Source organism: Paludibacterium purpuratum, assembly GCF_004363805.1.
GTDB lineage: Bacteria > Pseudomonadota > Gammaproteobacteria > Burkholderiales > Chromobacteriaceae > Paludibacterium > Paludibacterium purpuratum.
The window spans coordinates 1-57,671 of record NZ_SNZP01000006.1 but is presented as its reverse complement, the minus strand read 5'-3'; the positions used below and the strand labels follow the sequence as shown (position 1 = coordinate 57,671).

At 61.8% G+C, this 57,671-nt stretch carries 49 protein-coding genes (1 of these 49 running past the window's edge); 32 read left to right on the top strand and 17 right to left on the bottom strand.

Annotated elements, in window-relative coordinates; translation table 11 throughout:
• Together flgK and flgL are read left to right on the top strand one after the other, a co-directional pair.
• Positions 1-268, top strand: the final stretch of a protein-coding gene (gene flgK, locus DFP86_RS08440; protein ID WP_133680122.1) for a flagellar hook-associated protein FlgK. Its footprint begins 1,538 nt before the window's first position; 268 of the gene's 1,806 nt are visible here — the last part of the coding sequence; its start codon lies off the left edge, out of view; its stop codon occupies positions 266-268.
• A 20-nt stretch (positions 269-288) separates the two neighbouring features.
• Complete coding sequence (flgL, locus tag DFP86_RS08435) at positions 289-1,200, top strand: flagellar hook-associated protein FlgL (RefSeq protein WP_133680120.1); 912 nt, start codon at positions 289-291, stop codon at positions 1,198-1,200.
• A gap of 34 nt (positions 1,201-1,234) precedes the next feature.
• Here flgL and DFP86_RS08430 read toward each other — a convergent pair whose 3' ends face one another.
• Positions 1,235-2,020: an enoyl-CoA hydratase-related protein gene (locus tag DFP86_RS08430; protein WP_133680118.1), complete on the bottom strand. Its 786-nt coding sequence runs from the start codon at positions 2,018-2,020 to the stop codon at positions 1,235-1,237.
• 20 nt (positions 2,021-2,040) lie between these two features.
• On the bottom strand, positions 2,041-2,829 hold the full coding sequence (locus tag DFP86_RS08425; protein WP_133680116.1) for an alpha/beta fold hydrolase: 789 nt from the start codon (positions 2,827-2,829) through the stop codon (positions 2,041-2,043).
• A gap of 192 nt (positions 2,830-3,021) precedes the next feature.
• Here DFP86_RS08425 and DFP86_RS08420 point away from each other — a divergent pair, with 192 nt between their 5' ends.
• Positions 3,022-4,830, top strand: a complete 1,809-nt coding sequence (locus tag DFP86_RS08420; RefSeq protein ID WP_243729343.1) for a GGDEF domain-containing protein — start codon at positions 3,022-3,024, stop codon at positions 4,828-4,830.
• An 11-nt stretch (positions 4,831-4,841) separates the two neighbouring features.
• Here DFP86_RS08420 and DFP86_RS08415 read toward each other — a convergent pair whose 3' ends face one another.
• Complete coding sequence (locus tag DFP86_RS08415) at positions 4,842-6,221, bottom strand: MFS transporter (RefSeq protein ID WP_133680114.1); 1,380 nt, start codon at positions 6,219-6,221, stop codon at positions 4,842-4,844.
• A 162-nt stretch (positions 6,222-6,383) separates the two neighbouring features.
• Here DFP86_RS08415 and DFP86_RS08410 point away from each other — a divergent pair, with 162 nt between their 5' ends.
• From DFP86_RS08410 to DFP86_RS08370, 9 genes are all read left to right on the top strand, one after another.
• Positions 6,384-7,673, top strand: a complete 1,290-nt coding sequence (locus DFP86_RS08410; RefSeq protein WP_133680112.1) for an NAD(P)/FAD-dependent oxidoreductase — start codon at positions 6,384-6,386, stop codon at positions 7,671-7,673.
• Between the two features lie 99 nt (positions 7,674-7,772).
• On the top strand, positions 7,773-8,303 hold the full coding sequence (locus DFP86_RS08405; protein ID WP_166642197.1) for a FixH family protein: 531 nt from the start codon (positions 7,773-7,775) through the stop codon (positions 8,301-8,303).
• A 110-nt stretch (positions 8,304-8,413) separates the two neighbouring features.
• On the top strand, positions 8,414-9,037 hold the full coding sequence (locus DFP86_RS08400; RefSeq protein WP_133680108.1) for a paraquat-inducible protein A: 624 nt from the start codon (positions 8,414-8,416) through the stop codon (positions 9,035-9,037).
• Positions 9,010-9,651 carry a paraquat-inducible protein A gene (locus tag DFP86_RS08395; protein WP_243729342.1) on the top strand — a complete coding sequence of 214 codons (642 nt, stop codon included), beginning with the start codon at positions 9,010-9,012 and terminating at the stop codon, positions 9,649-9,651. Before DFP86_RS08400 ends, DFP86_RS08395 begins: the two co-directional genes overlap by 28 nt.
• Complete coding sequence (locus DFP86_RS08390) at positions 9,644-11,272, top strand: PqiB family protein (protein ID WP_133680106.1); 1,629 nt, start codon at positions 9,644-9,646, stop codon at positions 11,270-11,272. Before DFP86_RS08395 ends, DFP86_RS08390 begins: the two co-directional genes overlap by 8 nt.
• Positions 11,269-11,835 carry a PqiC family protein gene (locus DFP86_RS08385; protein WP_133680104.1) on the top strand — a complete coding sequence of 189 codons (567 nt, stop codon included), beginning with the start codon at positions 11,269-11,271 and terminating at the stop codon, positions 11,833-11,835. The genes DFP86_RS08390 and DFP86_RS08385 overlap by 4 nt, the downstream gene beginning before the upstream one ends.
• A 101-nt stretch (positions 11,836-11,936) precedes the next feature.
• Entirely contained in the window at positions 11,937-12,665 is a 729-nt protein-coding gene (locus DFP86_RS08380; protein ID WP_133680102.1) for a pseudouridine synthase, read from the top strand.
• 62 nt (positions 12,666-12,727) lie between these two features.
• Positions 12,728-13,735: a hypothetical protein gene (locus DFP86_RS08375; protein ID WP_133680100.1), complete on the top strand. Its 1,008-nt coding sequence runs from the start codon at positions 12,728-12,730 to the stop codon at positions 13,733-13,735.
• Between the two features lie 111 nt (positions 13,736-13,846).
• Positions 13,847-14,836: a pyridoxal phosphate-dependent aminotransferase gene (locus DFP86_RS08370; protein ID WP_133680098.1), complete on the top strand. Its 990-nt coding sequence runs from the start codon at positions 13,847-13,849 to the stop codon at positions 14,834-14,836.
• An 82-nt stretch (positions 14,837-14,918) separates the two neighbouring features.
• On the opposite strand, the gene DFP86_RS08365 is transcribed toward DFP86_RS08370, so the two are convergent.
• The 4 genes from DFP86_RS08365 to gcvA all read right to left on the bottom strand — a co-directional run bounded on the left by DFP86_RS08365 (position 14,919) and on the right by gcvA (position 19,514).
• Positions 14,919-16,220, bottom strand: a complete 1,302-nt coding sequence (locus DFP86_RS08365) for a DEAD/DEAH box helicase (RefSeq protein WP_133680096.1) — start codon at positions 16,218-16,220, stop codon at positions 14,919-14,921.
• Between the two features lie 378 nt (positions 16,221-16,598).
• Positions 16,599-17,399 carry a response regulator gene (locus DFP86_RS08360; protein WP_133680094.1) on the bottom strand — a complete coding sequence of 267 codons (801 nt, stop codon included), beginning with the start codon at positions 17,397-17,399 and terminating at the stop codon, positions 16,599-16,601.
• A 145-nt stretch (positions 17,400-17,544) separates the two neighbouring features.
• Complete coding sequence (locus DFP86_RS08355) at positions 17,545-18,546, bottom strand: class 1 fructose-bisphosphatase (RefSeq protein ID WP_133680092.1); 1,002 nt, start codon at positions 18,544-18,546, stop codon at positions 17,545-17,547.
• A gap of 89 nt (positions 18,547-18,635) precedes the next feature.
• On the bottom strand, positions 18,636-19,514 hold the full coding sequence (gene gcvA, locus DFP86_RS08350; protein WP_133680090.1) for a transcriptional regulator GcvA: 879 nt from the start codon (positions 19,512-19,514) through the stop codon (positions 18,636-18,638).
• 182 nt (positions 19,515-19,696) lie between these two features.
• Between gcvA and acnB the strand changes: the two genes are divergently transcribed.
• The 3 genes from acnB (at position 19,697) to DFP86_RS08335 (ending at position 25,772) form a co-directional block, all read left to right on the top strand.
• Positions 19,697-22,288 carry a bifunctional aconitate hydratase 2/2-methylisocitrate dehydratase gene (acnB, locus tag DFP86_RS08345; RefSeq protein WP_133680088.1) on the top strand — a complete coding sequence of 864 codons (2,592 nt, stop codon included), beginning with the start codon at positions 19,697-19,699 and terminating at the stop codon, positions 22,286-22,288.
• Positions 22,289-22,814: 526 nt separating this feature from the next.
• Positions 22,815-25,451 carry a DNA translocase FtsK gene (locus tag DFP86_RS08340; RefSeq protein WP_279526894.1) on the top strand — a complete coding sequence of 879 codons (2,637 nt, stop codon included), beginning with the start codon at positions 22,815-22,817 and terminating at the stop codon, positions 25,449-25,451.
• Between the two features lie 12 nt (positions 25,452-25,463).
• Positions 25,464-25,772 carry a tetratricopeptide repeat protein gene (locus DFP86_RS08335; protein ID WP_133680086.1) on the top strand — a complete coding sequence of 103 codons (309 nt, stop codon included), beginning with the start codon at positions 25,464-25,466 and terminating at the stop codon, positions 25,770-25,772.
• Here the strand turns inward: DFP86_RS08335 and DFP86_RS08330 are convergent.
• The 6 genes from DFP86_RS08330 to prpB all read right to left on the bottom strand — a co-directional run bounded on the left by DFP86_RS08330 (position 25,769) and on the right by prpB (position 32,141).
• Entirely contained in the window at positions 25,769-26,221 is a 453-nt protein-coding gene (locus DFP86_RS08330) for a GNAT family N-acetyltransferase (RefSeq protein ID WP_133680084.1), read from the bottom strand. The genes DFP86_RS08335 and DFP86_RS08330 overlap by 4 nt on opposite strands.
• A gap of 51 nt (positions 26,222-26,272) precedes the next feature.
• A complete protein-coding gene (gene dbpA / locus DFP86_RS08325) occupies positions 26,273-27,652 on the bottom strand; it encodes an ATP-dependent RNA helicase DbpA (RefSeq protein ID WP_133680082.1) in 1,380 nt (459 codons plus the stop codon).
• Between the two features lie 80 nt (positions 27,653-27,732).
• The gene (locus DFP86_RS08320; RefSeq protein WP_133680080.1) at positions 27,733-28,476 is read right to left on the bottom strand and encodes a M12 family metallopeptidase; all 744 of its coding nucleotides are present in this window, start codon (positions 28,474-28,476) and stop codon (positions 27,733-27,735) included.
• 148 nt (positions 28,477-28,624) lie between these two features.
• Positions 28,625-30,076, bottom strand: coding sequence for a bifunctional 2-methylcitrate dehydratase/aconitate hydratase (locus tag DFP86_RS08315; RefSeq protein WP_133680078.1), 1,452 nt, complete (start codon positions 30,074-30,076; stop codon positions 28,625-28,627).
• A 12-nt stretch (positions 30,077-30,088) separates the two neighbouring features.
• Positions 30,089-31,237 carry a bifunctional 2-methylcitrate synthase/citrate synthase gene (gene prpC, locus DFP86_RS08310; protein ID WP_133680077.1) on the bottom strand — a complete coding sequence of 383 codons (1,149 nt, stop codon included), beginning with the start codon at positions 31,235-31,237 and terminating at the stop codon, positions 30,089-30,091.
• 22 nt (positions 31,238-31,259) lie between these two features.
• Positions 31,260-32,141 carry a methylisocitrate lyase gene (prpB, locus tag DFP86_RS08305; RefSeq protein WP_133680074.1) on the bottom strand — a complete coding sequence of 294 codons (882 nt, stop codon included), beginning with the start codon at positions 32,139-32,141 and terminating at the stop codon, positions 31,260-31,262.
• A 268-nt stretch (positions 32,142-32,409) separates the two neighbouring features.
• On the opposite strand from prpB, the gene rpoE reads away from it, so the two are divergent.
• The 12 genes from rpoE (at position 32,410) to nagZ (ending at position 43,076) form a co-directional block, all read left to right on the top strand.
• Complete coding sequence (gene rpoE / locus DFP86_RS08300; RefSeq protein ID WP_133680072.1) at positions 32,410-33,009, top strand: RNA polymerase sigma factor RpoE; 600 nt, start codon at positions 32,410-32,412, stop codon at positions 33,007-33,009.
• 2 nt (positions 33,010-33,011) lie between these two features.
• Complete coding sequence (locus DFP86_RS08295) at positions 33,012-33,491, top strand: sigma-E factor negative regulatory protein (RefSeq protein ID WP_133680070.1); 480 nt, start codon at positions 33,012-33,014, stop codon at positions 33,489-33,491.
• Positions 33,491-34,468 (top strand): MucB/RseB C-terminal domain-containing protein, encoded by a 978-nt coding sequence (locus tag DFP86_RS08290; protein ID WP_133680068.1) that lies wholly within the window; start codon positions 33,491-33,493, stop codon positions 34,466-34,468. Before DFP86_RS08295 ends, DFP86_RS08290 begins: the two co-directional genes overlap by 1 nt.
• 73 nt (positions 34,469-34,541) lie before the next feature.
• Positions 34,542-35,948 carry a DegQ family serine endoprotease gene (locus DFP86_RS08285; protein WP_133680066.1) on the top strand — a complete coding sequence of 469 codons (1,407 nt, stop codon included), beginning with the start codon at positions 34,542-34,544 and terminating at the stop codon, positions 35,946-35,948.
• Positions 35,945-36,184 (top strand): glutaredoxin family protein, encoded by a 240-nt coding sequence (locus DFP86_RS08280; RefSeq protein WP_133680064.1) that lies wholly within the window; start codon positions 35,945-35,947, stop codon positions 36,182-36,184. Before DFP86_RS08285 ends, DFP86_RS08280 begins: the two co-directional genes overlap by 4 nt.
• Positions 36,185-36,301: 117 nt before the next feature.
• Positions 36,302-38,095 carry a translation elongation factor 4 gene (lepA, locus tag DFP86_RS08275; protein ID WP_133680062.1) on the top strand — a complete coding sequence of 598 codons (1,794 nt, stop codon included), beginning with the start codon at positions 36,302-36,304 and terminating at the stop codon, positions 38,093-38,095.
• Entirely contained in the window at positions 38,096-39,121 is a 1,026-nt protein-coding gene (gene lepB / locus DFP86_RS08270; protein WP_133680060.1) for a signal peptidase I, read from the top strand.
• A gap of 112 nt (positions 39,122-39,233) precedes the next feature.
• A complete protein-coding gene (gene rnc, locus DFP86_RS08265; protein WP_133680058.1) occupies positions 39,234-39,947 on the top strand; it encodes a ribonuclease III in 714 nt (237 codons plus the stop codon).
• On the top strand, positions 39,944-40,834 hold the full coding sequence (gene era, locus DFP86_RS08260) for a GTPase Era (RefSeq protein WP_133680056.1): 891 nt from the start codon (positions 39,944-39,946) through the stop codon (positions 40,832-40,834). The genes rnc and era overlap by 4 nt, the downstream gene beginning before the upstream one ends.
• Before the next feature lie 9 nt (positions 40,835-40,843).
• Positions 40,844-41,587: a DNA repair protein RecO gene (gene recO, locus DFP86_RS08255; protein WP_133680054.1), complete on the top strand. Its 744-nt coding sequence runs from the start codon at positions 40,844-40,846 to the stop codon at positions 41,585-41,587.
• A complete protein-coding gene (gene acpS / locus DFP86_RS08250; RefSeq protein ID WP_133680052.1) occupies positions 41,584-41,994 on the top strand; it encodes a holo-ACP synthase in 411 nt (136 codons plus the stop codon). The genes recO and acpS overlap by 4 nt, the downstream gene beginning before the upstream one ends.
• Positions 41,991-43,076: a beta-N-acetylhexosaminidase gene (gene nagZ, locus DFP86_RS08245; RefSeq protein WP_133680050.1), complete on the top strand. Its 1,086-nt coding sequence runs from the start codon at positions 41,991-41,993 to the stop codon at positions 43,074-43,076. Before acpS ends, nagZ begins: the two co-directional genes overlap by 4 nt.
• Positions 43,077-43,150: 74 nt before the next feature.
• On the opposite strand, the gene DFP86_RS08240 is transcribed toward nagZ, so the two are convergent.
• From DFP86_RS08240 to pta, 4 genes are all read right to left on the bottom strand, one after another.
• Positions 43,151-44,308 carry an HD-GYP domain-containing protein gene (locus DFP86_RS08240; protein WP_133680048.1) on the bottom strand — a complete coding sequence of 386 codons (1,158 nt, stop codon included), beginning with the start codon at positions 44,306-44,308 and terminating at the stop codon, positions 43,151-43,153.
• A 118-nt stretch (positions 44,309-44,426) separates the two neighbouring features.
• Positions 44,427-48,338, bottom strand: a complete 3,912-nt coding sequence (hrpA, locus tag DFP86_RS08235; RefSeq protein WP_133680046.1) for an ATP-dependent RNA helicase HrpA — start codon at positions 48,336-48,338, stop codon at positions 44,427-44,429.
• A gap of 69 nt (positions 48,339-48,407) precedes the next feature.
• A complete protein-coding gene (locus DFP86_RS08230) occupies positions 48,408-49,889 on the bottom strand; it encodes a methyl-accepting chemotaxis protein (protein ID WP_133680044.1) in 1,482 nt (493 codons plus the stop codon).
• 182 nt (positions 49,890-50,071) lie between these two features.
• A complete protein-coding gene (gene pta / locus DFP86_RS08225; protein ID WP_133680042.1) occupies positions 50,072-52,156 on the bottom strand; it encodes a phosphate acetyltransferase in 2,085 nt (694 codons plus the stop codon).
• Between the two features lie 731 nt (positions 52,157-52,887).
• On the opposite strand from pta, the gene DFP86_RS08220 reads away from it, so the two are divergent.
• From DFP86_RS08220 to DFP86_RS08205, 5 genes are read left to right on the top strand one after another with little or no spacing between them, the layout of a single operon-like run.
• Positions 52,888-53,997, top strand: coding sequence for an aromatic ring-hydroxylating oxygenase subunit alpha (locus DFP86_RS08220; protein ID WP_133680040.1), 1,110 nt, complete (start codon positions 52,888-52,890; stop codon positions 53,995-53,997).
• A gap of 59 nt (positions 53,998-54,056) precedes the next feature.
• Positions 54,057-54,635: a hypothetical protein gene (locus tag DFP86_RS08215; protein ID WP_133680038.1), complete on the top strand. Its 579-nt coding sequence runs from the start codon at positions 54,057-54,059 to the stop codon at positions 54,633-54,635.
• 58 nt (positions 54,636-54,693) lie between these two features.
• On the top strand, positions 54,694-55,041 hold the full coding sequence (locus DFP86_RS08210) for a SpoIIAA family protein (protein WP_133680036.1): 348 nt from the start codon (positions 54,694-54,696) through the stop codon (positions 55,039-55,041).
• Complete coding sequence (locus tag DFP86_RS19445) at positions 55,042-55,218, top strand: hypothetical protein (RefSeq protein ID WP_208108267.1); 177 nt, start codon at positions 55,042-55,044, stop codon at positions 55,216-55,218.
• Positions 55,169-57,463, top strand: coding sequence for a Tex family protein (locus DFP86_RS08205; protein WP_133680034.1), 2,295 nt, complete (start codon positions 55,169-55,171; stop codon positions 57,461-57,463). The genes DFP86_RS19445 and DFP86_RS08205 overlap by 50 nt, the downstream gene beginning before the upstream one ends.
• Positions 57,464-57,671 lie beyond the last annotated feature (208 nt).

Sequence of the window (57,671 nt, the reverse complement as noted above, 5' to 3'; positions counted from 1 at the left end):
CGGCACCACCACCGGGCTGCAGTCGTTCCAGGACGCCTACGCCTCGGCGACCAGTATCGTCGGCAACAATACCAATACCGCCAAGTCGGCGGGGGCTGCGGCGGACACCAGTCTGCAGCAGACCACGGTGGCCAAATCGAATTTTTCCGGCGTCAATCTCGACCAGGAAGCGGCGGATCTGATCCGCTACCAACAAGCCTATCAGGCGTCGAGCAAGGTGATCAGCGTTGCGCAAACGCTGTTCCAGCAAATCCTGCAGATGAGCTGACGGATAGAAGGATATGAATCATGCAGATCAGTAGCTATTCCAAGTACGCCACCGGCACTTTCGATATCGATAACCTGCAGCAGTCCATCCAGAGTCTGCAGGAGCAGCTCGATACGCAGCAGCGGGTCAACAAGCCGTCCGACGACCCGGTTGCCGCCACGCAGATTCTGCAGATCAGCCAGTCGAGCGGACGCAATACCCAATTCGTCAGCAATAGCCAGAACGTCAAGTCGCAGCTTGGGTTGGTCGACACCGCACTGGGCAACACCGCCAATCTGCTTGCCAGCATGAAGTCGCTGGTGGTGCAGGCCGGCAACGGCACGCTGTCGGCGCCGCAGTTGCAGATGATGCAGCAGCAGGTGAACCAGGATCTGAACGAGTTGCTCAATTACGGCAACGCCACCGATGGCCGTGGCGACTATCTGATGGGCGGCAACAAGATCAACAATGTGCCGTTTTCCTTCAACGGGACGCAATACGTCTACAACGGCGACTCGGGGCAACGTCAGGTGCAGATCACCGATACCCGCTCGCTGCCGGTATCGCTAGACGGCTCGCAGGCGTTCGGCAATGCGGCCGACCCCGCCGCCTTGCTCAACGCGGTGCAGACGTTCAGTACGCTGTTGGGGCAGAACCCGAAACCCGCCACTTACCAGACCCAGCTCAACGCGGTCATGTCGAGCCTGGACAACGCTCAGCAGCAGATTCTGACGACTCAGGCTTCGGTCGGGGCCGCCGAGCAAGAGAACAACAACACCTTGAGCTCCAATCAGGGCTTGAGCGTGCAGTACCAGGATGCCATCGGTAATCTGCAGAGTCTCGACCTGCCCAAGGCGATCAGCGACTTCACCATGGCGCAGACCTCGTTGCAGTACAGCCAACTGACCTATACCAAGGTGACGCAGCTGTCGCTGTTCAACTACATCCAATAAGGTGCGACGCCTCTGGCGTTGCACCCCGCATTGGTTACCGAACCCAGTCTGGCGCCCGGTGCTCGATGAACGCGAGCACGCCTTCCCGTCCTTCCGCGCTGGTGCGAATCCGCAGCGAATTTTCCACCATGTGCGCCATCAGCGTTTCGTCGATCCGCCGGTGTTCGAGCTCGCCAATCAGGCGCTTGGTCTCGCGCATCGCCTGCGGGCCGTTGAGCAGTAGTTGGCGCGTCAGTTGTTCGATGCTGCTATCGAGTAGCGTGGCGCCGACATCTTGATGCAGTAGGCCCAGGCGCTTCGCCTTGCCGGCATTGAAACGCTCGCTGCCGATCATGTAGCGGCGTGCGGCGCGCTCGCCGATCGCACGGACGATGTAGGGCATGGCCACGCCGATGGTGACGCCCTGGCGGACCTCGGAGAAGCCGAACAGCGCATCGGTGACGCCGATGGCGAAATCGCAGCAGGCGATCAGGCCGATGCCGAAGCCGAAGGCGGCGCCCTGGACTCGGGCGATGGTCGGTTTGTCGTAGCGGTCGAGGGTGTCGAGTAGCTGAGCGTACTCTTGCACGATTGCGCGCATATCGCTTTCGTCCGCTTCGGCCAAACGGCGCATGGCGGCAATGTCGTGCCCGGCGGAAAAACTGATACCGCTGCCCGTCAGAATCACCACGCGAATTTCGTCATCTTCCGCCAGCGTCTGCAGATGAGCGGTCAGCAGATTTGCGCAGTCGTGATCGATGGCGTTATGGCACTCCGGCCGGTTTAGCGTGAGAGTGGCGACGCCACGCGGGTCGACGCTCAGCAAAATGGATTGGCTCATGGTCTCGTTGTTTTCTCTTGTTAGGGTGGGCAAAAGCCGGTAATGGCGCGGCAAAATGCCTCGGGCGCCTCCAGATGCAGAACATGGCCCGCGCCGGAGAGTAGCGCGAGCGTCGAGCCGGTGATGCGCTCATGCAGCAGTTCCGCTTGGTAGCGCGGTGTCAGACGATCCTCGGTGCCGACGATGATATGGGTCGGTACTTGCAAAGTATCCAGCCAAGTGCGGGCATCGTGCTGTTTGACGCCCGCCAGCAAGCGAACGACGCTCGGCCAGTCGGCGAGCGCCGCGATGCGCTTGAGCTCCGGCAGTATGGCGGCCTGCGACGCCAGGAAATGGCTGGAGAACAGCCAGGGGATGCTGATTTGGTAGCCGAGATCGAAGCCGCCGGCATCATGCGCCGCGATCCAGCTGTCGCACATGGCGGCGTTGACGGAATCCGACCAGGCCAGTGTGGATGCCAACAGTAGTTTCTCGATGCGCGAGGGGTAGCGACGGGCAAAGTGCTGCGCCACCATGCCTCCATAAGACAAGCCAACTAGATAGCAAGTTTCAATACTTAGCTCGTCCATGACGGCCAATGCGATTTCAGCTTGATCGGCCAGCGAGTAAATCGTTTCGGGCGGTTTGCCGCTTTCTCCCTGACCGAGAAAATCCAGGCGCAGCAGGCGGTAATGGGCTTCCAGCACCGGCAACATGAAGGTCCATGCCACGGTGGACATGGTGATGCCGTTGAATAAAACCAGCGTCTTGTCGCCGCGGCCACTCCACTCGTAATAAATCGAACTGTTATTCACCTGGATGCGCGGCATCGTACCTCCCTGGCCAATGGATTGGTTGCCATTCCGTCTTGGTGAAGGATAACTATAGCCACTGCAAATGTCATTTTTCTTGCTGTGTGCCGCATCTGTACAACAAAGGGGCGGTAGCGATCAAGACATGTAACTGTAGTGTCATCTTGTGGGCATAAAGTCTGATCCCAGTCTCTTTATGGCCAGGTCTTGATGGATATGTCATTAACCGGGGAAGGGAACACGACGCTAGAATTGAGCGTCAACTGCGACGAGCTCGACGGCATCATTCGAGAGCGGCGCTTGTTTCCTGTTTATCAACCGATTGTCGATTTGCACAGCGGTGTGACACTGGGGTACGAGGGGCTGATTCGCGGCCCGGCGCAAAGTCCCCTGCATCTGCCGACCCCTCTGTTTCAGCAAGCGGCGCAGTGCGGCCGCGCGGTACAGCTCGACCATTGCTGTCGCCGCGTCACCATGGAACGTTTTGCCGAGTTGGCGCTGCCGGCGCGGCTGTTTCTCAACGTCAATCCCGAGTCGCTGCTGTCGCCGGAACATCGCCCCGGCCATACCCTGAATTACCTGAAGCAGATAGGCCTCGAGCCTGAGCGCATCGTCATCGAACTGACCGAAACCTTGCCGTTCGCCAGCTATAGGGCATTGCGCGAGGCGGTCGATTACTACCGTCGCAATGGCTTTCATATTGCGCTGGACGACCTGGGCGAGGGTTACTCCAACTTGCGGCTCTGGTCGGAGCTGCGTCCGGATTTCGTCAAGCTGGACAAGCATTTTGTGCAGAACATCCAGCGCGATCCGTTCAAGGAGCAGTTCGTGCGATCGATGGTCGACATGGCACGCCAAGCCGGCACATTGTTGATCGCCGAGGGGATCGAATCGGCCGCCGAGTTGCGTTTACTCCGCAACCTGGGCGTCAAATACGGCCAGGGTTATCTGATCGCCCGGCCGGCGCGCGAGCCGAGTACGCAGATGCAGCACTCGATCGGCGGTATCGTCTGGAGCGGCGAGCGTCAGCGCGCCAGCAGCCGCCAGATCGTGGCGCGCGATCTGCTGGTCGAGGTGGCGCCGCTCAACAGCGTCGACATCAACGAAACCGCCTACCGCATTTTCGCCGAAGATCAGGACTGTTTCGCCATTCCGGTCCTGGAGCAGGGCCGGCCGATCGGGCTATTGCGGCGCCATCATTTCCTGGAAAGCTTCGCCCGACCGTTCAATCGCGAGCTCTACGGCAAGAAAAGCTGCGCGGTGATGATGGAGAAGCATCCGCTGATCGCTGCCGCCGATACCGATATCACCACCTTGTCCTCGCTGGTGCTGGCTGCCGGCAAGGACTATCTGGCCGATGGCTTCATCTTGACCGAGGAGGGCAGCTATCTCGGCATGGGCACCTGCTACGATCTGATGCGTAAGATCACCGAATTGCAGATCAGCGCCGCGCGCTATGCCAATCCGCTCACCGGGCTGCCGGGCAATGTGCCGATCAACGAGGCGATCGACCGTCTGATCGAGTCCGGCCAGCCGTTTGTGGTGGCCTATGCCGACCTGGATTACTTCAAGCCCTTCAACGATTTGTACGGTTATGCCGCAGGCGACGAGTTGATCGAGCTGGTGGCCAATATTCTGAGCGAGGAAGTCGATGAATCGGTCGACTTCGTCGGGCATGTAGGCGGCGACGACTTCGTCGCGCTGATGCAGTGCGCGGACTGGGAGCCGCGCTTGAAAAAAGTCTTGTCTGCCTTCGATCAGGCCGTACCGTACTATTTTTCCCCCGAGCATCTTGGCGAGCAGGGCTTCCGCTTGGCGGATCGCCGCGGCGAGATGACTTTCTTTCCGCTGACTTCGCTGTCGGTCGGGGTGCTCAAGGTCCAACCAGGACAATATCGCAGCCATGTGGAAATCGCCGCCGCCGCCGCCGAGGCCAAGAAAATGGCCAAGAAGCAAAGCGGCAGCAGTTTGTTCGTCGAACGGCGCTCGCCGGGAATGGCGATCGACCGAATCGACTGATCGAGGCGGGGCTAGGCCTGCTCCGGCTGCGCGGTCAGGGTTTGCCCGGCTTGTGCCGGCAGTTGCCGGGTCGGCAGCACCGAGAGGATGGAGAACAGGCCGATGAGGGCGAACGCCGGCCAGAAGTCGTCGCTGTGTAGGCCGGTATGGCCCTGCAGTCGACGGCTGGCCTCCACCGCCAGGCCGGCGATGGTGACGCCCAGGCCGAGCGACAGCTGTTGCACGACGCTGGCCAGGCTTGTGACCTTGCTGATGTCCTGATCGGTGATGTCGGCGTAGATGATGGTGTTCAAGCAGGTGAACTGCAGCGAGGGGAACAGGCCGCCGAACAAAACCACCGCCATCATCAGCCACAGCGGCGTCGTCGGGCCGAATAGGCCGTAGCCGGCCAGCACCAAACCGCACAGACAGGCGTTGACCAGCATGACCCGGCGGTAACCGAAGCGCTGTAGCAGTGGCGCGGCGATGGTCTTCATGGTGATGGCCCCGATGGCGGAGGCGCAGGTGACCAGGCCGGCGACGAAGGCGCTATGCCCCATGCCGACCTGCAGCGACAGCGGGAGCAGGAACGGCGTGGCACCCAGCCCGAGCCGAAAGAACGAACCGCCGAGCACGCTGGCGCGCAAGGTGGGGAGACGCAGCAGATTCAGATCGAGCAAGGGCTGATCCGTGTTGGCCGCGTGGCGCCAGTAGGCGTAGAGCAACACCGCGCCGAGTAGGCACAGCAGCCAGATCCATGCCGCGGGTAACAGGCCGCTGCCGACCAGGGCGAGGCCCAGCATCGCCATCGCGCTGCCGATCCCCGATAGCAGAAAGCCCGGCCAGTCGAGCGGCGGGCAGTGGTCGTCGCGCCAGTGTTGCAGGTAGCGGCTCGATAGCCACAGACCGACGGCGCTGATCGGTACGTTGATCAAAAAAATCCAGCGCCAATCGAAGTAGGTGGTGATGAAACCGCCGATCGGCGGTCCGATCACCGGGCCGAGCAGCGCCGGAATGGTCAGATAGCCGATGGCGCGGATCAGCTCGGACTTCGGAATGGTGCGGAAAATCACGATGCGCCCCACCGGCACCATCATGGCGCCACCGATACCCTGCACGAAGCGCGCCAGGACGAACCCCGCCAACGATTGCGAAAGTGCACAGCCGAGCGAACCGGCCATGAACACCACGATGGCCGCGCTGAAGACACGTCGCGCGCCGAACCGGTCGGCCATCCAGCCGCTGGCCGGAATGAAAATCCCCAGCCCGGCGACATAGGCGGTCAGCGCTAGTTTCAGGATGACCGGGCTATAGCCGAGTTCATGGGCAATGGCGGGCAGGGAGGTGGTAATAACGGTGGCGTCCATGTTTTCCATCAACATGGCGCAAGCGACGATCAGTGGGACAAGCATGGGTGACAGAATTTTCTGACGGCAGACCGTCAGTTTGAGCCTGTGACGGCACTTTGGCAAATCGGTCGCTGGCGGCGCGATGAATTTCTCATGCTATTGTCAAAAATATTAAGCATGCGCTAATCTTTTTAGACACATCACCGCGCCATCCGAAAGGCCTTTATGCTCCAGTGCGCCCGCCAGCCTCATGTTGCGTCCTACTATGCCGCCACGGCGACCCCCAGACAGCCGCGACCGGCGCTGGATGGCGATGCCCATTTCGACGTCTGCGTGGTCGGCGGTGGGTTGGCCGGGTTGTCGACCGCGTTGAATCTGGCCGAGTGCGGTTTCAAGGTGGGATTGTTGGAGGCTTCGAGCATCGGCTTCGCGGCTTCGGGCCGTAACGGCGGGCAGGTGATCAGCGGTTTTGCCTGCGACATGGATACCTTGCGGCGCGAGGCGGGCGACGAATATGCCCGCGCTTTCTGGGATATGTCGGTCGAGGCGGTAGAGATCGTCGACGAGCGGGTACGCCGCCATGCCATCGAATGCGACTGGACGCGCGGTTATTGCACGGTGGCCGTCAAACCGCGCCATCTGCGCGACCTGGCCGCCTGGCAGCAGGAAGCCCAGTCGCGTTACGGCTACGGCCACTATCAATTATGGGATCGCGCACGTTTGAGCGACGAGGTGGCCAGCGAACGTTACCAGGGTGGGCTGTACGATCCGCTCGCCGGCCACCTGCATCCGCTGAATTACACGCTGGGCCTGGCCCGAGCCGCGGAAGAGGCCGGTGTAACGATTTTCGAGAATACGCCGGTATTGTCGATCGAGCGCGAACCGTCGCCACGGGCGGTCACGGCCAGCGGTACGGTCGCCTGTCAGTCGCTGGTATTGGCTTGCAATGTGTTCGTCGGCCAATTGGCGCCGGAACTTGCCGCGCGCATCATGCCGGTCGGCACTTATGTGATCGCCACGGAATCGCTGGGCCAAACGCGCGCACGCGGGTTGATCGCCAACAACTTGGCGCTATGCGACAGCAATTTCGTGCTGGACTACTATCGCCTGTCGGCCGACCACCGCATGCTGTTCGGCGGTAAAGTCAGCTATACCGGTCGCGAGCCGCGTCGACTGGCGCAAGCGATGCGGCTCGACATGTTGCGCGTGTTCCCGCAATTGGCCGACGCGCGCGTCGAGTATGCCTGGGGCGGCTTTGTCGACATCACCATGAACCGGGCGCCGGACTTCGGCCGCTTGGACAAGTCGATCTACTATCTGCAGGGTTTTTCCGGTCACGGCGTCAACATCACCGGCATCGCCGGCAAGATGTTGGCCGAGGCGATCGCCCAGGAAAGCTCACGCTTCGAGTTGTTTTCACGGCTGCGCCATCACCCTTTCCCGGGTGGGCAGTCGTTGCGCACACCGCTTCTAGCGTTGGGCATGCTGTATTACCGACTGATGGATTATCTCTGATAGGCGGTATCCAGGCCATTCTATACTTGGTGATATAGTCTTTCATGCCGTGGTGATATGACGGATAATCGGACGCAGATTGTTGCAGGCGGAGAAAACATGAAAACCAATTCCTCATCTCGACAAATGGCGCCCTGGTACCGGCAACGCTGGCCATGGCTACTGATTTCGATTCCCTTGGCCTCGGTATGCGTTGGCAGCTATTTCGCCTACATCGCTGCCCATGGCGCCGATCCGATGGTGCAGGAGCAGTACTATGCTGCCGGTCAGTCGATCAATACCGTGATCACTGCCGGCCGCCAGGCCGAGCAGATGGGGCTCGCCGGTCAGTTGACCATCCAGGGCGGCCAAGTGACGCTGACCCTGTCGCAGCGCGGCGCCGAGCCGCTGCCGCCGGCGTTGTCGCTACAGTTGTCGCACCCGACCATCGTCAGCCTGGATCAGCGTGTCAACCTGGTGGCCGGTACACCCGGGCATTACAGCGGCGTACTGACGCCCAGCAGCGCGACCCGCTGGGATGTGACCCTGAGCGCGCCGGACAAACGTTGGAGCCTGTCCGGCGAGTGGAATCGAGACGAGGGCAGCCAGGCGACGTTAACCCCGACGGATGTGCGCGAAGCGCAAAACTGACCGGCAGGGGTAGGGTGGGGTCGCCGAAGGCAACCCGCCTGGCGCGGTTGGTGCGTTGCTTCGCGAACGCACCCTACGGCTGCTCCTACAAGCTATTGAGCGGGGGGGGCATGAACGACAGGGCATCGACGACGGTGGTGGTTTGTCACGATTGCGATCTGGTGCAGCGCTGCGATCGGTTGGCCATCGGGCAGCGCGCCCAGTGTGTGCGCTGTGGCGCCATGCTGCATCGCGGGGCTGGCATGGGGCTGCAGGCGCGTTGCGCGCTGGTGCTGGCCGGCTTGCTGGTGTTTTGCCTGGCCAACGGATTCCCCTTGGTCTCCATGAGCGCGCAAGGCTCTCGTACCGCAACCACCTTGTTCGGCGCCGCGCTGGCGTTATGGCGTCAAGACATGCAGCCGGTGGCGGTGCTGGTGGTCGGCACGGCCATGTTGATTCCGTTGTTGGAACTCCTGGTGCTCGGCTATCTGATGTTTCCCTTGCTGTGGGATCGGGTTCCGCTCGGTTTCGACCGCATCTTGCGCCTGCTGCACTATCTGCAGCCCTGGGGCATGGCTGAAGTGTTCCTGATGGGGGTGCTGGTGGCGCTGGTGAAGCTGGCCCACTTGGCCGACATCGTGATCGGCGCCGGTCTGTGGGCGTTTGGCGCGTTGATTCTGCTGCTGGCGCTCAACGCCAGCCAATTCGATTCCCGGGAGCTTTGGGCGTGCTACCGCACACTGAAAACCGATTAGCGGGTGCGACGCTGCATCTACTGTCTTGCCCGGTCTGCGGCCAGACGGTGCGATATACCTCGGCCGAGGCGCTGGCTTGCCCATGCTGCGGCACACATCTCTTTGCGCGCAAGCACGCTAGTTTGAGTCGAGCCTGGGCTTGGCTCATTGCCGCCGTGCTGTGCTACATCCCGGCCAATGTCTTACCGATCATGGAAACCCGCACGCTGTTCGGCCGTCAGGACGACACCATCCTCAGCGGGGTGGTGTATTTGTGGGGCGCCGGATCGTGGCCGTTGGCGGTGGTGGTGTTCGTCGCCAGCATCCTGGTGCCGCTGCTGAAGATCCTGAGTTTGAGCTTCTTACTTCTGTCGGTTCATTTTCATTGGCGCTGGGCGCCGCTGCAGCGCACCCGGCTGTATCGTCTACTGGAAACCATCGGGCCGTGGTCGATGCTCGATATTTACGTGGTGGCGCTGCTGGTCGCCCTGGTGCAGTTGCGCGGTTTGGCGACCATTCAGGCAGGCCCCGGGGCGCTGGCTTTTGCGGCTGTGGTGGTGCTGACCATGCTGGCTGCCCACGCTTTCGATCCCAGGTTGATCTGGGATTCCGTCAAGGAAACCGTTCATGACTGAGCCCGATCCCTCGTCGCACGATACGCTGCCTGCGGCCAAGGTGTTGCCGCAACGACGTCTGAATCCCTCGCTGGTGTGGCTGGTGCCATTGCTGACGGCGCTGATCGGCGGCTGGCTGGTTGTGACGACGGTCTTGTCGCGCGGGCCGACGATCACCATCGCTTTTTCCTCCGGCCAGGGGCTTGAGGCCGGCAAGACCCGCATCAAGTACAAGGACGTGGATATCGGCGAAGTGACGGCGGTGACCTTGAGTCCGGATCGTCGCCATATCCTGGTTCGCGCCAGGTTGGTTCGCGACGCCATCCCCTACTTGGTGGCCGATAGCCGTTTCTGGGTGGTGAGGCCACGCATCAGCGGCGGTACGGTGTCGGGGTTGGATACCTTGTTATCCGGTTCCTACATCGCCATGGATGTCGGTCGTGCGAGCCAGACCAGCGATACCTTTACCGCGCTCGACGAGGCGCCCATTGTCAGTGGCGACCGCCCGGGGCGTCAGTTCACCTTGCTCGCCGAGGACCTGGGGTCGCTCGAGGTCGGCTCGCCGGTGCTGTATCGACGGGTGCCGGTGGGGCAGGTGGTCGGTTATCGCTTGTCCGCGGATGGACAGAGTGTGGCCGTCGCCGTGTTCGTCAATCAGCCCTATGACCGTTACGTCACCGCCACGAGCCGCTTCTGGCACGCCAGTGGCATCGATGTCAGCGTCGACGCGGCCGGCGTGAAGTTGGCCACGCAATCGTTGGTCGCGGTGGCGCTCGGCGGCGTGGCGTTCGATACGCCGGATAGCGACGAGCATCAGCCAGAGGCATCGCCGGAGCAAAACTTTGTGCTGGCGCGCGACCATGACCAGGCAATGCGGCGTGTCGAGACCGACGTCAAGCGGATGCAGGTGCGTTTCGCCGATTCGGTGCGCGGCCTGGCGATCGGTGCGCCGGTGGATTTCCGGGGTATCGTCATCGGCGAGGTGTCCGGCATCACCCTCGATCCCGCCACGGTCATCGGCCATCCGCAAATGCGGGTGAGTCTACAGATCTATCCGGGACGCTTGGTGGCGGCGGTCGGCGGCCGGTCGACCGCGATCCGGTTGAGCGACGAGCAGGTGGCGCGTGCCGTCGCCAAGGGGCTGCGAGCCCAGTTGCGCACGTCGAGTTTGTTGACGGGGCAATTGTATGTGGCGCTCGACTACTTCCCGGCAGCGGCCCCCGCCGCGCTTGGCCGCGCCGGCAGCGTGACCGTGCTGCCCAGTGTGCCCGGCGATATGGGCGAGCTGCAGCAGAGCCTGACGCGTATTGCGCATAGCATCGATCGCATGCAGTTGGATGTGCTATCGGCCGATGCGCGGCGCACGCTCGGCACGCTCAATACCACCCTTTCCCATGCCGACGGTCTGATGGGCGATGTGCGTAGCCAGGATCTACCGCAACTGCTCAGTACTTTGCAGTCCCTGCAGCAGACCTTGGATAGCGCGCGTCAGTCGCTACGCCCGGATGCGCCGCTACAGCAGGACCTGCGCGATGCCGCGCGCGAAGTGACTTCGGCGGCGCAGAGCGTGCGCAATTTGTCCGATACGCTACAGCGCCATCCCGAAGCGCTGATTCGCGGTAAACCAGGAGATGCGCCATGAACGCCTTGCGCTTGGGGGTGTGTTGTCTGCTGTTGGCGGCTTGCGCTTCGCCGACGGTGCGTTACTACCGGCTGCAGACAGCCGTCGCAGAGCCGGCAGCGAGCACGGAGGCCGGGCCGACTTTGCAAGTGGGGCCGGTATCGTTGCCCGCCTGGTTGAATCGGCCGCAGCTCGTGCGCACCGAGCCATCGGGGCGGGTGTTGCTGATGGCGCGCGCCGAATGGGCCGCACCGCTGCCGCAGCTGCTGGCCGGGGCGCTGGCGAAAGGGATCGGCGCGTATCTAGGTTGGCGTCAGGTGCGTGCCTGGCCATCCACCTCGCCCTATGCCGCCGACTGGCTGGTGACGCTGGATGTTCATGCGCTGTCGGCCGATGCCAAGCAACTGCGGCTCGATGCCGATTGGCGCGTATTGAGCAACGGCCAGCTACTGGGTCGCGGGGCCTTGGCGTTGGACGAGCCGCTGACCGGAACGGATGCCGACGCGCTGGTGGCGGCGCACAACCGGGCTTTGGACAAGTTGGCCGCGGCCATGGCCGCTTCGTTACGCGCGATTCCTCGTTAATGCAGTTTTGTTCCCGGCGCCAATCTCTTACAATACGGCTTGTTTAATTAGCAAGGCGATCCCGTCGGTATCGGAGATCGCCTTTATTGTTGGGAGTTCAGATGGAACCGGTACGTCTTTCCAAACGCCTTGCCGAATTGGGCATCTGCTCGCGCCGAGAGGCCGACAGCTATATTGAGCAAGGGTGGGTCAAGGTCGATGGAGAGGTGGCCGTGCTTGGGTTGAAGGTGCTGCCTCATCAGAAGATCGAGGTGGATGCGCGCGCGCGCGCCGCCCAGTCGGCACGGGTGACGATTCTGCTCAACAAGCCGGTCGGCTATGTTTCCGGCCAAGCGGAGAAGGGTTATCCGCCGGCGGTGACGCTGATCACCGGCAGTAGCCGCTGGGTGGGCGATACCGCTCGCCAGCGTTTCACGCCGGCCCATTTGAAGGGGCTGGCGCCGGCCGGCCGCTTGGACATCGATTCGGTGGGTTTGCTGGTGCTGACCCAGGATGGCCGGATCGCCAAGCAGCTGATCGGCGAGAACTCGCTAGTGGAAAAAGAATACCTGGTGCGCGTCACCGGCCAGATGGCGCCGGATGGTTTGGCGTTGCTCAATCATGGCCTGGAACTGGATGGCGAAGCGCTGCAGCCGGCGCAAGTCGGCTGGCAGAACGAAGATCAACTGCGCTTCGTCTTGCGCCAGGGGAAGAAACGGCAGATCCGTCGTATGTGCGAGCTGGTGGGCTTGCGCGTCACCGGCTTGAAGCGGGTGCGCATCGGTAAAGTGATGCTGGGCAATCTGCCGCCCGGACAATGGCGTTATCTGCGCGAAGACGAATCGTTTTGACATGGTGGCGCGGCCGGTTGCCGCGCCTTGAACCCGGACGACCTTTTCGGATGGGATGACAGATGCTGAGCGCCCTGATTCACAAGGTGTTTGGTGCCGCGTCGGCTCAGAGTGCTGCCGAGCAGCAGGCGGTCGACCGCGTGGTGGCGGCGACCGATGCCCGGTTGTCGCTGCTGCCCGGTTTTCGCAAGGCGTTGTTGCCCGGGATTCGTATCAGCCGCGATTATGCCGCATCGCTGGTTCGCGATTTGCCCGATCCGTTGGAACTGTCCCTGTTGGCCTTCACCCTCGATAGGCGCCTAGGTCTGTTTTTTTCCTCTCCCGCGAGCCTGCTCGCCATGCTGATGCGTTGCGAGACGCTGCAGGATTTCTTTCATACCCCGTCGCAAGGGGACGAGGCCCTGGCCTTGCTCTTGATGCAGCGCACCGACACGCAGCGCTACGGCTTGGCGAATCGCGACGGCGAGATCCGCAGCGATGTCGCACAGATCGTGGTGAGCTTCGACCATCACCGCATGATGATGCCGTGCCCGTCCATCGATGCCTTGCGCCAGCGGGCCACAGATCGCGGGCTGGATGTCATTACCCGGGTTATCGCCCGCCGGCTGGAGTTGCTCGCCAAGGAGCGTAGCGATCTGGAAAGCGAGTTGACGCGTATCCGTTTGCGTTTGACCGCACTGGTTCGCCCCGATGCCGTATTGATCGACGCCATGCCGGCCGACGACTCCCTGCCGCAAGATCGAGAAGGTCTGTTGCGGCGCCAGAGCAGCGCACAAGAACGCCTAGGCGAAGTGCGTAGCGTCACCGAACTTTCCGGCCTATTGGAATTGGTCGCGCATATGCTGTCGCATCCGCAGGATTATTTCCGCCTGGAGCAGGAAACGCTCAAGCTCGACCGTATGGGGGTGCTACAGGCCGAGGCGAGCGATGACGATTGTACCCAGGTATGTATGGAAGAGTTGCATCTCTCTCCCGGCGAGCCGGTTCGGCGCGTCATCCTGCCCGTGCGAGTGTGCCGCGCGGCCTTGGCCGAGTTGACGCAGTTCGTCTCTTCGGAAAACGGTCTCTGAGTAGGAAAATGCTTATAACGGCGTAAGGTTGTGGTGTTTTCCTGGTGGCTTGCTATTCGCGCCGCGCCGATCTGGCCATCATGAACCCTGGCTATTTTCTCCGAGGGTTCCATGCTCCCGCTGCACCGGAACGAAACCCATCTTTGCCTTTCCCCGGCGACGCGTGCGCAGTTGGTTGCAGCCAGCCACGACTGCTGGCGCTATCCCGGACGCGAAATCGGGCGTTTGCAACAGGCGCTCGCCTGTTTGCATGGCAAGTCCGCCGACCAGCTGTTGCTCGGCGCCGGCTCGACCAGCATTCTTCTGGCGGCCTTGGGCGACCGGCTGAGCCTTGGCGACGCCGTCTTGTTCTATGGTTTGCCGGTGTATGCGCCGGTCGCCGATTTTGTCGCGCCTTCCCGGGCTTTTCCCGTGGCGCCGTCGGCGGACGGGCGGCCGGATCTGGCGCGTTTGCAACAGTGCGTCGCGCGCCACGCCGGGCCGGCCGTGGTTTATCTCAGCAATCCGGATGGGCTGACTGGCGAAGTCTTCGCGCGCGACGCCTTGTTGCGCTGGGTGGCAAGCGCCGGCACGCAGGTGTTTTTCATTGTCGACGAGGCCTATATCGAGTTCATGCCCGATCATGCGCAACACTCCCTGATTGGCCGGCAGTCGGCGCTTCCGCCCAACCTGATGGTATTGCGTACCTTCTCCAAGGCGCGCGGCATGGCTGGCCTGCGCATCGGTTACGGCGTGTCGGGCGACCGGCCGCTGCTTTCGCGCCTTGGCGCGCCATTGGCAGCCGGTTTGAATTTGCCCGGTTTGTTGGCCGCGCTCGATGCGCTGGAGGATGACAGTTGGCTCGATCAAGCGCGGTTTTTGCTGGATGTGGCGCGTGAAGCGCTATTGACGGGCTTGGTCGAGTTGAGAATCCGCTACCGCAGCGGGCCGACGAATTTCGTGCTGCACGCGGTGCCGGGCGATACAGTATCGTTCCAGGCCCGGATGCGCTCGCAAGGTTTCCTGCTGGCCTTTCCGCTGCCAGGCTGGTGCCGGGTGAGTGTCGGGAGTTACGAGGCGGTGCAATCCTATTTGACCGCGTTGCGTCGGCTGTGCGCATGACGAAGCGGTGCAACAAAAACGCCGCGAGTGTGAACTCGCGGCGTTTTGTTTGGCCCGCCTTGGCGGACGGTGCGGCCTGGGCTTAACCGGCGCTTTGCTGGCGCGGGGCGCGCTTGCCGTAGCCGTTGCCGGGCTTGCGCTGGCCGCCATAACCGCTGCCGCCGTTACCGTTGCCGTGCGGGCGACGTTGGCCATTGCCGCCGTTGGCGTTGCGACGTTGGTTGCCATTGCCACCCTTGGGCGGGCGACGGGTCGGTTCCAGACCCTCGACGACACCTTCGGTGATCTTGCGCTTCAGGTATTGCTCGATGCGGCGCACGCGGTGGAATTCCTTGGTTTCCGACATGGTGATGGCCACGCCGTCACGGCCGGCACGACCGGTACGGCCGATACGGTGCACGTAGTCTTCCGCCTGCTTCGGCAGGTCGTAATTGACGACCAGGTCGATGGTCGGCACGTCGATGCCGCGTGCGGCGACGTCGGTCGCCACCAGCACCTTGATGCGACCGCGGCGCAGGTCGTTCAGGGTGCGATTGCGCCAGTTTTGCGGCATGTCGCCATGCAGGCAAGCGGCGGAGAAGCCTTGGTCGGTCAGTTTGTCGGCCAATTCCTCGGCACCGACCTTGGTGGCGGTGAAGATTACGGCTTGATCGAAGCCTGCTTCGCGCAGAACGTGATCGAGCAGACGATCCTTGTGCGCCTGATTGTCGGCGTACAGCAGGTGTTCTTCGATGTTGCCGCCGCTTTCCGCGCGAGCGATCTCGACGCGACGGGCATTGCGCGTCAGTTTTTCGGCAAGTTTGCCGACCACGCCGTCGAGCGTGGCGGAGAACATGACCGTCTGACGCGATTCCGGCGTGGCGCGTACGATGGTTTCGATATCTTCGATGAAGCCCATGTCCAGCATGCGGTCGGCTTCGTCCAGGACCAGCATTTCCAAGCGCGAGAAATCGACGCGGCCTTGGCGCATGTGATCCATCAGGCGACCCGGGGTGGCGACCATGATGTCGACCGGGCGCGACATGGCGCGTACTTGATAGCCGAAGGAGGCGCCGCCGACCAGGCAGACCGTGCGCAGCCAGCGCAGATGCGTACCGTATTCGGTGGCGTTCTTTTCCACTTGTTGCGCCAGTTCGCGCGTCGGGGTGAGAACCAGTACGCGCGGGCCTTTGCCCGACGCGGAAGAGCGCTCGGTCAGCTTGACCAGCGCCGGCAGCAGGAAGGCCGCGGTCTTGCCGCTACCGGTCTGCGCCGAAACCAGCAGATCCTCGCCTGCCAGGGCGGCCGGGATGGACTCGGCTTGAACCGCGGTCGGCTCGGTATAGCCGGCGTCGGTGATGGCACGGAGAATCAGGGGCGAAATGCCCAGATCGGAAAACGTCATGATGTCCTTTCGAACCGGAGGTGTCCGGTAGTCACTTGGCCTGGGGAGGCAGGTTGTGTGGCTTCATTTGGATGTTTGAATAGCCACATGGCTCATCGGCACCAACCTGGCAAGCGGCGAACAACAACGGTCCGAAGATGGGACATCTCGTGGACGAAGCCTGGAAAACGGTCAGGGACGATGAATACAGCAGGGTCCGCCGGGCAGAAGAAACTTGAAGAGGTCGCACGGCGAAATGCAAGGAATGGGAAGATACGCTAAATAAAACCGCCTGGCAAGCGAAATGAAAAAAAATGCTTTATAAGTGACTGATTCTTTATGGGTGTCTAAAGTGAAGAAGCAAGCTGTGCGCGGCGTGGCGCCGCGCACGGCGACATGCTATTCGCGATTCGCCAGTAATTGACCAACCAGTTTGCGCACGACCTCGGTGCCGAACGGCTTGTCGCAAATGGCCGATACCCCGGCCGCTTCGACGGCGGCCAGACGGCCTTGGTTGTCCTCGCTCGACACCATGAGGATCGGCACCGAGCTTTGCATGCTTTCCTTGCGGATGTATTCGACCAGTGCCCGGCCATCCATCTGCGGCATGTTGTAGTCGGTGAAGACCAGGTCGAACAACTGGCTGTTGATCAGCGGAATGGCCTCCAGGCCGTTGTTGGCCTCGAAGATTTTCTCGAAGCCGATTTTTTCCAGGATGGTGCGTACATGACGGCGCGCAGTGCTGCTGTCGTCGACCAATAGCACCACCAGGTCGGCGAAGTCGTCGGCGCTGTCGTTGTCGAGCTGTTCGGCGTTGAGGAAATCGAGCGTATTGCCTAGCGCCATGGTCAGTTGGGCCTGGCTGAACGGCTTGGGCAGGATGGCCATGGTGCCGGCCTGGCGCACCGGGTCGAGATAATAAGGGTTGGTCTCGCTGGAGATCAGGATGAACGGCAGGTCGGCCCAGGCTGGCGTGTCGCGCAAGGTGTAGACCAGGTCGGTGCCGGTCATGTCGGACAGGTACAAGGCGCTGAATACCAGGTCGGGCAATTTGACGGCGAGGGCTGTAAACAGGTCGGCGCCGGTTTCGTAGACGGTGACCTGGTCGATGCCGCGTTCGGCGAGTGCCGCCTTGATGATCTGCGCTTGCACGTGAGAAGGCTCAACCAGCGCAACAATCAGGTGTTCCACTTCCAGCATGGCCGTCCCCCCTGCCAATCGTGTTCTTTTGATGAATGTAGCTCAGCATACTGCATGCGCCAACAGTAAAGACTGATTTAAGTCATGCAAGTCATTTGATGGGGGGCTCCCGCCAGCCGGAGGGCCGGCGGGGCAATGGCGGCCGTTATGCCTGATGGTAGCCGGTGACGATCTCGACTTCTTCGCTTGAGCCGAGGAATACCGCGACCCGCTCGTGCAGGCCCGTGGGCTGGATATCCAGGATGCGTTGCTGACCGTTGGTGGCCAGGCCGCCGGCTTGTTCGATGATGAAGGCCATCGGGTTGCCTTCGTACATCAGGCGCAGCTTGCCCGGTTTTTCCGGTTCGCGCGCATCGCGCGGATACATGAAGATGCCGCCGCGCGTCAGGATGCGATGCACCTCGGCCACCATCGATGCCACCCAGCGCATGTTGAAGTCGCGGCCGCGCGGGCCGGTCTTGCCGGCCAGGAGCTCGTCGATATAGCGTTTGACCGGGGCTTCCCAATGGCGCTGGTTCGACATGTTGATGGCGAACTCGCCAGTGGCCGCCGGTACGTGCATATCGGGGTGGGTCAAGACGAAACTGCCTTGCTCGCGATCGAGCGTGAAGCCGTGCACGCCGTTGCCGAAGGTCAGCACCAGCATGGTTTGCGGCCCGTAGATGGTGTAGCCGGCGGCGACTTGTGCGCTGCCTTTTTGCAAGAAGTGCGTTTCGCGTGGCGCCAGATTGCCGTTCGGGTTATGCAGGATCGAAAAAATGGTGCCGACGGTGATGTTGACGTCGATGTTGGACGAGCCGTCGAGCGGATCGAACAACAGCAGGTAATCGCCCTTCGGGTATTCGCCGGGAATGTGATACGGCAACTCCATTTCTTCCGATGCCATGGCGGCCAGGTTGCCGCCCCACTCGTTGGCGTCGAGCAGGTAATCGTTGGCGATCACGTCCATTTTCTTTTGCGCTTCGCCCTGGATGTTGCCTGTTCCCGCCTCGCCCAGCACGCCGGCCAGCGCCCCTTTGTTGACGGAGAAGCTGATGGCCTTGCAAGCGCGCGCGATGGTTTCGATCAACAGGCGCAGATCGGGCGGTAGCGTACCGGCTTTGCGTTGCTGCTCGATCAGAAAACGGGAGAGTGTGATGCGGCTCATGACATTCCTTGTGTAGTGTCGCGGCGGAAAAAATTAGCTTACAGACCCTAAGTGGCCAGGATTATAGCGCAATGTCGACGCGCCCGGGATCATTGACCCGACTCCTCCAGCCAGCGGCAGAAGGCTGTGACCGTCGGGTCGTCGCTGCCGGCGCGCGGTACGATCCAACAGAAATCGCGCACGGGAACCACCGGATTGGCCAACGGCGCCACCAGCAGTCCCTGGTCGAGCAGGCGCTGCGCCATGGGCAACGGGCCGAGTACGACGCCCAGACCATCGCAGGCCGCCTGCAGCGCCAGCGAAAAGCGGTCGAACTGCATGCCGCCCGCCGGCTTGAGATCGGCCACGCCGGCCAGCGTCAACCAGCGCGGCCAGGCGGTCGGGCGGGTATCGGCGTGCAACAGGGTGTGCGCCGCCAGGTCGGCCGGCGCGCCGATCGGTAGCTTGGCGAGCAGCGCAGGGCTTGCCAGCGGCAGCTCCCACTCTTTTAGGAATGGCCGGGCGATGTGACCCGGCCAGTCGCCCGGGCCGCGACGAATGGCAATGTCGAATGGTGCGTCCAGGCGGCGGATATCCCGATCCGAGGTGACCAGGTGCAGTTCCAGATCGGGAAAGTGCTCGCGAAAACCGGATAGGCGCGGCAGCAGCCAGTAGCTGGCGAAGGTCGGCGTCGAATTGATCGATAGCCGTCGCTGGCGGTTAGGCTGCTGCAGTTGCGCCGTGGCATTGGCGATCAGATCGAGACCGTCTTGCACCTGCACCAGGTAGCGCCAACCGGCATCGCTCAAGCGCACCCGGCCGCCGCTGCGCTCGAACAGCGTCATGCCCAGCCAGTCTTCCAATTGCTTAATCTGTTTGCTCACAGCGCCATGGGTGACGAATAGCTCGCTGGCAGCGGCGGAAAAGCTTTCCAACCTTGCCGCGGCCTCGAAAACCCGCAAGGAGTTGAGTGGTGGGTAAGTGTTCATGCTGTGATTTTATCTCACAGTGCTTGTGGCGAATACTCGTTTGAATGCTGGCTGTGAAAGGCGTAATCTTCAGGCACTACAAAAGCATAATTATCGGGTCGGCAACGATCCGGTGGATGCGCAGAATCGACGATACGCCGGACCCAGCGTGCCGGCCAACCACAGCAAAGAAGGTCCATGTCATGTTAGAAGCCTACCGTCTGCATGTTGCCGAGCGCGCTGCGCTGGGCATTCCGCCCCTGCCGCTCACAGCGAAGCAGGTTGAAGAACTGGTCGAACTGCTGAAAAACCCGCCTAAGGGCGAGGAACAAGCTTTAGTCGAGCTGATCACCTATCGCGTGCCGCCGGGCGTGGACGATGCCGCGCGCGTCAAGGCTTCGTTCCTGGCCGCCGTGGCCGAGGGCGGCGTCAAAAGCCCGCTGCTCTCCCGCATCCGCGCGACCGAACTGCTGGGCACCATGCTCGGTGGCTACAACATCAAGCCGTTGATCGACCTGCTCGACGATGCCGAAGTCGCCGCGGTGGCGGGGGACGCACTGAAGAAAACCCTGCTGATGTTCGACGCTTTCCACGACGTGAAGGAAAAGATGGATCGCGGCAACGCCGTGGCGCGCGCCGTGATCCAGTCCTGGGCGGATGCCGAGTGGTTCACCTCGCGCCCGGAAGTGGCGCAAAAAATCACCGTCAGCGTGTTCAAAGTACCGGGCGAGACCAACACCGACGACCTGTCGCCGGCGCCGGATGCCTGGAGTCGGCCGGATATTCCGCTGCACTACCTGGCCATGCTCAAGAATACCCGTCCCGGCGCGCCCTTCGTGCCTGAGGAGGATGGCAAGCGCGGCCCGATCCAGTTCATCGACGACCTGAAGAAAAAGGGCCATCTGGTGGCCTATGTCGGCGACGTGGTCGGCACCGGTTCGTCGCGCAAGTCGGCGACCAACTCGGTGGTGTGGGCGACCGGCCAGGACATTCCGTTTGTACCGAACAAGCGTTTCGGCGGCGTGACGCTCGGCGGCAAGATCGCGCCGATCTTCTTCAATACCCAAGAGGACTCCGGCGCGCTGCCGATCGAAGTCGATGTGTCGACCTTGGAGATGGGCGATGTGATCGACATCTTCCCGTATAGCGGCAAGATCGAGAAAAACGGCGCTGTCGTTGCCGAGTTCAAGCTCAAGAGCGAAGTGATTCTGGATGAGGTGCGCGCCGGCGGCCGCATTAACTTGATCATCGGCCGCGGCTTGACGGCTAAGGCGCGCGAAGCGCTGGGCTTGCCCGCTTCCGAGACTTTCCGCCTGCCCAAGTCGCCGGTCGACTCCGGCCGAGGCTTCACGCTGGCTCAGAAAATGGTTGGCCGCGCCTGTGGCCTGCCGGAAGGCCGCGGCATGCGTCCGGGGACCTATTGCGAACCGAAGATGACCACCGTGGGCTCGCAAGACACCACCGGCCCGATGACGCGCGACGAATTGAAGGATCTGGCTTGCCTGGGCTTCTCCGCCGATCTGGTGATGCAGTCCTTCTGTCATACCGCCGCTTATCCGAAGCCGGTCGATGTCAAAATGCACAAGGAATTGCCGACCTTCATCTCCAGTCGCGGCGGCGTGTCGTTGCGACCGGGCGATGGCGTGATCCACAGCTGGCTCAACCGCCTGTTGCTGCCGGATACCGTCGGCACCGGCGGCGATTCCCATACCCGCTTCCCCATCGGCATTTCCTTCCCGGCCGGTTCCGGCCTGGTGGCCTTTGCCGCCGCGACCGGCGTGATGCCGCTCGATATGCCGGAATCGGTGCTGGTGCGCTTCAAGGGGCAACTGCAGCCGGGCGTGACCTTGCGCGATCTGGTCAATGCCATTCCGCTGTATGCGATTAAGCAGGGCCTGCTGACGGTGGCCAAGGCCGGCAAGAAGAACATCTTCTCCGGGCGTATTTTGGAGATCGAAGGCTTGCCCGAGCTGAAAGTCGAACAGGCATTCGAGCTGACCGATGCCTCGGCCGAGCGCTCTGCCGCCGGTTGCGCGGTGCACCTGAATAAGGCGCCGATCGTCGAATACATGCGTTCCAACATCACGCTGATGAAGTCGATGATCGCCAACGGCTATCAAGATGCCCGCACGCTGGCGCGCCGTATCCAGGCAATGGAAGACTGGATCGCCCACGGCACGCTGCTCGCGCCCGATGCCGATGCCGAATACGCCGCGGTGATCGAGATCGACCTGGCGGACGTCAAGGAGCCGATCGTGGCTTGCCCGAACGATCCGGATGACGTGAAGTTCATGAGCGAAGTGGCCGGCACCAAGATCGACGAAGTGTTCATCGGTTCGTGCATGACCAATATCGGTCACTTCCGCGCCGCCGGCCAACTGCTGGAAGGCAAGGCCGATATCCCGGTCAAGCTGTGGGTGGCGCCGCCGACCAAGATGGATGCCAAGCAGCTGACCGAAGAGGGGTATTACGGCATTCTGGGCCGTGCCGGCGCGCGTCTGGAAATGCCGGGCTGCTCGTTGTGCATGGGTAACCAGGCGCAAGTGCGCGAGGGCGCCACCGTGATGTCGACTTCGACCCGCAATTTCCCCAACCGCTTGGGCAAGAACACCAACGTGTTCCTCGGCTCGGCCGAATTGGCGGCGATCTGCTCCAAACTTGGCAAGATTCCGACCGTCGAGGAGTACCAGGCGAATATCGGTATCATCAACCAAAAGGCTGGCGAGGTTTATCGATATATGAACTTCGATCAGATTACCGATTACGCCGAAGAGGCGGAGTCGGTTAAGGTCTGATACGCCGTAAGGCGTCATGCCGAAATTCGACGCCCGGTGCGCTACGTTCAGCGCGCCGGGCGTTGTCGTTTCTGCTGGCGTTTGCCCTGGAAGGCGGCCTGCGCCGACTCCTCCCCCCGCCGGGTGGACTGCTGGGGATGGGTGGGGGGCGGGGGGGGAGTCAGGGCGTTTCATGGCCTCGACGGCCGTGGCGGGATCCTGCTGGGGCAGGGGCTTTGTAATCGATTACACTGTGTCCACTATAGCGGCTGAAACCTGGATGTATAGGGGCGGGAGCGGTGCCGAGTGCTATCTGGCATGCACTTGAGAATGACCTGTAAGCGATTGGCCGGCTTGTGGCTTTGCGCTCCCCGGATTTTCCGCCGACCACGCATGCCGACTGAAATCGTTTTATTGCACCAGGCAGTTGTCGCCTTGCGCCGCCTGTGTCGGGAAAAAACCGGTACAATTTGTGCCCGTTGCATCGGGTCGTCCAAATTTGGGCGGTTCGGCCTATTTATTTTTCATTCGATCTGTGGGTGTCCGCGTGTTTTGGCTTGTTCTATCGGTTGTGGTCGGTGCGGTAGGTTGGTTGATATTGACCGGGCGTTTGTTGCCGCTGTTGCGGTGGGGGTTGTCGTGGTGGCTGGACCCCGAGCGGGATCTTGACGCGGCGGCATCGCCATTGCCTGTGGCAGAAGCGCCGCCCGTCGCCGAGCCTCCGGCCTTGTGCGTCGATCCGCCGCTCGAATCCGTCCCCGAACGGCCGGTGGCCAAGCCCTTGATCGACCGCGAACAGCTAGGCCGCCATCTTGCGGCGCGCCAGTTGCGCGACAAGGCCCAAGCGGCGCGCCCGGTCGCGACGGCGTTGCCGTTGCTCGATCCGCGCACCTTGCGCGACAACGCCTTGGGGCGGCTCAAGACCGTCCCGGTCAAGCCGACCGCGGCCGAGCCGCTGCCGGTGATCGACGCGACGGAAGTGGAACAGAATCTGCAATCGGTCGGCATGCGACAACGCGCCGGCGGCGAGGCACCGGCGGAGCTGGATCTGCCGGTGATCGACGCTGAGCAGGTGCGAGCCAGCCTGCGGCAAATCCATGGACATCGTCTGCGCATGCGCAGCAGTGCCGATACGGCACCCGAGCCGGTACAGCCGCCGCCGGTGTCGCCGTTGTTGCGTCAGCCCGCCGTGCCGAGCCGGCCAGCCCGTTTTGTGCCGGCGCCGGTGGCTACAACGCAAACCGAACCCGAGTACCGCGAGCCGTCAAGTACGGTGGCGGTGGAAGCCGCTGCGCTGGCGCCGGTGCGACCGGTGACGCTGGAGGTGCATCCTACCCTGCCGGTTCGCCCGTCCGTGCCCGCCGTGCCGTCGGTACCGGTGGCTCGCGCGCCGATTCCGGAAATCCTGCCCGCCGTGTCGATGCCGCCCGTTGCGCCGCCGCCACCACCGCCACCGGAGCTGGAGCCGGAGCCGGAGCCGATTTTTGTGCCGGCGCCTAGCCTCGTCGAACCGGAACCTGCCGTTTTGCCCGCACCGTTCGAGCGCATACCCGATGCGTTGATCTGGACTTCGATCGAGGAACGCCAGGATAAAGCACGCGCGGAAATAGACGATGAGCCGCCCTTCGAATGGTCGGCGCCGGTCGTCGAGCCGCCCACGTCGCCGCGTCCGAGCCCGCTGCCGCGGGATTGGCGCCTGACAGGCTTGCCCAGCCTCGATCTGTTGCGGCCGGGCGAGGTCATGCAGGCTAGCTGCGACGAAGATGCGCTGCTTGAGCGCGGTATCGTCATCGAAGAAAAGCTGGCCGAGTTCAAGGTCAAGGTAAGCGTGGTGGATGCCTATGCCGGCCCGGTGATCACTCGCTTCGAGGTCGAACCGGCGGTCGGGGTGCGCGGTAGCCAAGTGGTGAATTTGGTCAAGGATCTGGCGCGGGCGCTAGGACTTGCGTCGATTCGGGTGGTGGAAACCATTCCCGGCAAGACCTGCATGGGGTTGGAGCTACCCAACCCGGTACGGCAGATGATCCGCCTGTCGGAAATTCTGTCGTCCCCGGCGTTCACCGACCCAGGCGTCCGCTTGACGCTGGCGTTGGGCAAGGACATTACCGGCGAGCCGGTCGTGATGGATCTGGCGCGCGCGCCGCATTTGCTGGTGGCCGGCACCACCGGTTCGGGCAAGTCGGTCGGGGTCAATGCCATGATCCTGTCGCTGCTGTACAAATTCACGCCGGAAGATGTGCGCTTCATCATGATCGACCCGAAAATGCTGGAGCTGTCGGTCTACAACGATATTCCGCACCTGTTGGCGCCGGTGGTCACCGATATGAAACTGGCCGCCAACGCGCTGAACTGGTGTGTCGGCGAAATGGAAAAACGTTACCGGCTGATGAGTGCGCTCGGTGTGCGCAATTTGGCCGGATACAACGAAAAGGTGCAGGCGGCGCGCGATGCCGGCGAGTCGCTGAAAAATCCGTTCACGTTGACGCCGGACGATCCGGAACCCTTGGTGACGCTACCGTGCATTGTGGTGGTGGTCGACGAGTTCGCCGATTTGATGATGGTGGCCGGCAAGAAAATCGAAGAATTGATCGCCCGTCTGGCACAGAAGGCGCGTGCGGCCGGCATCCATTTGATCTTGGCCACTCAGCGGCCGTCGGTCGATGTGATCACCGGCCTGATCAAGGCCAATATCCCGACTCGTATCGCCTTCCAGGTGTCGAGCAAGGTCGATAGCCGCACGATCCTCGATCAAATGGGGGCCGAGGCGCTGCTGGGCCAGGGCGATATGCTGTTTCTTCCGCCGGGCAGCGGCTATCCGCAGCGCATCCATGGCGCCTTCGTCACCGACGACGAAGTGCACGCGGTGGCCGAAATGCTCAAGTCGTTCGGCGAGCCGGATTATGTCGAAGGGCTATTGACCGGCGAATCGGAGTTGGAGGAAAGCCAGGCCGGGGGCGGCGAGCGCAGTACGGCGGCCGAATCCGACCCGCTGTACGACGAGGCGGTGGAAATCGTGCTGCGCACGCGCAAAGCGTCGATTTCGTCGGTGCAGCGCCACTTGCGCATCGGCTATAACCGCGCGGCGCGCTTGATCGAAGAGATGGAGTCGGCCGGCCTGGTCAGTCAGATGGAGAGCAACGGCAATCGCACCGTGCTGGTGCCGGACCGTTCGAATGGCGTATGAGGAGTCTTAACCATGCCGCAACGCGATGCGTTACTGAAATTGCTCGATGGGCCGCGCGATAACGCGTTGCTGCGTTTTGCCATTGCCGGCGAATGTCTGAAGGACGGCCTGTTGGTCGAAGCCGAGGCGCATCTGCGTCAGGCTTTGGCCTGGCAGGCCGACTATACCGCCGCCTGGAAATTGCTGGGCAAGGTGCTGACGGCCGCCGGGCAGGCGGCGGCCGCCGCCGATGCCTACCGCCAGGGGATTGAAGTGGCGACCGGGCATGGCGATATTCAGGCGCGAAAGGAAATGACGGTCTTTTTGCGCCGGCTGGCCTAGCTTGCGGTACTGGCTTGTGCCGCCAATCGTCGATATACCCCTTGATCCAACCGCTCCATCAGTCGATCCGGCGCGCTCAGCGGCGTGAAGCCGTAGCCGGCATACAGGCTGTGGGCGTCGGCGGTGGCCAGCATGAAGCGGCGCAGATCCTGCAGTTCGGGATAGTCGAGGATGAAGCGTACCAGCGCCTTGCCGATGCCCTGGCCGCGCCAGTCGGCGTGCACGAAGACGTCGGCCAGATAGCCGAAGGTGGCGCGGTCGGTGACCACGCGTGCGAAGGCCACCTGCGTACCCGCGTCGTCGTAGCCGCCGAAGCATAGCGACCCGGCCAGCGAGCGTTCGAAGATCGCGCGCGGCAGGTCGCGCGCCCAGTAGGATTCCTGGCTCAGAAAACGATAGATCGTTTCGCGGTCGAGCCGTTGGGGATCGGTATCGAAAGTGATGGGCATGATCAGCCTAAAAATATTATTTAGGCTGATAGCATACGTTATTGCGCGAGATTACATCAGGCGCATCTTGCGCGGCTTGCCCTTGATCTTGCAGTCGGTCAAGCGGGTGAAGTGCTGTTCAGCCACCTCGCGTCGCAATGCGACGAAGCTTGCGAACTCGGTGATCTGGATCTTGCCGATCGCCTGCCCGTCGAGCCCGCCCTCGCCGGTGAGCGCGCCGAGGATGTCGCCCGGGCGCAACTTTTCCTTTTTACCGGCGGCGATGCACAACGTGACCATCGGCGGCACCAGTCGACCCGTCCCCTTGACCATCAATTCCGCGCTGTCGCGCCAAGCCAGCGGTGCTTGCTGATAGCGCGAGATCTCATCGACCCAACGCTGATCGGCCGGCGCCGCCAGGGTCAGCGCCAAGCCTTGCTCGTCGCCACGGCCGGTTCGGCCGATGCGGTGGATGTGCACCTCGGCATCGCGCGCCACGTCGACGTTGATCACCATGTCGAGCCCCTGAATGTCCAGCCCGCGCGCCGCCACGTCGGTGGCGACCAGGATCGACACGCTGCGGTTGACGAAGCGCAGCAGGATTTCGTCGCGCTCGCGCTGTTCCAGTTCGCCATACAACGCCAACGCGGAAAAACCCTGGTCCGTCAGTTCGGCCGCCAGTTCGCGGCAGTGAATCTTGGTGTTGCAAAATGCCAACGTGGAGGTCGGGCGGTAATGTTGCAGCGCCTGGGCCACCATGGCGTTGCGTTTGTTCGCGTCGACCTTGTAGAAGCGCTGCTCGATCTTGTCGGTTTGGTGCAGCGACTCGACCTTGACTTCCAGCGGCTGGCGCAGGAATGGCCCGGAGAGCTTGCGGATGTTGTCCGGGTAAGTTGCGGAGAACAGCAGCGTCTGGCGCTTTTTCGGGCAGGCGCTGACGATCCCGGCGATGTCTTCGTAAAAGCCCATGTCGACCATGCGGTCGGCTTCGTCCAGTACCAGGGTGTGAACGGTCGACAGGTCGATCGTGCCGCGGCCCAGATGGTCGCGCAGGCGTCCGGGGGTGCCGACCACGACGTGGGCGCCGTGTTCCAGCGAGCCGATCTGCGGCCCCATCGGGCTGCCGCCGCACAGTGTCAGCACCTTGATGTTGTCGATATGGCGCGCCAGGCGGCGCAGTTCTTTGGCCACCTGTTCGGCCAGTTCGCGCGTCGGGCACATGACCAGGCCCTGAATGGCGAACCAGCGCGGATTGAGTTTTTCCATCAGCGGGATGCCGAAGGCCGCCGTTTTGCCGCTGCCGGTCTTGGCCTGGGCGATCAGGTCGCGGTTGTCCAGGGTGCCCGGCAGGCTCTCGGCCTGGATCGGCGTCATCGACAGATAGCCTAAGCTCGTCAAGTTGTCGAGCATGGCGCCGGACAGGGGGAGGGCGGAAAAATCGGTTTTACTCACAGGGACTTAGCTTCTTATTTAAGGGGCGCACAGTGTAGCACGTTCGGCTACCGTCATGCGCCTCATTGCCAGTCGAGCCGCTAGCCTGGCGTGCCGGCCGCCGAAGGATCAAGGGCGGAGGCCGGATAACGCAGGTTGATGGCTTTGATTTCCCGAGCGGTGAGCCCCGGTTTCCAACTGTCGATATCGTTGTGATAAAACCCTAGCGCATGTTGCAGTTCGTGTCGGGCAATAGGGGTTGTTTCGCAAGATCCCCACGATGGTCCGGGGTGAAACAGATCCAGCCGTTGCCGACCACCTACGCGACCAACAGTCGCCAGGCCGCACAACTCCGGCCTTTCCGCTTTGGTTTGCAGCGTCGAGATTGAAACGTAATCCGCTTCGGTCGTCCGTTCTCTGAATCTCACGTGGGTTTGGCTCTCGATGCCCTGCATGGCTTGCAAGATGACCTGTCGCGTCATTGGCGTGGCCAAACGGTCGAAAGCGTAAACGAGCGTGTTGCGCGGCCAGGTTGTGGCGCTAGATGTGCTTGGCTGCGCCGACGTCTGGCGCTTGGCGCGCTGCCCGGCGGCAATGTCGGGCGGATTTTCACGTAGGAGGTGCCAGTCCAAGACTTCCAACGGCGGTAGTCCCTGGCGCTGGATCGTGTCGTGCGAGCCCAGAATGATGTCGTCGAGCACGGCCATGCCGTCGACAACACAGTAACTTAAAGATCGCTCGCTATTGGCGATAGGCGCGCTGGCGGTTTGCGGGCAGGTCGGCGGGGTGGCGGCAATGGCCGCATCGAAAGCGGCGCCGAGTAGCGCGGGCAAGAAATATCTCATGTGTTCCCCCCAGATAAGGAATTGGTGACGTTGTTGTACGAATGACGCTGTTCTGCGTCAGGCATAGGCTTGGGTGGGGGGCAGGAAATTCCTCGGGCTGGCCGAGTGGCCAGTGGGGGGCATGACATCGCCCCCCGGTGCGGTACGCTCAGATGACCCAGAGGTCGGTGAAGCGGTTGACCGGCGTCGCCAGCAATCGCGCCGAGTCGTTGCACAAGTCGAAAATGGCCTGTTGCTGTTTTTCCGGGAAGCGGCGTGCCAGGTTGGTACGGAACTTGGCTTCCAGGAGTGGAATGCCGTCGCTGCGGCGGCGCTGGTGTCCGATCGGATATTCGCAGACCACTTCGGGCAACACGCGGCCGTCGGTCAATTCGACGGTGAGCGCGTTGGCGATGCTGCGTTTGTCCGGATCGTGGTAGTCGCGCGTGAACTGCGCGTCCTCAACGCAGACGATCTTGGCGCGCAGCGCGTCGATGCGCGGGTCGACCGCCACGGCGTCTTCGTAGTCGGCGGCCGTCAGACGGCCGAACAACATCGGTACCGCCACCATGTACTGGATGCAATGGTCGCGGTCGGCCGGATTGGCGAGCGGCCCTTGCTTGTCGATGATGCGGATGCAGGCTTCGTGGGTGCGGATGGTGATTTTACCGATGTCGTCCACCGTCTTACCCATTTCCTTCAGTTGTCGATGCAGATTCATCGCGCATTCGACGGCGGTCTGGCTGTGGAACTCGGCCGGGAAGGAAATTTTGAACAGCACCTTTTCCATCACATAGCTGCCGTAGGGGCGTTGAAAGGCGAACGGCTTGCCCTTGAACAACACATCGTAGAAGCCCCAGGTCGGCGCGGTCAGCACGCCGGGCACGCCCATTTCGCCCTTGAGCGTGAACAGTGCCAGGCGCACGGCGCGGCTGGTGGCGTCGCCGGCGGCCCAGGATTTGCGCGAGCCGGTGTTGGGCGCATGACGGTAGGTACGCAAGCTCTGGCCGTCGACGAAGGCCTGGGACGCCGCGTCGGCGATTTCGCTTTCGCTCGCGCCCATCAGTTTGGCGCATACCGCCGCCGACGCGACCTTGACCAGCACCACATGATCCAGCCCAACCTTGTTGAAGGCATTCTCCAGTGCCAGGCAACCCTGGATCTCGTGCGCCTTGATCATGGCTTCCAGCACGTCTTTCATGGTCAGCGGCGCCTCGTTGCGCGCCAGGCGTTCGCGGCTAACCCAGTCCGCGGTGGCCAGGATGCCGCCCAGGTTGTCGGATGGATGGCCCCACTCCGCGGCAAGCCAGGTGTCGTTGAAGTCGAGCCAACGAATCATGGCGCCAATGTTGAACGCGGCTTGAACCGGGTCGAGCTGGAATTGGGTGCCGGGCACGCGTGCGCCGTTGGGAACGATGGTACCGGGCACGATCGGGCCCATCAGCTTGGTGCAAGCCGGATAGGACAATGCTTCCAGGCCGCAGCCCAGCGTGTCCATCAAGCACAACCGCGCTGTATTCCATGCATCGAGCGAATCGATGGCGACATGGGCCACGTAATGGGCGATGTCCTTGAGCACCGTGTCGTGCTCGGGGCGAATGTTGGAGATGTGTGCGGACATGAGGCTTCCTTGTTAGCGATCCTTGAGCGGAATGAAGGGTTGTTCGTCCGGCCCGGTGTAATTGGCCGACGGACGGATGATCTTGCCGTCCAGGCGTTGTTCGATGACATGCGCGCACCAACCGCTGGTGCGCGAAATGACGAATAGCGGCGTGAACATGGCGGTCGGGACGCCCATCTGGTGATAGCTGACGGCCGAGAACCAATCGAGATTGGGGAACATGTGCCGGTCCGACCACATGACGGCCTCGATGCGTTCGGCGATTTCGAACAGCCGCATATTGCCGCTTTGCTGCGACAGGGCGAGCGCGACGCGCTTGATGACCTTGTTGCGCGGATCGGATTCGGTGTAGACCGGGTGGCCGAAGCCGATGATCACTTCCTTGACGGCGAGGCGACGCTGGATGTCGGCCTCGGCGTCGTCGGGCGAGGCGTAGCGGCTCTGGATCTCGTAGGCCACCTCGTTGGCGCCGCCGTGCTTGGGCCCGCGCAGCGCGCCGATGGCGCCGGCGACGGCGGAGTACATGTCCGAACCGGTGCCGGCAATGACGCGCGCGGCGAAGGTCGAGGCGTTGAATTCATGCTCGGCGTACAGATTCAGCGAGGTGTGCATGGCACGCACGTGCTCGGGGGACGGGGTCTTGCCGGAGAGCAGGCGCAGGAAGTGGCCGCCGATGGTGTCGTCGTCGGTTTCGGTTTCGATGCGGCGGCCGTTGTGGCTGAAGTGGTACCAATAGAGCAGGATCGAGCCTAGGCTTGCCATCAGCCGGTCGGCGATGTCGCGTGCGCCGGCGGTGCTGTGATCGTCTTTTTCCGGCAGCAGGCAGCCCAGCACCGACACCCCGGTACGCATCACATCCATCGGATGGGTGGCTGCCGGCAACAGCTCCAAGGCTCCTCGGACATTGGCCGGCAGGCCGCGCAGGCCTTTGAGGCGGGCCTTGTGGGCGGCGAGTGTCGTGCGGTCCGGCAGGCTGCCGTGCACCAGCAGATGGGCGACCTCCTCGAATTCGCATTGCTCGGCGAGATCGAGGATATCGTAGCCACGGTAGTGCAGGTCGTTGCCGCTGCGGCCCACCGTGCACAGCGCGGTGTTGCCGGCGGCGACGCCCGAGAGCGCGACGGACTTCTTCGGCTTTCCAGCCAGGACGGCTTCTTGCATCGGTTTCTCCTAGGTGTATGTCTTATTGATCCTGGCTCTGCGCGAACAGCGCATCCAGTTTTTGTTCGTATGCGTGATAACCCAGATGTTGGTATAGCTCGGCGCGCGTTTGCATACGGTCGACGACGTTGCGCTGGCCGCCATCTTGGCGGATGGCTTGGTAGACCGTCAGCGCAGCCTGGCTCATGGCGCGGAAGGCCGAAAGCGGATAGAGCACCAGGCCGACGCCGGCATCGCGCAGCGCCGTGGTGTCGTAGAGCTCTGTGGCGCCGAATTCGGTGATGTTGGCGAGAATCGGCACGCCGGTTGCGTCGGCGAAGCGCCGGTACATGGCGAGATCGGTCATCGCCTCGGGGAAAATCATATCGGCGCCGGCTTCGACGCAGGCGACGGCGCGCTCGATCGCCGCGTCCAGTCCTTCGACCGCCAAGGCGTCGGTGCGCGCCATGATCACGAAGCTTTCGTCCCGGCGCGCATCCACCGCTGCGCGGATGCGATCCAGCATTTCGGCCTGGCCGACGATCGCCTTGTTGGGGCGATGACCGCAGCGTTTCTGCTGTACCTGATCCTCGATATGCACAGCGGCCGCGCCGGCCTTTTCCAAACTGCGAACCGCACGGGCGATGTTGAAGGCGCCGCCCCAGCCAGTATCGATGTCGACCAAGAGCGGTAAGGGGCTGGCGTCGGTAATGCGGCGCACGTCGATCAGGACATCCTCCAGCGTGGTGATGCCCAGGTCGGGCATGCCGCAGGAGCAGGCGGCGACGCCGCCGCCGGAAAGGTAGAGCGCCTTGAAACCGCTATGTTCGGCCAGGAGTGCCGCATAAGCGTTGACCGCGCCGACGACTTGCAGCGGGTGTTCTTGTTCGACGGCCTGGCGGAAGCGTTGACCGGGTGTATTCATGCGCGGGCTCCAGAGGCATTAAGAGGGCGATGGTTTGAAATCGTAGGGTTGTCCGACAGACGTTAACTCGAATGTCATTCTAGCAAGTGCTTGGTATAATTGGAAGCCTCGCCATGAGCCATTCACCTTTGAGATCGGCTCTGCTAAGGTTCATTCTTTTCGATCCCGATGTTCGGGAACTCCCATCATGTGTAGTGGTCTAGCTACAGCCCGCTACGCAAATTTAGAAAGAAAATCTTGTGGGCTATTCAGGGAGCATTAAAAACGAATGAGTGATCGTGATATCGATCAACAGCTGGTGACGCGTGCTCAAAAAGGGGAAAAAAGGGCCTTCGATCTGCTGGTTGCGAAATATCAACGGCGCCTGGCTCGCCTTTTGTCACGATTTCTGCGCGACAGCGCCGATATCGAGGACGTGACCCAGGAGGCCTTCGTCAAGGCGTATCGCTCGCTGCCCGCGTTTCGCGGGGAGAGTGCGTTCTACACTTGGCTGTATCGCATTGGCATCAACACGGCCAAAAATTTTCTCAGTGCCAGCGCTCGTCGCCCGGTGGTGCATGCCGACTTCGAAGACGAAGACGGCGAAAGCTTCGACCTGGCTTCGCAGTTGCCGGATCTGAACACGCCCGAATCGGCGTTGATGAACAAGCAGATTATCGCCACCGTGAATGCGGCGGTCGAACGTCTGCCGGAAGAGTTGCGGACGGCTATTTCCTTGCGTGAAATGGATGGGCTGTCCTACGACGAAATAGCCAAGGTGATGGATTGTCCGATCGGCACCGTGCGCTCGCGGATTTTCCGTGCGCGCGAGGCGATCGCGACCGAGTTGCGGCCGCTCCTGGACACGGCCAAAAACAAAAGGTGGTAGAGATGAGACAGAGAGTTTCCGAACTGATGGATAGCGAGCTCGGCGAAAGCGCCGCCGCACAAGTGATGACCGCCATCGAGGCCGACGCCTCCCTGAAGCAGGCCTGGAACGACTACCACCTGATCGGCGACGTCATGCGCGCCAACACGCATGCCGCCATCGACGTGCGTCATGAAGTGTCGGTGAGGCTCAAGGCCGAGCCCACGGTGTTGGCGCCGCGTCGCTGGCATCGCGTGAGCAGAGTGCGCGTGGCCGGTGCGGCCGCGCTGGCGGCCAGCGTCAGCTTTGCCGCCGTGGTCGCTTGGCAGCAGTTGTCCGGTCCGCAACATGCCGCGGTGATGGTCAATGCCCAGGCACAGCAACCGGCGGCACTGCAGGCGGTATCCGGCAGCAATGCCGATGCCTATTTTCTCGCCCATCAGGAGTTGACCGCCGACCAGGGCCTTGTGCAGGTGGCCTACAGCCGGAGGGCGGCGCACTGATGAGAAAGATTGCGCTGAGTTTGAGTTTGCTGATCCTGCCGTTGTCGGCGCTGGCGGACGACGATTGGTCGTTGTTTCAACGAGTGACGGATGCCGGTCGGCAGCAGTCGATGAGCGGCACCTACCTGCATCAAATGAAGGACACGCTGGAAACTTTTCATATCGTCAGACTTGGCGGCGGAAGCTCGGTGCAGGAACGCCGAGTGGCGCTGGACGGCCCGCCGCGCGAAATTGTGCGCAACGGCGAGGCGCTGACCTGTTTCGCACCGGATAAACGCTCGCTGTTGGCGGCCAAGATCAGCGCCATGCGCCTGTTTCCCGCGTTGATGTCGGATGACGTGGCGGATATCTCCCAGTCCTACACCTTGCGTAAATTGGGTATCGACCGGGTGGCGCAGCGGGATTGCGCCTGGATCGAAGTGCGTGCGCGCGACCAGCAGCGTTACACCGAGCGTATCTGCGCCGACCAGACGACGTCGCTGCCATTGAAGATGATGACCCTCTCGCCGCGCAGCAACGATGTGGTCGAGCAATACACGTTCACCGAGATCGATCTCTCCCCGTCGCGCGACAGAAGCCAGCTTAGGCCGCAATACAAGCTGAGCAATCAGCTGCGCGGACCTGTGCAGTCGCCGTCGGCTGCCGATGGTCCGGCCGGACGTTCCGAAGTGACCGGCCTGCCATCAGGATTCAAAATGATCCGTTCGGTACAAAGAACCATGCCGGGAACCGGTAACGCCCAGCCGGTGCACCATATGGTGTATTCGGACGGTCTGGTGATGCTGTCGCTGTTCGTCGAGCCCGTGCCGCAGGACATGCCTGCGGCCATGCGCCGGGTGCAGAGCATGAACCTGCACGGCGCCATCAATATGGCAACCAACAGCCAGGGCGACCAGATGCTGACGCTGGTGGGCGATATGCCGGAGACCACGCTCGCATCGCTCGTGCGCGGGCTGCGCATCGTTTCCCGGCCTTGATGTTTGTCGCGGGGCGCGCCGTTGGCGCGGCCCGTTGTCGTGAACCTTGTGCTCTTCATTTCCGAGGTAAAACATGTCGCTGAAAAGCCTGATGGCCATTGCCGCGTTGGCAATCTCGATTTTTTGCGGGCCAACTTTTGCGGCGGGCGTCACCGGCCTGCCGGACTTTACTCCCATCGTCAATGCCGAAGGGCCGGCGGTGGTCAATATCAGCACGTCTCGCATCGAGCGGCAGGCGACGAGCGGCGTGCCGGATGCTTTTGCGAACGATCCCTTTTTCGAATTCTTCCGCCGTTTCGCGCCGCCGCAAATGCGTGAGCGCGAAGTCGGTTCGTTGGGGTCGGGTTTCATCCTTTCCGCCGACGGCTATGTGATGACCAATGCCCATGTGGTGTCGAAGGCCGAGAAAATTACGGTGACGCTGACCGATAAGCGCGAATTCCCGGCCCGGTTGATCGGTGCCGACGAGCGTACGGACGTGGCGCTGCTCAAGATCGATGGCACCAACCTGCCGGTGGTGAAGCTCGGCAAATCGTCGAGTCTGCAGGTCGGGCAGTGGGTGCTGGCTATCGGCTCGCCGTTCGGCCTCGACAATAGCGTGACCTCCGGCATCGTATCGGCGCTCGGTCGCCAGTTGCCCGACGACGGCTATGTGCCCTTCATTCAGACCGATGCCGCGGTCAATCCGGGTAATTCCGGCGGCCCGTTGTTCAACATGAACGGCGAGGTGGTTGGGATCAACTCGCAGATCCTGAGTCGTTCCGGCGGCTTCATGGGCATCTCGCTCGCCATCCCGATCGATGTGGCGCTGGATGTGGCGGGGCAGCTCAAGGCACGCGGCAAGGTGGTGCGTGGCCGTATCGGCGCCACGTTGCAGCCGCTGAACAAAGCACTGGCTCAATCGTTCGGCCTGTCGCGCCCGGATGGCGTGTTGGTGGTGAAAGTCGATCCGAACGGGCCGGCTGCCAAGGGGGGCTTACGCGTGGGCGATATCATCACCACGCTCAACCGACAGCCGGTGACGGGCAGCGGCGACTTGCCGCGCGCGATCGGCATGGCTAAGCCGGGCACCCGTTTCGACCTGCAGGTGTGGCGCGACAAGGCTTTGCACCCGCTGATGCTGGTGAGCGAGGAGCTGAAAGAAACGCCGGAGTCGGACGATCAGCCCGACAATGCGCCGCCAGCGCGCAGCGGCGAACGCAACTTGACGCAGCTTGGCTTGGTGATCAGCCCCCTCAATGCGCAACAGCGGCAGCAGTTGGGAATCGCCTTCGGCGTCCTGGTGCGCGCGGTTAACGACGTTAGCGCCCGCGCCGGCCTCGTGCCGGGCGACGTGATCGTCGGCATCGGCAGCGACCCGTTGACCTCGGTGAAGCAGCTCGAAAACGCCATCAAGGGCGGTAAGGGCAGCGTGGCGCTGCAGGTGATGCGCGAGGGCAGTCTGCTGTTCGTACCGGTGCCGTTGGGTGGCGGCAATTGAAGCTGACCCTCTATTTTCGAGAGTATTGCAGCCTGTGCCATCGCATGCTCGCGGAGCTCGCGCCGTGGCGCGAGCGCTATGGTTTCGAACTGGAAGTGCTGGACGTCGACGACGATCCGGTGTTGACCGAGCGCTTCGACGAGCTGGTGCCGGTACTGATGGCGGGTGAGACCGAAATCTGTCACTACCACCTCGATGCGGAGCGTTTGGCTGCACATCTGCGGGAAATCAGCTAAAATTCGCGCCAGTATCGAACTTAGCGACACGCCTTTGTGGCCGGGTGAGCCCCGGCCGCGTGTCGTTTTTGGCTGTCGAGGGCAGGCGGAACCTGCTCTTATTTTTTCCGGATCCCGATGAAACATATTCGTAATTTCTCGATTATTGCCCACATTGACCACGGCAAGTCCACGCTCGCCGACCGCTTTATCCAATATTGCGGCGGCTTGGATGCGCGCGAAATGAGCGCGCAGGTGCTCGACTCGATGGACATCGAGAAAGAGCGCGGCATCACCATCAAGGCCCAAACCGCCGCGCTGCAGTACCGTGCCCGCGACGGCGAGGTGTATCACCTCAACCTGATCGACACGCCGGGGCACGTCGACTTCTCGTACGAAGTCAGCCGCTCGCTGTCGGCCTGCGAAGGCGCCTTGCTGGTGGTCGACGCCTCGCAGGGCGTCGAAGCGCAGACCGTGGCCAACTGCTACACCGCGATCGAGCTGGGTGTCGAGGTGGTGCCGGTACTCAACAAGATCGATTTGCCCTCGGCCGAGCCCGAGCGGGTCAGCCAGGAAATCGAGGACATCATCGGCATCGAGGCGGTCGACGCCGTCCGTGCCTCGGCCAAGTCCGGCATCGGCATCGAAGATATCCTGGAAACCGTGGTCAGCAAGATTCCCGCGCCGGTCGGCGATCCGGACGCACCGCTCAAGGCGCTGATCATCGACTCGTGGTTCGACAACTACGTTGGCGTGGTGATGCTGGTTCGGGTGGTCGACGGTACGTTGCGCCCCAAGGACAAGATCAAGTTCATGGCCACCGGCGCCGAGCATCTGTGCGAACAGGTTGGTGTGTTCACGCCTAAGTCGGTGCAGCGCGACAGCTTGTCCGCCGGCCAGGTGGGCTTCATCATCGCCGGCATCAAGGAGCTGAAATCCGCCAAGGTCGGCGACACCATCACGCTGGTGTCGAAGCCTGCGGTGGCAGCGTTGCCGGGCTTCAAGGAAGTCAAGCCGCAGGTGTTCGCCGGGCTTTACCCGGTGGAGAGCCACGATTACGATTCGCTGCGCGACGCGTTGGAGAAGCTGCAACTCAACGATGCCTCGCTGCAGTTCGAGCCCGAGGTTTCTCAGGCGCTGGGCTTCGGTTTCCGTTGCGGTTTCCTCGGGCTTTTGCACTTGGAAATCGTGCAGGAGCGGTTGGAACGCGAATTCGACATGGATCTGATCACCACGGCACCGACCGTGGTCTACCAGGTTCTGATGAAGGATGGCGAGCTGATCGAGGTGGAGAACCCGTCGCGCTTGCCGGATCTGTCGAAAATCGACGAAATTCGCGAGCCCATCATTACTTCCACCATCCTTGTGCCGCAAGATTACGTCGGCGCGGTGATGACGCTGTGCAATCAGAAGCGCGGCGTGCAACGCAATATGCAGTACATGGGTCGTCAGGTGATGCTCACCTACGAGATGCCGATGAATGAAGTGGTGATGGATTTCTTCGATAAACTCAAGTCGACCAGCCGTGGCTATGCCTCGCTCGATTACGAGTTCAAGGAATTCCAGACCGCGGATCTGGTCAAGCTGGACATTCTGGTCAATAGCGAGAAGGTCGATGCCCTGTCGCTGATCGTGCACCGCGCGACTTCGGTATATCGCGGGCGGGAGCTGGCCGCCAAGATGCGCGAACTGATTCCGCGCCAGATGTTCGACATCGCCATCCAAGCCGCCATCGGCAGCCATATCATTGCGCGCGAGACCGTCAAGGCGCTACGCAAGAACGTGTTGGCCAAGTGCTACGGCGGCGATATCACCCGCAAGAAGAAGCTGCTGGAAAAACAGAAAGCCGGTAAGAAGCGTATGAAGCAGGTCGGCAATGTGGAAATTCCGCAGGCAGCATTCCTTGCCATCCTTCAAGTAGGGGACAAATAAGTGTCGGGTAATTATTTCTGGGTATTTGTCGCATTGATCGCGGTCGGGTTGATGTTGACTTTGTTCGGCGGCAAGAAGCAGCCGGGCGCTAAAGACTTTCCGCCTTCCGTGCAGTGGGGGGCGTTGTTCGTCGTTATCGGCGCTTTCGGCGTGCTGTCCGAATACATCAGCCTGACGGCGGTGTTGCTGCTGTTCGTGGTGATCACCGGCCTGATTTCGGCGTTGGATCGCTGGGTGCTGGCGCCTCGCCGCAAGGCCGGTTTGCCGGGGGCATCCCCGACCGAAACGTCGGCGCCGATTCCCGTCGAGGTGACGCCGAGCGCCAATCTGCTGGTCGATTATTCGCGCGGCTTCTTTCCGGTCATCCTGGTGGTGTTCCTGCTGCGTTCCTTCCTGGTCGAGCCGTTCACCATTCCGTCGAGCTCGATGCGCCCCGGCTTGGTGGTTGGCGATTTCATTCTGGTCAACAAGTTCATCTACGGCATTCGCGTGCCGGTGCTCAATAACGTGCTGATTCCGGTCGGTCAAGTCGAGCGCGGCGATGTAATGGTGTTCAATTTTCCGATGAACCCCAAGGTCAACTACATCAAGCGCGTCATCGGCCTGCCGGGCGACACGGTCGAGTACCGCGGCAAGCGGCTGACGGTGAACGGCCAGGCGATCCCGGACGTCAAGGACGGCACTTACGACTATCTGGAGCAGGGTGTGGCGACGATCCACAACGATCGCTACCGGGAAACGCTCTTGAGCGGCAAGCAGGTCGACGTGCTGAACATCCCCGAAGCACCGACCCTGGTGCCGTCGCAGGTGATGGATTTCCCCGACCGCGACCAGTGCCGCTACGACGATAACGGCTTCGTCTGCAAGGTACCGAGCGGCAAATACTTCATGATGGGCGACAATCGGGACAACAGTCTGGACGGGCGCTACTGGGGCTTCGTCGACGATCGGCTGGTGGTCGGCAAGGCCTTCTTCATCTGGATGAATTTTTCGCAGCCAAGCCGCATCGGTAGCCGCGTGCGCTGAGCGTGACTTGGTGTCGTGCCTGATGCGCGCTGTATTATCATTGCGTAGCCAAGCATGAGAATTTATACCGGCTCGGCCCTTGGGTCGGGCCGGAAACCATTGAATGGAACCCATGGCGACGTCCTCCGAATCCCGTTTTCGCCGTCTCAGCGAGGCGCTTGACTATGCGTTCAAGCAGCCGACGCTGTTGCGACAAGCGCTGACGCATCGCAGCTTCGGTACGCCCAATAACGAGCGTTTCGAATTCGTCGGCGATAGCATCCTCAACTACACCGTGGCGCGTATGCTCTACGACCAGTTTCCGGCCCTGAGCGAGGGCGAGCTGTCGCGCCTGCGCGCCAATCTGGTCAACCAGACGACGCTGGCCGAGATCGCCCATGAGCTGAAGCTTGGCGACTATCTGTATCTGGGCGAGGGGGAACTCAAGAGCGGAGGCTTCAATCGGCCGTCGATCTTGGCCGATGCGCTGGAGGCGACTTTCGCCGCCGTGAGTTTCGATGCCGACTTCTCCGCCGCCGAAGGTGTCGTGCGCGGGCTGTATGTCGGTCGTATCCGTGCGATCGACCCGACCAAGCACGCCAAGGATGCCAAGACCCGCCTGCAGGAAGCGCTACAGGCCCATAAATTGCCGCTGCCGAAATACCGGATTCTCGAACAGAACGGGGAGGCGCACGAGCAATGGTTCCGCGTCTCCTGCGATCTGGGCGAACTCGCTATCGAAACGGCCGGCGAAGGCGGCAGCCGCCGTGCCGCCGAGCAGCAGGCCGCCGAGGTGGCGCTCGAACTGCTGGCGCAACACATCGCCCGAGGTAAGAAATCCCGATGACTGATATTTCCTTTCACTGCGGCTTCGTCGCTATCGTCGGCCGACCCAATGTCGGCAAATCCACGCTGATGAACCACCTGATCGGCCAGAAGGTCAGCATTACCTCGAAGAAGGCGCAGACCACTCGCCATCGCGTGACCGGCATCCGCACCGAGGACGATGCGCAATTCGTCTTCGTCGACACGCCTGGATTCCAGACTCATCACCGCAGCGCGCTCAACGACGTGCTCAACCAGAGCGTGAAAGAGACGCTGTCCGATGTCGACTGCGTGCTGTTCATCGTCGAAGCCATGCGCTGGACCGGCGCCGACCGTGAAATTCTGCCCTTGCTGCCTAAGAACACGCCGGTCATCCTGGTGGTCAACAAGCTCGACCGTGCCAAGGACAAACTGGCACTGTCGGAATTCATCGCCCGCGTCGAGCAGGACTTCGCTTTTGCCGGTATCGAAGCGGTCAGCGCCAAGCATGGCCAACGACTGGCGGAATTGCTGGCGCAAGTGCGGCCGCACTTGCCGGAATCGGTGCCGCTCTATCCGGAAGACATGGTGACCGACAAGAGCGAACGCTTCCTGGCCGCCGAAATCGTACGCGAAAAGTTGTTCCGCTATCTGGGCGAGGAACTGCCGTATTCGATGAACGTCGAGGTCGAGCTGTTCGAACTCGACGGCGCCTTGCGGCGTATTCACGTGGCGGTTCTGGTCGACAAGGAAGGGCAGAAGAGCATCGTCATCGGCAAGGGTGGGGAAAAGCTCAAGAAGATTTCCACCGAAGCGCGGCTGGACATGGAAAAACTGTTCGACGGCAAGGTGTTTCTGCAAGTGTGGGTCAAGGTCAAGAGCGGTTGGGCCGACGACGTTCGCTTCTTGAAGGAATTCGGCCTTCACTAAGGCCTGGCTATGAATCCGGGCAAGGTCGATCGACAGCCGGCATATATCCTGCATGCCCGGCCCTACCGCGAAACCAGCCTGCTGCTGGAAGTCCTGACGCCGGAGCATGGCCGGCTCGGACTGGTGGCGCGGGGTGCTCGGCGCCCGCGCGCCGAGCTGCGCGGATTGCTGCTGCCGTTTCAACCGCTGACGCTATCCTGGTTCGGTAAGAACGAGGTGCGCACGCTGCACGCTGCCGATTGGCAGGGCGGAGTGCGACAATTGTCCGGGCTCGCACTGATTTGCGGCTTCTACCTGAACGAACTGCTGATGCGCTTGCTGGCGCGCGAGGATGCGCAAGGCGACATTTGGCGCATCTACGACCGCGCCGTGCGCGGTTTGGCGAGCGGCGAAGCGCCGGGCGAGTTGTTGCGGCGCTTCGAGTTGGCGCTGATCCGCGCTTTGGGCTATGCGCCGGAATTGACGCAGGACGAGGACGGCGCCACGGTCGCGCCCGAGCGGCTCTACCTTTGCCGGCCGGGCTTCCCGCCTGTGCTGGATCGCGGCTTCGAACCGGAAAATCACCAAGCGCTGGTTAGCGGCGCGACGCTGCTGGCCATGGCCGCCGGCGATTTTTCCACCGAGTTGACTCGGCGCGAGGCACGCGGCCTGCTGCGGCTTCTCCTGGAGGAACTGATGGGGCCGGACGCTCGCCTCGCGACGCGCGAATTACTGCAGTCGCTCAATTGGCAGACCGAGCAGGAGTCCGCATGATCGCCGGCATCGGTACCGACATGGTGGAAATCGCACGGATGGTCGACTTGCTCGCACGCCACCCGGACGGCCCCGCGCGCCATATTCTGGCGCCGGAGGAGCTTGCCGACTGGCAGGCCGCCGGCGACCCGGCGCGTTTCCTCGCCAAGCGCTTCGCAGTCAAGGAGGCGCTGTCCAAGGCGCTGGGTACCGGTTTGCGCGATCCCGTGCTGTTGACGGCCATTCGTCTGGAGCACGACCCCGCCGGTAAACCCACGCTGGCTTTTTCGCCGAAACTGTCCGCTTACATGGCGGCGCGCGGCATCGTCGCGCATCATGTCTCTATCAGCGACGAGCGCAGTTATGCGCTCGCCTTTGTCGTCCTCGAGCGCCTCGACGCGCCGACAACCCGAGAGATTCTCCCATGACACAAGCCCAAAACCTGCCGCTCGGCCCGGTGATGGTCGGCGTCGCCGGCCTGGTCCTGAGCGAGCAAGAACGTCAGACACTGAGCCACCCGAAGGTCGGCGGCGTGATCCTGTTCCGCCGCAACTTCGAGTCGATCGAACAATTGTGCGCCTTGACGCGGGAAATCCGTGCGCTACGCAACCCCGCCCTGGTGGTTGCCGTCGACCACGAGGGGGGGCGCGTGCAGCGTTTCCTGCCGGGCTTTACCCGCCTGCCGCCGATGCGTCGCCTGGGCGAACTGTGGCAACAGGACGCCGAACTTGCGCGTGCGCGCGCCGAAACGGTCGGCTATGTTCTGGCGGCCGAGTTACGCGCCTGCGGACTCGATCTATCGTTTACCCCGGTGCTCGACCTGGATTGGTCGCGTTGCGCGGTTATCGGAGACCGAGCGTTCGCGGCCGATCCTGAGGTGGTGGCGGAATTGGCGCTGGCGTTACAGCGCGGGCTGGCGCGCGGCGGTATGTCGAGCTGCGGCAAGCACTTCCCCGGCCACGGTTGGGTTGAGGGCGACTCGCACCATGTGACGCCGCGCGACGAACGCACGCTCGATGCGATCCGCCGCGCCGATCTGCTGCCGTTTGCACGCATGGCCAAGGCCGGCATGGGGTCGGTCATGCCGGCGCATGTGGTCTACCCGGCTGTGGATGCGTTGCCGGCCGGGTTTTCGCGTATCTGGCTGCAAGACGTACTGCGCGGCGAACTGGCGTTCGATGGCGTGATCTTCTCCGACGATCTGGGGATGGAGGGCGCGGCGGTCGCCGGCGGTATCGTCGAGCGCGCGCGTGCCGCCCTCGATGCGGGCTGCGACATGGTTTTGCTATGCAATCGTCCGGATTTGCTCGACACGCTGTTGGCCGAGCTGCCGGCACCGCCCTGCGAGGCGTTGGCACGCCGGCTGGCGCGTATGCACGGTCAGCGCGATGCGGCGCACTGGCAGGGGGTACTGCAGAGCGTGGAGTTCGCCGACTGTCAGCAAGTCGTGCGGGCCATGGCACCCGACGAGCGCACGATTGCCGGTCCGGCGGTGGGCGAGGCTCACTAAGGGGAGCGGCCGTGGGAGCGGTTTCAACCGCGATTGGCCGCCGCCAGTAAATCGCGGTTGAAACCGCTCTTACGTCAGAGTCTCCACAGGCGCCCGAGGTATCCCGGGCGCACGCCGCTCAATAGCGACGAGCAGGGCTCGAGAACCTTGTAGGCGGGGTTGCGCGACTCGCGGATCAACGGCTCGGCGTAGGCCGGGCCGTCGACCTTGCGTAAGGCCGCCACTTGCGGTGTGCTCGGCTTATTGCCGCGATAGGTGACCACGCCGATCTCGTTGCTGGCCAGTTTGACGAAACTGCCCGGCGGGTAGATGCCCAGCTCCTTGATCAGTAGCGTGGTGAAGGCTTCGTCGAATTCCGCATCCTTACGCTGGAAAATCTGCCCAAGCGCGGTGGCCGGCAACAGCGCCGAACGGTAGCGGCGCGGCGTCAGCTTGGCGCAGACGATGTCGGCCAGATGCAGAATGTGCGCCGGCGGCAGGATCTGCTCGCGCCCTAGAGAGAACGGGTAACCGCCGCCGGTCCAGGATTCGTGATGGGTCTGGACCAGGGTATGCCACAGTTCGTCCTCGACGCCGGCTTCACGCAGAATGGCCGAACCCAGTAGCGGGTGCGACTTGATCTCCTCCTGCTGGGTTCGGGTCAATGCGGCCTGCTGGCCGAACAGTTCGTTTTGCAGCTCGACCTGGGCGATGTTCATGGTCAACGCAGCGCACAGCAGGGTTTCTCGATGACGGGGCGGTAGCGACATGCGCCGCGTCAGGAGCGCCAGCATGGCGGCAGTATGTACCGAATGCGCCGGCGCATATTCGCGAAACGGCGCCAGCAGGATCGAGGCGACAACGGCATCGGGTTGGGTTTGCGCCAGCAGCAGAATGCTTTGTGCCACGCTGAGGACGGCGCCGGGGAAGTCCTTGACGTGCATGGCCTGACGCAGCAGCGCCCGCGTACGCTGATACAGGTGCGACATCTCGTCGAACGGACCGGGCAGCAGGTGCTTGCTTTCTTGCGTGGCGTCGCCGTAACCGCCTTCTTCGATTTTCTCTTCGGTGACGAATTGCGTGACGCCGATGCGCTCCAGCTTCTTCTTCTGCTCGTCGGTCAGGACATAGTGCCCCTTCTTCATCAACAGAAAGCCGTGCTCGGCAAAAATATCAAACGGCAGCGACTGGCCGACCTCGATCAGGTCGCCAGGTACTTTGGCCTGTCGCATCGTGCCCGTTTTTTCTGTCATGGCCCCGCTATTCCGCCTCGATATATCGCTAGTGACATTTTACTGACTGCGGCAAGCTTGGAATAGCCCGGCCACTTGTTCTATGTCATTTAATTCGCGGCTGGTGCGCAGCCGCGGCTTACTTGATATCGTGCCAGAGCTTCTGCAAGCGCTTGAGCGAAACCGGGTAGGGCGTCTTGAGTTCCTGGGCGAACAACGACACCCGCAGTTCCTCGATCTGCCAACGGAAATCGGCTAGCGCCGGTGAAACCTCGCCTTGTTGCCGGCGTTCGGCGACCTGCGCCTGCCACATGTCCCACAGCTGGCGAATTTCCGCCGCGCGCTGTCCATCGCGCTGCGGGTTGGCCGGCTGCTTGTCCATGCGTAGGCCCATGGCTTTCAGATAGCGCGGCAGATGCGGCAAGTGGCTCCAGGGGGTGGCGGCGAGGAAACCGCGGTAGACCAGTGCATCGAGCTGTAGGCGCAATTCCTGGCTTAGCCGGTGCTTTGCCAGACGCAGCGACAGTGTCTGGTATTCCTGGGCGATCTGCCCGAGATATTGCACTACTGCCTGGCTGACCGCCGGTAACCGGGTACGGGCGCGTGCTTTCTGCTCGTTGAATTGCTTTTCGCTACGCGGCAGCGGATCGTCGCCGATAAAGGCGCGATCGCAGATGGCGGCGATGGCGTCGGCCAACAATTCGTCGGCATTGGCCACTGTGCGCAATTGCAGTGCATTTTGGGTCATGCCCGGCAGACCTTTGCCCATTTGCTTCATCTGCTCCTTCAGTTGTAGCTGGAGCAGGCGGACGACCCCGCCGCGATGGGCGTGCTCGCTGGCGGCCTCGGTGTCGAACAAGCGTAGCGCGATGCGCTCCTGCTCCACCACCAGCGCCGGGTAGCCAGTCAGTTGCTGGCGGCCGCGTGCGAACTGGATCGAGGCCGGCAGATCGCCGAAGTCCCAGCTGGCGACATCGTCGCGCTCGAATTCGGCCGAGGTGTCGCGGAAGGTCAGCTGCGCCGCCTGGCCGAATTGGCGCTGAAGCAGAAGCAGGTCACGGCCGCTACCAAGCTCTTGCTTGCCGTCGTCGATGACGCGGAAGTTGAATAGCAGGTGTGCGGGCAATTCGGCCTGCGCGAAGGCATCGGCACCCGGATGCTCGCGGGTTTCCTTGGCAACGAAGTCCGCCAGTTGGGTGCTCAGCGGTTGTTGTCTGTCGGGTTGCGCATCCAGGAAACGCGTGACGAAGTCCGGCACTGGCACGCAGTTGCGGCGAATCTGCTTGGGCAGTGCCTTGATCAACGCCTGCACCTTCTCGCGCAGCATACCCGGCACCAGCCATTCGAAGCAGGCCGGTTGCAGTCGGTTGATGATCGCCAACGGTACGTCGACCGTCACGCCATCGAGCGGGTGGTTCGGTTCGAAGCGGTATTTCAGGCGCAGCCGGCCGTCAGCGGTTTCCATCCATTCCGGAAATTGGTTCTCGGTGACGTGCTGCGCGGCATGACGCATCAGTTCGTCGCGCGTCAGGAATAGTTTCTTCGGTTCCAGGTGCTCGGCGTCCTTGCGCCAGACTTCGAAGCTGGCGGCGTCCACCACCTCGGCGCCGATACGCTCGTGGTAGAAGCTATACAGTGCCTCTTCGTCCACCAGCACGTCCTGTCGTCGCGACTTGTGCTCCAGTTGCTCCACTTCGCGGATCAAGCGTTGGTTGTGTTGGAAGAACGGCGCTTGGCTAGTGTATTCCATGGCCACCAGCGCGCCGCGGATGAACAACTCGCGAGCCTCGGCAGGCGCGATGCGGCCGTAGCTGACGGGTCGGCGCGGTACCAGCGTCAGGCTGAACAAGGTGACGCGCTCGCTGGCGACCACCTCGCCACGCGCCTTTTCCCAATGCGGGTCGAAGTAGTGGTATTTGACCAGGTGCGGCGCCAGTTTCTCGATCCACTCCGGTTCGATCTTGGCCACCGAGCGCGCATATAGGCGCGAAGTCTCGACCAGTTCGGCCGCTACCAGCCATTTCGGTTTGCTCTTCTTTAATCCAGAGCCGGGGAAGATCAGGAAATGGCTGCCGCGGGCGCCGAGATAGTCGTCGCCCTCGGTCGATTTCATGCCGACATTGCCGATCAGACCGGTCAACAGTGCCTTGTGCAGGTTTTCGTAGGCCACCAGATCCAGCTTTTGCTTAGCCTTTTCCGTCGTTGCTGCGTTTGCCGGTACCGCTTCGGCGCGAAAGCCTAGTTCGCCGGCAATTTCGGCTAGTTGGCCATGCAACTCGCGCCATTCGCGCATGCGCATCCACGACAGGAAGTGGTCATGGCATAGATTGATCAGTTGGCGCGTCGATTTCTTGTGCTTGTGAGCCTCGTCGTAGAAGTCCCACAAGTGCAGGAACGACAGAAAGTCGGATTTGTCGTCGACGAACCGGGTATGCGCGCGCTCCGCCGCATCGCGTGCTTCGAACGGACGCTCGCGTGGATCCTGAATCGACAGGGCCGAGGCGATAATCAACATTTCGCGCACGCAGTGGAAGTCGCGTGCGGCGAGCAACATACGGCCGAGTCGCGGGTCGGTCGGGATGCGCGCCAGTTCTTCGCCGATTTTCGATAGTTCGCCCGACTCGGTGAGCGCGCCCAGCTCGGTCAATACCTGGTAGCCGTCGGCGATCTGGCGCGAGGAGGGGGGCTCGATGAAGGGGAAGGCATCGACTCGGCCGAGCCGCAATGCCGCCATGCGCAGAATGACCGCCGCCAGGTTGGCGCGCAGGATCTCCGGATCGGTGAAGGCCGAGCGCGCGTTGAAATCGTCCTCGCCGTACAGCCGGATGCACACGCCGGCCTCGACCCGTCCGCAACGGCCGGCGCGCTGCCGTGCCGCCGCCTGGGAGATCTTCTCCACCAGCAACTGCTCGATTTTGGCGCGCGGGCTATAGCGCTTGACGCGCGCGAGGCCGGTATCGATGACGTAGCGGATGCCGGGTACGGTCAGCGAGGTTTCCGCCACGTTGGTGGCCAGGACGATGCGCCGACCGCCGCTGGGCCGAAAGATGCGCTGCTGATCCTCGTTGGAGAGCCGGGCGAATAGCGGCAGGATCTCCAGTCCCCGTATGCCGGCCTTGCGCAGCTTCTCGGCGGTCTCGCGGATTTCGCGCTCGCCGGGAAGAAACACCAGGATGTCGCCGCTACCCAGCCGCATCAGCTCTTGCGCCGCCTCGACCACGGCGTCTTCCATCTCCATTTCGCGCTCGTCTTCGTCGCGTTCGGCCAAGGGGCGGTACCGCATTTCCACCGGGTAGAGCCGACCGGAAACCTCAATGACCGGCGCGTTGTCGAAATGGCGCGAAAAGCGGTCGGCATCGATGGTGGCCGAGGTGATGATCACCTTCAGATCGGGTCGGCGCGGCAGCAGTTGCTTGAGATAGCCCAACATGAAATCGATGTTCAGGCTGCGCTCGTGCGCTTCGTCGATGATGATGGTGTCGTAGGCTTCCAGTTGGCGATCGGTCTGGGTTTCTGCCAACAGAATGCCGTCGGTCATCAGCTTGATGACACTTTTTTCCGATAGTTGGTCGGTGAAACGCACTTTGAAACCGACATGCTCGCCAAGCGGCGAGCCCAACTCCTGGGCGATGCGCGTGGCAACCGAGCGCGCCGCCAGCCGCCGCGGCTGGGTATGGCCGATCAAACCGTGCACGCCGCGCCCCAGGGTCAGGCAGATCTTCGGGATCTGAGTGGTCTTGCCCGAGCCGGTTTCGCCGCACACGATCACGACCTGGTGCCGGTCGATGGCGTTGCGGATGTCTTCGAGCTTCTGGTTGACCGGCAGGCTGTCGTCGAAGGTCGGGGTGGGCAGATGCGCGCGTCTGGCCGCCACGCGCGCTTGCGAGCGGGCGATCTGGGCCTCGATCTGTGCGATCGACCGATCGGCCGGCTGTCCCTTGCGCGCACGCGCCTCGGCTTCGCGCAACTTGGCCGACAAGGGCCGGCGGTCGCGGATCAGGCAGTCTGCCAAGGCGGTTTTGAGGGCGTGCAAGGAGGAGTCGGATTTCATTGTGCTGCCGGTCGTCGCAATCAAAAGCGGCAATTATAACACTGCCGCTTTGCTCGCTTCCGGCGCATTTCAGGCCGCTGCGCCGGAGAATTGGCGCATCGATTGCCCCAGTTCGGCCATCAGCCCGTCCAGTTTCTGAATCGCCTCGGCAATGGTGTGGACTTCGTGGGTCAACACGCGGGTGGATTCGCCCACGGCGGTGATGTCGTTGGCGAATTGACCGAAGCCTTGGTTTTGCTTGGCTTCGGCGGTGGCGACCTCGCTCAGGATGCCCGCCAGTTCGCGCGTATCGCGGATGATGTCGCCCAGCTGCTGCTGCGCCGAGCTGCTGTTTTCCTGTCCGGCCTGCATCTGCCGGCTGCCGTCGCGCATCGCATCGATGGCTTGGCTGGTGCCATCGACGATCATTTTGATTTTCTGTTCCACACCCTCGGTCGCCTGCTGGGTGCGTTCGGCCAGCTTGCGCACTTCATCGGCCACCACGGCAAAACCGCGTCCGGACTCGCCTGCGCGTGCCGCCTCGATGGCTGCGTTGAGCGCCAGCAGATTGGTCTGGTCGGCGATGTCGCGGATCAATTGGACGATGCTGCTGATTTCGACGCTGCGTTGGCCCAGTTCTTCCAGTCGCTGGGCGGCGTTGGTGATGACCCGGGAGGCTTGATCGAGTTGGCCGACTGCTTGATCCATGGCCAGGCCGCCTTTATTGGCCTGTTCCCCAGTGCTTTGGGCCATGTTGGTGGCGGAGTGCGACTGCTCGGTATTCTGACTGGTCACCACCGCCATCTGCTGTGCCACCACCACCATGTCTTCGGCCCGTTCACGCTGATCGGTCATGGTCTGTGCCATCTTACGCGTCGCTTGGGCGATCTCGCGGCTGGCACTGGAGGCATCGTGGATCGAACGGGTGACCTGCTCGAGCATGGACTTGATCGCCAGGCTAGCTTCCTCCGCTTGGTTTCGGGCCTCGTCGAGCTTGGCAAAGCTTTGCACCTTGGCCTTATCGTAGGACATGGCCAGCACCAGCACCATCAGGGTCAGACCGGCCAGCGACTTGGCTTGCAGCGTCGGTACCAAACTACGGTCGATCGGTACTGTCGGTAGCCAGCCCGCCTGGCCGGACAGCAGGAAGAACATGCCGATGGCAGCGAGTGCCAGTAGCGTCCAGACCACGCCCGAACGTCTACCGCTGACGAAGATCGAGGTGAAGGGGATCGATGCGAACCAGACGATGCTGGTCGACATGATGCCGCCGTTGACATAGACCATCCAGCACACCATGCAGAACATGGCGCCGATGATGAATTCGGCGGTAAAGCGCAGGGCGCCGGTCAACTTGAGAATCAGCGGGCCGGACAACAGCGCCATTCCGCCGCTGACGATCCCCCAGGCCATGGTCGGATGGTTGAGTTTGAAGTATTCGATGGCGAACAGTGGCGCGATGATCCCGGCCAACAGTGCCACGCCCACCACGGTGCGCGCCTTGATCGATTGCTCGGGGGATTGCCGGATCGATTCCGGAATGAACCATGCGGTGAGGGTGGATGCTGCCATCGATCGATTACTCCTGGATTGGCTATTGCGGTTTGCGGTATCCCAATTGAATATATTTTTTTGCAGACTTTAAAACAAATGTTTGCTTGAATCAATGGCCAAATCATGCGATGTGCATGTTTCCAAACGCAAAAAAGCCCCTGTCGAAACAGGGGCTTTAGCGGACGGAAAGAGAAGTGCGCTTACTTTTGTCCCGCTTGCAAGGCCGTCAGGGCGATGGTGTAGACGATATCGTCGACCAGGGCGCCGCGCGACAGGTCGTTGACCGGCTTGCGCAGGCCTTGCAGCATCGGGCCGACGCTGATGACGTTGGCCGAACGCTGAACCGCCTTGTAGGTGGTGTTGCCGGTGTTCAGGTCGGGGAAGATGAACACGGTGGCGCGGCCGGCGACTTCGCTGCCCGGCGCTTTCTGGCGTCCGACGCTTTCGACCGAGGCGGCGTCGTATTGCATCGGGCCGTCGATAATCAGATCCGGGCGCTTCTCGCGGGCGATACGCGTGGCTTCGCGCACCTTTTCCACATCGCTGCCGCTACCCGAGCTGCCGGTGGAGTAGGAGATCATCGCCACGCGCGGTTCGATGCCGAAGGCCTTGGCCGAGTCGGCGGACTGGATGGCGATATCGGCCAATTCTTCCGGGTTCGGATCGGGGTTGACCGCGCAGTCGCCGTAGACCAACACCTGTTCCGGCATCAACATGAAGAACACGCTGGATACCAGACGAGCTTCCGGTGCGGTCTTGATCAATTGCAGCGCGGGCCGGATGGTGTTTGCGGTGGTGTGCACGGCGCCGGAGACCAGGCCGTCGACTTCGTCGAGCGCCAGCATCATGGTGCCGAGTACCACGTTGTCTTCCAGTTGCTGCTCGGCCATCGGCGCGTTCAGCCCCTTGTTCTTGCGCAGTTCGACCATCGGCGGCACGTAGCGGCTGCGGATCTGGTTCGGGTCGAGAATTTCCAGCGAAGCCGGCAGCACGATGCCCTGGTTGTCGGCGATACGCTGGATCTCGATCGGGTCGCCCAGCAGCACGCAGCGGGCGATGTGCTTTTCGTGGCAGATGGCGGCGGCACGGATGGTGCGCGGCTCGTTGCCCTCGGGCAGCACGATGCGCTTGTTGGCCTGACGGGCCTTCTCGCGCAGTTGGTAGCGGAAGGCCGGCGGCGGCAGGCGCGCTTCGTGCGGTTCGCCGACGAACTGCTTGAGCTTGGCGGCATCCAGGTTTTCCGCGATATGCTCGATGACCCGTTCCATACGCTCGGTGTCGTCCTCCGGCACGGCCTTGCCCATCTGGGTCAGGATGCTGCTGGTCTCGAAGGTGTTGAGCGCGCTGATCATTACCGGCAGGTCGCTGGTAAAGGCGTGGTGACACAATTGCTGGATGCGGGGGTCGGGCTGCGAATCGCAGGTGTACAGCAGGCCGGCCAGCGGCACGCCGTTCATGCTGGCCATGGCGGTTGCCAGGATCACATCCTCCCGGTCGCCGCTGGTGATCACCAGCGCGCCCGGTTTGAGCAGATGAATGAAATTCGGCGCCGTACGCAGGGTGACGACGATCGAGTTGACGCGACGCTCGCTGATTTTGCCAGGGTGCATGATGGTCGCGTTGAGATGGCGTGCCATGTCGAGCGTCCGAGGAGCCAGCAGCGAGTGTTGATCCGGAATGACGCCCAGAATCGGCAAGCCGATATCCTGCGCCCATTTGCTACCGGCCAGCACTTGTTGGCGTACCGCCTCGACATCGCGCTTGTGACTTTCGCGGTTGAGAATCACACCGGCAATTTGGCCGCCGTGTCCGCCGAAGGACTGGACGCTCAGGTCGATCTGTTCGGCGATCTCATTGTCGCTAAGCTGGCCTACCGAGCCGACCAGAATGGTTTGCGCTTCGAGGTTGCGAGCGATCTTGGTATTAAGGAAGGTCGAGAAGACATGCTTCTGGTCGGGCACCAGGCCTTCGACCACCACGACGTCGACATTTTGGTTGGCGACCTTGCGATACAGACTGACGATTTCTTCCATCAACTGATCGACTTGGCCTTGGCCCAACAGTTTTTCCACATGCTCCATCGGGATCGGTTGCGGCGCGTCTGCGCGGCAGATGGCACGAGCAAAGTGGGTGGAACGCTCGGTTTCCTTGTCGTTGTTGCCTTGAGCGATCGGCTTGACGAAGCCGACCGACAGCCCGGCTTGTTCCAGCGAGCGGATCATGCCCAGCGAGACGGAGGTCAAACCGACATCGAAACCGATGGGGGCCAAAAAGAATGTATGCATTGTTCGGGTCCTTGAAGCCGGGTCGCCGCTTGGGCGAGCCTGTACGATCATCAACGCTTTGCTGCCCTATGTGGCCAAGACTCGTGCGGGCTCAATTCCCTGAATATCAGGTGGATCGGGTCGAATTCCGCCTGCCCGGACGAATCTTAAAAAAACCATTTGGCAAATGTGGTTTTAAGCCGTGTCGCTCGCGTCGAGTCGGGGGCTAAATGTCGCTGCCAGGCCCCGTTCGATGTTGCGATGCAGTATAACGCATCCGCCGAGTGCCTTCTCCCCGATGGTTTGACATGCAGCCCGCTCGCGCTGAACGAGTGCACTATTTACGCCTATGGCGCCTTGCTGTGCAGTGGTGGCGGCGCATGATTCTCTTGAGATTGATGCACATCAAGAGGCTGCGTATGTTGTGTTGCACAAAAGTTCCAATGTGGAAAATTGCCAAATCACTAATGTTTTTACGATTTGTGAAAGCGAAAAAAAGATAACCTATTGATGGAGTATGGGTTTTTGCTGCTCTTTTTGTGCTTAAATTGTGGTTTGGCAAAAATTTTTGGCATATGGGCCACGTTTTCTTGTTTTTTACAGCAAACTGCTTGCCCTTTGGGTGAAGTCGAGCCAGAATTCAACCCCTGGCCCGTCATATGGCCTTCATTCTGATTTGTAGCGTTCCGTAAACTCGTTTTAGGCGAGATTCGGCTGGTCTTATACTTCTTTATCCTGGAGGTGTGGGAATAATGTCTGATCTGGCTTCTTCGCAGCTGTTGCAACCGGCTGCTGCCCAGCTTCCCATTAATACTTATTTCGATCCCGCCATTCATCGACTGGAGCTGGAGCGATTGTTTGCCGATGCCCCTGTTTATTATGGGCACGAGCTGATGGTGCCTGAAGAAGGCGACTATCACACCATCGAGTGGCTCGATCACGGCAAAATGCTCAAGCGCGCAGGCGGCGAGGTGCTGTTGTTGTCCAATGTTTGTCGCCATCGTCAGGCGCGCATTTACCAGGGCCGTGGTAACGGCAATCACGTGGTGTGCAACCTGCACGGTTGGACCTATGACAACCATGGGCAACTGATCGGCGCCCCGTTGTTTCCGGAAACGCCCTGCCTCAATCTGGGGCAGACGCCGCTGGTCTCCTGGCACGGTATGCTGTTCGATGCCAAGCGTAATGTGCGCCAGGATCTGGAGCGGCTCGGCGTTGCCAAGTACATGGACTTCGCGGGCTTCGCCTACCACAGCACTCACGTCACCGAGTACGACTTCAACTGGAAAACCTTCATCGAAGTGTATTCCGAGGATTATCACGTCGACCCGTTCCATCCGGGGCTTGGTAATTTCGTCGATTGCGGCGACTTGAAGTGGGAGTGGGGTAGCCAATACCACGTCCAATCGGTTGGGATTAAGAACCGCTTGAGCCGGCCTGGTTCCAAGGTGTATGGCGAGTGGCACAAGGAAGTGTTGCGCCGCTACGCCGACCAGTGTCCGGAGTTCGGCGCGTTGTGGCTGACGTACTACCCGAACATTATGGTCGAGTGGTACCCGCATTCGTTGGTCATTAGCGTGGTTCTACCGCGCGGCCCGGAAAAATGCTCCGTCGTTACCGAGTTCTTCTACCCGGAAGAAGTGATCTATTTCGAGCCCGAATTCATCGAAGCCGAGCAAGCCGCCTATTTCGAGACAGCCAAGGAGGACGACGAGATCTGCTATCGCATGCATCACGGACGCCGCGCCTTGTGGCTCGACGGTCGAAACGAGACAGGGCCGTATCAGTCGCCGACGGAGGAGGGGATGCGGCACTTCCACGAGTTCTATCGCCGAAAGATGGGCGACTTGCCGCTGGCCTGACGCCGGCTTTGCGTGCACAATGAAAAGGCGTGGGTTTCCACGCCTTTTTTGTTGATGCAATGACCTGGTATACGCGTTTTATTACGGCCTCATTCTTGCTGGTGTCACTCGCCGTCTCTGCGGCCCCGCCTCCCGTGGTAGTGCAGCATGCCGCACGCTCTTCGGTTTCCTATCTCTACACCGATGTCGTCAGTGGGGTACAGTTGACTGTGCCGACAGGGTGGCGTGTACGCGCGGAAACCTTCAACGGTATGCGCCAACTGCGAGTGGTGCCACCCAAAGCCGACCAGCGCGAACGTGCCGCCATCGATGTGACGGTGCGTCTGCGTTCATGGCGTCAAGGCGAGACACTGGCCGGGCTCGCGGCCCAATTCCGGACTCAGGACGGTGATCGCGAGGCGGCGCAAACCATGCACTACTTGCCCAAGGCCGGCAGGCTGGTGTTGGATTATCGCGAGGGGCGCTATGTTTCCGGCCGGTTGTGGATCGTGCGGCGCAACTTGCACATCTTCCAGCGCAAGGATCGTAAAAAAGTCCTTGAGATGCGTTGCGCGGCCAATGCATCCGAATACAAGGGTTATCGCAAGAATTTGGCGTTGCTTTGTTATTCGGCGCAGTTCGTTAAACCGCGAACCTGACGCCAATTGGCTTTGAAGCTAGAATGAAATAACTGGGTTGATATTCAGGAGCTGACAAATGATCTCGATTCGTGAGCAGTCGTACGGACTGGATGTGGCGTTGTTCAACGAGTTCACCCTGGCCGATTTCAAGCTGTTCGAGGAGGCCTTGCTCAAGCGCACGGCGGAGATCGGTCATCCCCATGTGTTGCTCGATTTATCCGAACTGAAGGACTTTACCCTGGACATGGCGCTTGAGGAACTGCGCTTCGTGCGTGCCCATGATAAGGATTTCGGCCGGGTGGCGGTCGTGGTTAGCGATGTTTGGATTAAGCTGGCGGCTCATCTCGCCGGGCTCATGACGCGCGGTCACTCGCAATATTTCGACGATAGTGCGGTGGCGCAAGCCTGGTTGATGGCATCCTAGGTGTTTGACGTAGTGCGTTTTTTTAAGGCCGGCATGTCCGGCCTTTTTGTCGTGCCCGATAAGCTGCTTGATTTTGTTTCCCAACCGGCTACAGTAACGCCTTCCCCAAAAACACAAGATATTGCCGATGTTGCCAAGTATTGCCAGCCGGATCGCGGCAGAATTGCAGGTGCGTGAAAATCAGGTGGCCGCCACGGTCGAATTGCTCGATGGTGGCGCCACGGTGCCGTTTGTCGCTCGTTATCGTAAGGAAGTGACCGGCGGCCTCGACGATACTCAATTGCGCAAGCTGGATGAACGCTTGACCTATCTGCGCGAACTGGACGAGCGGCGCGAGGCGATCCTGCGATCGATTGCCGAACAGGATAAATTGACGCCGGCATTGCGGCAGGCCATTTTTGCCGCCGATAACAAGACCACCCTCGAAGACCTGTATCTACCCTATAAGCCCAAGCGTCGCACTAAGGCGCAGATCGCCCGCGAAGCCGGCCTGCAACCGTTGGCCGAAATGCTGTTGGCCGACTCTTCGCTTGAACCCGAAGCGACTGCGGCAGCCTATGTGGACGAAAGCCGCGGCGTGGCCGATGTCCGTGCGGCGCTCGACGGAGCGCGCGCTATTCTGATCGAAACCTTTGCCGAGGATGCCGACTTGCTCGGCACTTTGCGCGAGAAGCTGTGGTGCGAAGGCGAGATGGCGGCGGAGGTCGTGTCGGGCAAGGAGGGGGAGGGTGCCAAATTCTCCGACTACTTCCAGCATCGCGAGGCTTTGCACGCCATGCCGTCGCATCGCGCTTTGGCGTTGCTGCGCGGGCGCAATGAAGGTGTGTTGCAGTTGACGATCAAGTATCAGCCGGACGAGACGCCGCTGACCGAGCGTAGCGCCTACGAACGTCTGATGGCGGAGCGCTTTGCTGTGGCCGACCGTGGCAGGCCGGCGGATAAATGGCTGTTGGATTCGATTCGTCTGTGTTGGCGCGCGCGCGTGTTCCTTTCTTTAGAGTTGGAACTGATGTCCCGCCTCAAGGAGGCTGCCGAGGCAGAGGCCATCAAGGTGTTTGCCGGCAATTTGCGCGACCTGCTGTTGGCGGCGCCGGCTGGCCGGCGCGTCACCATCGGCCTGGATCCGGGTTTGCGCACGGGGGTCAAGGTGGCGGCGGTCGACGATACCGGTAAGCTGCTGGAAACGGCGACCATCTATCCACATGCGCCGCGCAACGATTGGGACCGCTCGATCGCCGAGCTTGCAAAAATGGCGGCTCGGCATCGCGCAGAGCTGCTGGCCATCGGTAACGGCACCGCCAGTCGCGAAACCGATAAGCTGGCGCAAGCGCTGATTCGGCAGCATCCGGAGCTTGGGTTGACTAGCGTGATGGTGTCCGAGGCGGGGGCCTCGGTCTATTCGGCCTCCGAGTTGGCTGCGGGGGAGTTTCCGGGGTTGGATGTCAGTCTGCGCGGAGCGGTGTCGATCGCCCGTCGTTTGCAAGATCCGCTGGCCGAATTGGTGAAAATCGACCCCAAATCCATCGGCGTTGGTCAGTATCAGCACGATGTGCACCAGGGGCAACTGGCGCGCGCGCTGGATGGCGTGGTGGAGGATTGTGTCAATGCGGTCGGCGTGGATGTCAATACGGCATCGGCCCCGTTGTTGACTCGCGTGTCCGGCCTGAATCAGACCTTGGCCGGTAATATCGTGGCGTACCGCGACCAGTACGGCGCTTTTCGCGCCAGAGGCGATCTCAAGCGCGTGCCTCGGCTGGGGGATAAAACCTTTGAGCAAGCGGCTGGCTTTCTGCGCATCATGGATGGCACTAATCCGCTCGATGGCTCGGCGGTTCACCCCGAGGCTTATCCGGTGGTGGAAAAGATCGTGGCCCGGTCGGGGCGCGATATGCGCGGCGTGATTGGCGATAGCGCATTTTTGCGTGGGTTGCGACCGGTGGATTTCGCCGACGAACGTTTTGGCCTGCCGACCGTGGTGGATATCCTAAAGGAACTCGACAAACCGGGGCGCGATCCTCGGCCGGAGTTCCGCACTGCGACCTTCCAGGAAGGAGTGGAGTCGTTGTCCGACCTAATGCCCGGAATGCAATTGGAGGGCGTGGTGACCAACGTCACCAATTTTGGCGCCTTCGTCGATATCGGGGTGCATCAGGATGGCTTGGTGCATATCTCGGCATTGTCGAAGCGTTATGTGGAAGATCCGCGAGCGGTGGTCAAGGCCGGCGATGTGGTCAAGGTCAAGGTGTTGGAGGTGGATGTGGCGCGCAAGCGCATTGCCCTGACCATGCGTCTGGATGACGAGGTGGGTGCGCGCGCGACGCCGCGCGGTGGCGAGAGCGCTAAATCGCGTCAACGGACGCAATCGAGTGCCCCGGCGTCGGATACCGCCATGGCGGCCGCGTTTGCCCGCTTGCGTAAATAGCGCCGGCTGGGCGCTGTGGGGCGGATTTTGCAGCTGGTGTAGGAAAGTGCTTGACCGGCTGGATCCGCCTCTGTATAGTTCACCTCCTTCGCTGCAGCAACAAACGCAGCACCGCTCTTTAACAAACAGAACAACCGATAGGTGTGAGTGCCGGGAAGAGCCGACACTTGCACTGCAAGAGACAGAAAGTAACCTTCGGGTTTCTTCG

Excerpts from the sequence above, each read along its gene's own strand:
- flgL (WP_133680120.1), top strand. The coding sequence starts at position 289 with ATGCAGATCAGTAGCTATTCCAAGTACGCCACCGGCACTTTCGATATC.
- DFP86_RS08430 (WP_133680118.1), bottom strand. The coding sequence starts at position 2,020 with ATGAGCCAATCCATTTTGCTGAGCGTCGACCCGCGTGGCGTCGCCACT.
- DFP86_RS08425 (WP_133680116.1), bottom strand. The coding sequence starts at position 2,829 with ATGCCGCGCATCCAGGTGAATAACAGTTCGATTTATTACGAGTGGAGT.
- DFP86_RS08420 (WP_243729343.1), top strand. The coding sequence starts at position 3,022 with ATGGATATGTCATTAACCGGGGAAGGGAACACGACGCTAGAATTGAGC.
- DFP86_RS08415 (WP_133680114.1), bottom strand. The coding sequence starts at position 6,221 with ATGCTTGTCCCACTGATCGTCGCTTGCGCCATGTTGATGGAAAACATG.
- DFP86_RS08410 (WP_133680112.1), top strand. The coding sequence starts at position 6,384 with ATGCTCCAGTGCGCCCGCCAGCCTCATGTTGCGTCCTACTATGCCGCC.
- DFP86_RS08405 (WP_166642197.1), top strand. The coding sequence starts at position 7,773 with ATGAAAACCAATTCCTCATCTCGACAAATGGCGCCCTGGTACCGGCAA.
- DFP86_RS08400 (WP_133680108.1), top strand. The coding sequence starts at position 8,414 with ATGAACGACAGGGCATCGACGACGGTGGTGGTTTGTCACGATTGCGAT.
- DFP86_RS08390 (WP_133680106.1), top strand. The coding sequence starts at position 9,644 with ATGACTGAGCCCGATCCCTCGTCGCACGATACGCTGCCTGCGGCCAAG.
- DFP86_RS08385 (WP_133680104.1), top strand. The coding sequence starts at position 11,269 with ATGAACGCCTTGCGCTTGGGGGTGTGTTGTCTGCTGTTGGCGGCTTGC.
- DFP86_RS08380 (WP_133680102.1), top strand. The coding sequence starts at position 11,937 with ATGGAACCGGTACGTCTTTCCAAACGCCTTGCCGAATTGGGCATCTGC.
- DFP86_RS08375 (WP_133680100.1), top strand. The coding sequence starts at position 12,728 with ATGCTGAGCGCCCTGATTCACAAGGTGTTTGGTGCCGCGTCGGCTCAG.
- DFP86_RS08370 (WP_133680098.1), top strand. The coding sequence starts at position 13,847 with ATGCTCCCGCTGCACCGGAACGAAACCCATCTTTGCCTTTCCCCGGCG.
- DFP86_RS08365 (WP_133680096.1), bottom strand. The coding sequence starts at position 16,220 with ATGACGTTTTCCGATCTGGGCATTTCGCCCCTGATTCTCCGTGCCATC.
- DFP86_RS08360 (WP_133680094.1), bottom strand. The coding sequence starts at position 17,399 with ATGCTGGAAGTGGAACACCTGATTGTTGCGCTGGTTGAGCCTTCTCAC.
- DFP86_RS08355 (WP_133680092.1), bottom strand. The coding sequence starts at position 18,546 with ATGAGCCGCATCACACTCTCCCGTTTTCTGATCGAGCAGCAACGCAAA.
- gcvA (WP_133680090.1), bottom strand. The coding sequence starts at position 19,514 with ATGAACACTTACCCACCACTCAACTCCTTGCGGGTTTTCGAGGCCGCG.
- acnB (WP_133680088.1), top strand. The coding sequence starts at position 19,697 with ATGTTAGAAGCCTACCGTCTGCATGTTGCCGAGCGCGCTGCGCTGGGC.
- DFP86_RS08335 (WP_133680086.1), top strand. The coding sequence starts at position 25,464 with ATGCCGCAACGCGATGCGTTACTGAAATTGCTCGATGGGCCGCGCGAT.
- DFP86_RS08330 (WP_133680084.1), bottom strand. The coding sequence starts at position 26,221 with ATGCCCATCACTTTCGATACCGATCCCCAACGGCTCGACCGCGAAACG.
- DFP86_RS08320 (WP_133680080.1), bottom strand. The coding sequence starts at position 28,476 with ATGAGATATTTCTTGCCCGCGCTACTCGGCGCCGCTTTCGATGCGGCC.
- DFP86_RS08315 (WP_133680078.1), bottom strand. The coding sequence starts at position 30,076 with ATGTCCGCACACATCTCCAACATTCGCCCCGAGCACGACACGGTGCTC.
- prpC (WP_133680077.1), bottom strand. The coding sequence starts at position 31,237 with ATGCAAGAAGCCGTCCTGGCTGGAAAGCCGAAGAAGTCCGTCGCGCTC.
- prpB (WP_133680074.1), bottom strand. The coding sequence starts at position 32,141 with ATGAATACACCCGGTCAACGCTTCCGCCAGGCCGTCGAACAAGAACAC.
- rpoE (WP_133680072.1), top strand. The coding sequence starts at position 32,410 with ATGAGTGATCGTGATATCGATCAACAGCTGGTGACGCGTGCTCAAAAA.
- DFP86_RS08295 (WP_133680070.1), top strand. The coding sequence starts at position 33,012 with ATGAGACAGAGAGTTTCCGAACTGATGGATAGCGAGCTCGGCGAAAGC.
- DFP86_RS08290 (WP_133680068.1), top strand. The coding sequence starts at position 33,491 with ATGAGAAAGATTGCGCTGAGTTTGAGTTTGCTGATCCTGCCGTTGTCG.
- DFP86_RS08285 (WP_133680066.1), top strand. The coding sequence starts at position 34,542 with ATGTCGCTGAAAAGCCTGATGGCCATTGCCGCGTTGGCAATCTCGATT.
- lepA (WP_133680062.1), top strand. The coding sequence starts at position 36,302 with ATGAAACATATTCGTAATTTCTCGATTATTGCCCACATTGACCACGGC.
- rnc (WP_133680058.1), top strand. The coding sequence starts at position 39,234 with ATGGCGACGTCCTCCGAATCCCGTTTTCGCCGTCTCAGCGAGGCGCTT.
- era (WP_133680056.1), top strand. The coding sequence starts at position 39,944 with ATGACTGATATTTCCTTTCACTGCGGCTTCGTCGCTATCGTCGGCCGA.
- recO (WP_133680054.1), top strand. The coding sequence starts at position 40,844 with ATGAATCCGGGCAAGGTCGATCGACAGCCGGCATATATCCTGCATGCC.
- acpS (WP_133680052.1), top strand. The coding sequence starts at position 41,584 with ATGATCGCCGGCATCGGTACCGACATGGTGGAAATCGCACGGATGGTC.
- nagZ (WP_133680050.1), top strand. The coding sequence starts at position 41,991 with ATGACACAAGCCCAAAACCTGCCGCTCGGCCCGGTGATGGTCGGCGTC.
- DFP86_RS08240 (WP_133680048.1), bottom strand. The coding sequence starts at position 44,308 with ATGACAGAAAAAACGGGCACGATGCGACAGGCCAAAGTACCTGGCGAC.
- hrpA (WP_133680046.1), bottom strand. The coding sequence starts at position 48,338 with ATGAAATCCGACTCCTCCTTGCACGCCCTCAAAACCGCCTTGGCAGAC.
- DFP86_RS08230 (WP_133680044.1), bottom strand. The coding sequence starts at position 49,889 with ATGGCAGCATCCACCCTCACCGCATGGTTCATTCCGGAATCGATCCGG.
- pta (WP_133680042.1), bottom strand. The coding sequence starts at position 52,156 with ATGCATACATTCTTTTTGGCCCCCATCGGTTTCGATGTCGGTTTGACC.
- DFP86_RS08220 (WP_133680040.1), top strand. The coding sequence starts at position 52,888 with ATGTCTGATCTGGCTTCTTCGCAGCTGTTGCAACCGGCTGCTGCCCAG.
- DFP86_RS08215 (WP_133680038.1), top strand. The coding sequence starts at position 54,057 with ATGACCTGGTATACGCGTTTTATTACGGCCTCATTCTTGCTGGTGTCA.
- DFP86_RS08210 (WP_133680036.1), top strand. The coding sequence starts at position 54,694 with ATGATCTCGATTCGTGAGCAGTCGTACGGACTGGATGTGGCGTTGTTC.
- DFP86_RS08205 (WP_133680034.1), top strand. The coding sequence starts at position 55,169 with ATGTTGCCAAGTATTGCCAGCCGGATCGCGGCAGAATTGCAGGTGCGT.